Here is a 57,248-nt window from a genome sequence, read left to right as displayed (position 1 = left end):
ATCAGCAGGTGCTGGAACGCCTGATCGTCGAGAACCTGCAGTTGCAGATCGGCGAGCGCTCCGGCATCCGCATCACCGACGAAGAGCTGAACCAGGCCATGGGCACCATTGCCCAGCGCAATGGCATGTCGCTGGACCAGTTCCGCGCCGCCCTGGCTCGTGACGGCATGTCGTTCGACGACGCCCGTGAGCAGGTCAAGCGCGAGATGATCATCAGCCGCGTGCGCCAGCGCCGCGTGGCCGAGCGTATCCAGGTCTCCGAGCAGGAAGTGAAGAACTTCCTCAACTCCGACCTTGGCAAGATGCAGATGTCGGAAGAGTACCGCCTGGCCAACATCCTGATCCCGACCCCGGAAGCGGCCAACTCGGAAGCCATCCAGGCCGCCGCGCGCCAGGTTGGCGATGTGTACCAGCAGCTCAAGCAGGGCGCGGACTTCGGCCAGATGGCCATTGCCCGCTCCGCCAGCGAAAACGCCCTGGAAGGCGGCGAGATGGGCTGGCGTAAAGCCGGCCAGCTGCCACCAGACTTCGCCAAGATGCTCAGCAGCATGCCGGTTGGCGAAATTACCCAGCCTATCCGCATCCCCAACGGCTTCATCATCCTCAAGCTCGAGGAGAAGCGCGGCGGCAGCGAGAACGTGCTGCGTGACGAAGTGCACGTTCGCCACATCCTGATCAAGCCGAGCGAGATCCGCAGCGAGGCGGCCACCGAGCAACTGGCCGAACGCCTGTACGAGCGCATCAAGAACGGCGAAGACTTCGGCGAGCTGGCCAAGAGCTTCTCGGAAGACCCGGGTTCGGCGCTCAACGGCGGCGACCTCAACTGGGTTGACCCGAACAGCCTGGTACCGGAGTTCCGCGAGCAGATGGCCAACGCCGCCCAAGGCGAGGTCACTCGTCCGTTCAAGACCCAGTACGGCTGGCATGTCCTGGAAGTGCTGGGCCGTCGCGCCACCGACAGCACCGAGCAGGCTCGTGAGCAACAGGCCATGAACGTACTGCGCAACCGCAAGTACGACGAAGAGCTGCAGACCTGGCTGCGCCAGATCCGCGACGAGGCCTACGTTGAAATCAAGCTGCCTGGCGCTGACCAGGCCGCCCAGTGAAGCCCCTGCGCTTCGCCGTCACCCCCGGCGAGCCGGCCGGCATAGGCCCTGACCTGTGCCTGCTGCTCGCCGCAGACGCCCAGCCCCATCCCCTGATCGCCATCACCAGCCGTGACCTGCTCGCCGAGCGGGCCACGCAGCTGGGGCTGGCCGTCAACCTGCTGCCGGTAGCGCCGGGGCTATGGCCCGAGCAGCCGGCGCCAGCGGGTAGCCTTTACGTCTGGGATACCCCCCTGGCGGCCCCGGTGGTGCCGGGCCAGCTCGACAAGGCCAATGCCGCGTTCGTGCTGGAAACCCTGACCCGTGCCGGGCAAGGCTGCCTGGAAGGGCATTTCGCCGGGATGATCACCGCCCCTGTACACAAGGGCGTAATCAACGAAAGCGGTATCGCCTTCTCCGGGCATACCGAATTCCTTGCCGAGCTGACCCACACCGCGCAAGTGGTGATGATGCTGGCCACCCGTGGCCTGCGCGTGGCCCTGGTGACCACGCACCTGCCGCTGCGCGACATTGCCGACGCCATCACTGCCGAGCGCGTCGAGCGTGTAACCCGTATCCTGCATGCCGACATGCGCGACAAGTTCGGCATTGCCAACCCGCGTATCCTGGTGTGCGGCCTCAACCCGCACGCGGGCGAGGGCGGCCACCTGGGCCGCGAGGAAATCGACATCATCGAGCCGACCTTGGCCCGCCTGCGCACCGAAGGTATGGACCTGCGCGGGCCGCTGCCGGCCGATACCCTGTTTACCCCCAAATATCTGGAGCACTGCGACGCGGTGCTGGCGATGTACCACGACCAGGGCCTGCCTGTACTCAAGTACAAAGGCTTCGGCGCTGCGGTCAACGTGACCCTGGGCCTGCCGATCATCCGCACGTCGGTCGACCACGGCACAGCCCTGGACCTGGCCGGCACCGGCAAGGTCGACACCGGCAGCCTGCGCGTCGCGCTGGAAACCGCCTACCAGATGGCCGAGAACCGACCATGAACGAGCAATACCAACACCGGGCGCGCAAGCGCTTCGGCCAGAACTTCCTGCACGACGCCGGCATCATCGACCGCATCCTGCGGGCCATCAACGCCAAGGCCGGCGAACATCTGCTGGAAATCGGCCCCGGCCAGGGCGCCCTGACCGAAGGCCTGCTCGGCAGCGGGGCACAACTGGACGTGGTGGAACTGGACAAGGACCTGGTGCCGATCCTGCAGCACAAGTTCGCCGACCGCAGCAATTTCCGCCTGCACCAGGGCGACGCCTTGAAGTTCGACTTCAACCAGCTAGGCGTGCCACCGCGCAGCCTCAAGGTGGTGGGCAACCTGCCCTACAACATTTCCACCCCACTGATCTTCCACCTGCTCAGCCATGCCGGGTTGATCCGCGACATGCACTTCATGCTGCAGAAGGAAGTGGTCGAGCGCATGGCCGCCGGCCCTGGCGGTGGTGACTGGGGGCGTCTGTCGATCATGGTGCAGTACCACTGCCGGGTCGAGCACCTGTTCAACGTTGGCCCGGGCGCCTTCAACCCGCCGCCGAAAGTGGACTCGGCCATCGTCCGCCTGGTGCCGCACGAAGTGCTGCCACACCCGGCCAAGGACGCAAAGCTGTTGGAGCAGGTGGTACGCGAAGCCTTCAACCAGCGTCGCAAGACCCTGCGCAACACCATGAAAGGCCTGCTCGACAGTGCGGCCATCGAAGCTGCCGGCGTGGATGGCAGCCTGCGCCCTGAACAGCTGGATCTGGCCGCCTTCGTGCGCCTGGCTGACCAGTTGGCCGATCAGCAAGCCTGATATCGCGTGTACCGTCCTCTTCGCGGGTAAACCCGCTCCCACAGGTACTGCAGCCCTCAAAATCTGCGTAGTACCTTGTAGGAGCGGGTTTACCCGCGAAAGGGCCGGGACAGACCACACAAATCCCCAAGCCCCTCACCGCTGGCCCTTCCCCCTCTCAATGGCCTAGACTGCATTATTGCGTCAGTTTGCCCAAGGCCCTTGCATGTCCGACCCTCGCTATAAAATCGACGTCAGCGTCGTGACCCGCTACCTCAAAGAACAATCCGACCCCGAAAACAGTCGTTTCGCTTTCGCCTACACCATCACCGTGCAGAACAATGGCTCGCTGAAGGCCAAGCTGCTGTCGCGCCACTGGCTGATCACCAACGGTGACGGCGAGGTCGAGGAAGTGCGTGGCGCCGGTGTGGTCGGCCAGCAGCCCAATATCGACCCGGGCCAGAGCCACACCTACAGCAGCGGCGCGGTAATCAGCACCCGCGTGGGCACCATGCAGGGCAGCTACCAGATGTTCGCCGAAGACGGCAAACGCTTCGATGCCGAGATCGCCCCCTTCCGCCTGGCGGTGCCCGGGGCGCTGCACTGATGGCTACCTACGCCGTCGGTGATCTGCAGGGCTGCCTGCAGCCACTCAAGTGCCTGCTCGAACGGGTCAATTTCAACCCCGCCGTCGACCGCCTGTGGCTGGTCGGCGACCTGGTCAACCGCGGCCCCGAGTCACTGGAAACCCTGCGCTTCCTTTATTCGATCCGCCAGTCGCTGGTGTGCGTGCTGGGCAACCATGACCTGCACCTGCTGGCCGCCTGGCACAACGTCGAACGCCTGAAGAAAAGCGACACACTGCGCGAGATCATCGAAGCACCGGACGCCGATCAGCTGTTCGACTGGCTACGCCAGCAAAAGCTGCTGCATTACGACGAACCCCGTGGCATTGCGCTGGTTCACGCCGGCATTCCACCGCAATGGACCTTGGGCAAAGCCCTGGAGTTGGCCGCCGAGGTCGAGGAAGTGCTGCGCGACGAAGAGCGCCTGAAACTGTACCTTGACGGCATGTACGGCAACGAGCCGAACAAGTGGAGCAAAAGCCTCACCGGCATCGAACGCCTGCGGGTCATCACCAACTGCCTCACGCGCATGCGCTTCTGCACCGCCGAGGGCAAGCTCGACCTCAAGAGCAAGGAAGGCCTGGATACCGCCCCCAAAGGCTACAAGCCCTGGTACGCACACAAAGGCCGCCGCTCGCGCCACGTGAAGATTATTTTCGGCCACTGGGCCGCCCTTCAGGGGCAGGTCAACGAGCCCGGCATCATCGCCCTGGACACCGGTTGCGTGTGGGGCGGTGCCATGACCCTGTACAACGTCGACAGCGGCGAATATTACCGCTGTGACTGCAGCGACGACGGCAACTTACGCCTCCCCGCCCAAACGCCTACACTGAACGATCAATCCTGAAGGAAGCCGTACCCATGAGCGAATTCAAGCGCATCCCTCCCGAACAGGCCCTGGCCCTTCGCGCGCAAGGTGCGGTAGTCGTCGACATTCGCGACCCGCAGGCCTATGCCGCCGGCCACATCACTGGCGCCAAGCATCTGGATAACCATTCTGTCGCCGAGTTCATCCGCAATGCCGACCTCGACGCCCCAACCCTGGTGGTGTGCTACCACGGCAATTCCAGCCAGAGCGCTGCGGCCTATCTGGTGAACCAGGGTTTCTCGGACGTATACAGCGTCGACGGCGGCTTTGAGCTGTGGCGCGCCACCTACCCGGCCGAAACTGCCCAGGGCACTGCCGAATAATTTTTTCATTTTTACTGCAGCCCGCGCCCCATGCGGGCTTGCGGCTTATCTGACGAACGGTCGTTCGCAACTTCTCCGCCCCTCGCCCTTGACCTTGCGGATAACCAACTATTCTTAAGCGCAGGCCATCCAGAAAAAGGGGAGAGCCGGTACACCGGCGTGCGGGTCATCGGTAGCGTTACAGGGTGTTCTGGGGGGTATACAGCAATCGGCAGCCCCGGTTGCATGCCAGCATCAGCTGACTGATCCGGCGTCGTCTCCACGTATCGAGCGAGGTGACGTCATGAGTATTTTTAGCCACTTCCAACAACGTTTCGAGTCTACGCGCCAGGAAGAACTCTCGCTGCAGGAGTACCTCGAGCTGTGCAAAGAGGATCGCAGTGCCTACGCATCGGCGGCCGAACGGCTGTTGCTGGCCATCGGTGAGCCGGAGCTGATCGACACCTCAACCAACTCCAGACTGTCGCGAATCTTCTCCAACAAGGTTATCCGCCGCTATCCGGCCTTTGCCGACTTCCATGGCATGGAAGAGTGCATCGACCAGATCGTGTCCTACTTCCGCCACGCCGCCCAAGGCCTGGAGGAGAAGAAACAGATCCTCTATCTGCTGGGCCCGGTGGGCGGCGGCAAGTCGTCGCTGGCCGAAAAACTCAAGCAGCTGATGGAAAAGGTACCGTTCTACGCCATCAAGGGCTCGCCAGTATTCGAGTCGCCATTGGGCCTGTTCAATGCCACCGAAGACGGGGCCATTCTCGAGGAAGAGTACGGCATCTCGCGGCGCTACCTGAACACCATCATGTCGCCTTGGGCCACCAAGCGCCTGCAGGAGTTCGGCGGCGACATCAGCAAGTTCAAGGTGGTGAAGCTGTACCCGTCGATCCTCAACCAGATCGCCATCGCCAAGACCGAACCTGGCGACGAGAACAACCAGGACATCTCGGCCCTGGTCGGCAAGGTCGATATCCGCAAGCTCGAGGAATTCCCGCAGAACGACGCCGACGCATATGCCTATTCGGGCGCGCTGTGCCGGGCCAACCAGGGCCTGATGGAATTCGTCGAGATGTTCAAGGCCCCGATCAAGGTCCTGCACCCGTTGCTTACCGCCACCCAGGAAGGCAACTACAACAGTACCGAAGGCCTCGGCGCCATCCCCTACTCCGGGATTCTGCTGGCCCACTCCAACGAATCGGAGTGGCACACCTTCCGTAACAACAAGAACAACGAGGCGTTCATCGACCGGATCTACATCGTCAAGGTGCCGTACTGCCTGCGCGTCAGCGACGAAATCAAGATCTACGACAAGCTGCTGATCAACAGCTCGCTGGCCAAGGCGCACTGCGCGCCAGACACGCTGAAAATGCTCGCCCAGTTCACCGTGCTGTCGCGCCTGAAAGAGCCGGAAAACTCCAACATCTACTCGAAGATGCGGGTGTACGACGGGGAGAACCTCAAGGACACCGATCCGAAGGCCAAGTCGATCCAGGAGTACCGCGATGCGGCCGGCGTCGACGAAGGCATGAACGGCCTATCGACCCGCTTCGCATTCAAGATCCTCTCCAAGGTGTTCAACTTCGACCCACATGAAGTGGCCGCCAACCCAGTGCACCTGCTGTATGTGCTGGAGCAGCAGATCGAGCAGGAACAGTTCCCGGCCGAGGTGCGCGAACGCTACCTGCGCTACCTGAAGGAGTACCTGGCCCCGCGCTACATCGAGTTCATCGGCAAGGAGATCCAGACCGCCTACCTGGAGTCTTACAGCGAATACGGCCAGAACATCTTCGACCGCTACGTGCTGTACGCAGACTTCTGGATCCAGGACCAGGAATACCGCGACCCGGAAACCGGCGAAATCCTCAACCGTATCGCCCTCAACGAAGAACTGGAGAAGATCGAGAAGCCGGCCGGCATCAGCAACCCGAAAGATTTCCGCAACGAAATCGTCAACTTCGTGCTGCGTGCCCGTGCCAACAACAACGGCAAGAACCCGAGCTGGCTGAGCTACGAAAAGCTGCGGGTGGTGATCGAGAAGAAAATGTTCTCCAACACCGAAGACCTGCTGCCGGTCATCAGCTTCAACGCCAAGGCAAGCAAGGAGGACCAACAGAAACACAACGACTTCGTCACGCGTATGGTGGAGCGTGGCTACACCGACAAACAGGTTCGTCTGCTGTCGGAATGGTACCTGCGGGTCAGGAAATCGCAATAAAGCGACAAGCTACCCACCGCGCGCCCAGGGCTGCTATGCCAGCCCTGGGCGGCGGCAGCTGCTTTGCTGCCTTTATGTGCAGCAGCTCGTAGCTTGAAGCGTGCAGCTGTTCCCAGCTACCGGAGGGACCATGAGCTACGTTATAGATCGACGCCTGAACGGCAAGAACAAGAGCACGGTGAACCGCCAGCGCTTCCTGCGGCGGTACCGCGAACACATCAAGAAAGCCGTCGAAGAGGCGGTGAGCCGCCGTTCCATCATGGACATGGAACATGGCGAGCAGATCAGCATTCCGGGGCGCGACATCGACGAACCGGTGCTGCACCATGGTCGCGGGGGCAAGCAGACCATCGTGCATCCAGGCAACAAGGAATTCACTGCCGGTGAACACATCCCAAGGCCACAAGGCGGCGGCGGTGGCAGCGGCCGCGGCAAGGCCGGCAACTCCGGCGAGGGCATGGACGACTTCGTCTTCCAGATCACCCAGGAAGAATTCCTCGAGTTCATGTTCGAGGACCTCGAGCTACCCAACCTGGTCAAGCGTCACCTGACCGGGGCCGACACTTTCAAGACCGTGCGCGCCGGTATCGCCAACGAAGGCAACCCGTCACGCATCAACATCGTGCGCACACTGCGTTCGGCCCATGCCCGGCGTATCGCCCTGACCGGCAGCAGCCGCGCATTACTGCGCGAAGCGCAAAAGGAACTCGCCCGCCTGAAGGTCGAGGAACCGGACAACTTCACCGATATCCAGGAAGTCGAGCACGAGATCGAACGCCTGAAGGCACGCATCAACCGCCTGCCCTTCCTCGACACCTTCGACCTCAAGTACAACCTGCTGGTCAAGCAGCCCAACCCCAGCTCCAAGGCTGTGATGTTCTGCCTGATGGACGTGTCCGGCTCGATGACCCAGGCCACCAAGGACATCGCCAAGCGTTTCTTCATCCTGCTGTACCTGTTCCTCAAGCGTAACTACGACCGCATCGAAGTGGTGTTCATCCGCCACCACACCAGCGCTCGTGAAGTCGACGAGGAAGAATTCTTCTATTCGCGGGAAACCGGCGGCACCATCGTTTCCAGCGCGCTGAAGCTGATGCAGGAGGTCATGGCCGAACGCTACCCGGCCAGCGACTGGAACATCTACGCCGCCCAGGCCTCCGACGGCGACAACTGGAACGACGACTCGCCGATCTGCCGCGACATCCTGGCCAAGCAGATCATGCCGCATGTGCAGTACTACACTTACGTTGAAATCACCCCGCGTGAACACCAGGCGCTGTGGTACGAATACGAGCGCATCGGCGAAGCCTTCCCCGACACGTTCGCCCAGCAGCAGTTGGTATCGGCCGGCGATATCTACCCGGTCTTCCGTGAACTCTTCCAGCGCAGGTTAGCCACATGACCGCCAGAGCACAGAGACGCCAACCTATTTCCACCGGGTCCGAGTGGACGTTCGAACTGATCCAGACCTACGACCGGGAAATCAGCCGCCTGGCCGAGCGTTACGCCCTGGACACCTACCCCAACCAGATCGAGGTCATTACCGCCGAGCAGATGATGGACGCCTACGCCTCGGTCGGCATGCCGCTGGGTTATCACCACTGGTCCTACGGCAAGCAGTTTCTCAGCACGGAGAAATCCTACAGCCGTGGGCAGATGGGCCTGGCCTACGAGATCGTGATCAACTCCGACCCGTGCATCGCCTACCTGATGGAAGAAAACACCATGTGCATGCAGGCACTGGTGATCGCCCACGCCTGCTACGGCCATAACAGTTTCTTCAAGGGTAACTACCTGTTCCGCACCTGGACCGACGCCAGTTCGATCATCGACTACCTGGTGTTCGCCAAGCAGTACATCGCCCAGTGCGAAGAGCGCCATGGCATCGATGCCGTAGAAGATCTGATCGACTCCTGCCACGCCCTGATGAACTACGGCGTCGACCGCTACAAGCGGCCTTATCCGATTTCCGCCGAAGAGGAGCGGCGGCGGCAGAAGGAGCGCGAGGAGCACCTGCAGCGGCAGATCAATGACCTTTGGCGGACCATTCCGAAAAGCGCTGACAAGGGTAACGACCGAGATGATGCGCGCTTCCCCGCCGAACCGCAGGAAAACATCCTGTATTTCATCGAGAAGAACGCCCCGCTGCTGGAGCCCTGGCAGCGTGAAGTGGTGCGCATCGTGCGCAAGATCGCCCAGTATTTCTACCCGCAGCGCCAGACCCAGGTGATGAACGAAGGCTGGGCGACATTCTGGCACTACACGCTGATGAACGACCTGTACGACGAGGGGCTGATCACCGAAGGCTTCATGATGGAGTTCCTGCAGTCGCACACCAGCGTGGTATTCCAGCCCGGCTTCGACAGCCCCTACTACAACGGCATCAACCCCTACGCACTGGGCTTTGCGATGTATACCGACATCCGCCGCATGTGCGAAAACCCGACCGAAGAAGATCGGCGCTGGTTCCCCGACATTGCCGGCAGCGACTGGCTTTCTACCATCAAGTTCGCAATGAGCAGCTTCAAGGACGAGAGCTTCATCCTGCAGTACCTGTCGCCGAAGGTCATTCGCGATCTGAAGCTGTTCAGCATCCTCGATGACGACCAGCGCGACGACCTGTATGTACCTGCCATCCACGACGAGGCCGGCTACCGGACCATTCGCGAACTACTGGCGGCGCAGTACAACCTGGGCAACCGCGAACCGAACGTGCAGATCTGGAGCGTTGACCGCCGCGGCGACCGCTCGCTGACCTTGCGTCACCAGCAACACAACCGCAAACCGCTGGGCGATTCTACCGATGAAGTGCTCAAGCACCTGCACCGCCTGTGGGGCTTCGACATCCACCTGGAGACCGTCCAGGGCGAGCAGGTGATGAAAACCCACCACATGCCACCACGCGGCGAGCACGGCGAAAGCGCCGACTATGGCCGCATGGATCTGGCTGTCATTCACCACCTCTAGTGCAACTTCAAGGCTGCCGACGGGTTATCCTGTCGGCAGTTATGGAGAGCTGCACATGCACATCTACAAAGTTGGCGGCGCCGTGCGCGACCGCCTGCTCGGCCGCCCTGTCAGCGATATCGACTGGCTGGTGGTCGGCGCCACGGTCGAGGAAATGCACGCTAAGGGCTTTCGACCGGTCGGCGCTGATTTCCCGGTGTTCCTGCACCCGAAAACCGGCGAGGAATACGCCCTGGCGCGCACCGAGCGCAAGAGCGGGCGGGGCTACGGCGGCTTCACTTTCCACGCCAGCCCCGATGTGACCCTGGAAGAAGACCTGATCCGTCGTGACCTGACCATCAATGCAATGGCCGAGGACGAGACGGGTACGGTATACGATCCCTATCATGGCCAGGACGATATCGACCAGCGCCTTTTACGCCATGTTTCCCCGGCATTCGCCGAAGATCCATTGCGTGTGCTGCGAGTTGCGCGCTTTGCTGCCCGTTATGCACCGCTGGGATTCCGGGTTGCCGATGAGACGCTTGAGCTGATGCGTCAGATCAGTGCCTCTGGCGAATTGCAGGCACTGACCGCCGAGCGCAGCTGGAAGGAAATCGAGCGGGCGCTGATGGAGGCGCAGCCGCAGGTGTTCTTCCAGGTGCTGCATGCTTGTGGGGCCCTGCAGGAGCTGCTGCCAGAGCTAGATGACGCCCCCCAGGCCCTGGCGGCGCTGGAACAGTCGGCAATGCACGAACAGCCCCTGCATGTACGCTGGGCCTGCCTGCTGCAGTCGCTGACACCGGCCGCGATCAAAGCCATCAATCAGCGCCTGAAGGCGCCGCGGGAGTGCCAGGAGCTGGCGCTGCTGACGGGTGAGTGCCTGAAGCTGGGCAACCAGGCGCAGGAGTTGCCCGCCACGGCACTGCTGGGGCTGCTGCAGAAGTTCGATGTGTACCGGCGGCCACAGCGATTCGAAGACTTCCTGATCGCTTCCGAGATGGCAGCGCTGGGCGAGGGCAAAGCGGGTTATCCACAGTCCGAATACCTGCGAGGGGCAGCGGCGGCGGCGCGGGCAGTGGATGTCAAGCCGTTGGTGCAGGTTGGGCTGACTGGCCAGGCCTTGGGTGAAGCGCTCAAAGGTGAGCGGCTGAAAGCCCTCGAAGCTTACAAGCTCGGTTGAACATACCGGCCCCTTCGCGGCTAAAGCCGCTCCCACAGGGACGGCGTTGCTCTCGAGGTTGTCGCTGTACCTGTGGGAGCGGCTTTAGCCGCGAAAGGGCCGATACAGGCTTACGCGGGAGTCAGCTGCAACCCACGCCACTCAAAGGCAACCGGCGCCAGCACCTGATCAATCCGCGCCTCCTGCCACAACTGCGCCATTGTCTTGCCTACCCCCGGATGCACAAGCTCCGGCGCCAGCAGCGACAGTGGCCACAGCACAAAGGCGTTCTTCAGGATCTCGGCCCGAGGCAACACCAGCCCATCGAACGTGCCGTGCAAGTCGTCATACATCAGCACGTCGATATCCAGCGGCAGCCCCTTGCGGTCCGGGGCATAGCGGCCATTGTCGGCCTCGATGAACTTCAACCGGCGGTCCAGTTCGATCAACGGCAACGCAGTCTGCCCAGTCACCACGAAGTTGATGAACGGACCGCTCTTGATCCCCACCGCCTGGCTTTCGAACGCCGGCGAGCAGCGCATGTCGGTCAGGATGCCTGCCAACGCATCGAGCCCGGCGCACAAGTGCACCTCGCGATCAATGTTGCTGCCAAGGCCCAGGTAAACCGTGCTCAGAGACATCCGCGCTCGATCTCCACGCCAACACCGCCACGGGCCGCCGGTACCGCACCCGGCTTGGTCAGCTTCAACCGCACCCACGGGATGTGGAACTCTTCCATCAGCGTCGCCACCAGGCGCTCGGCGAAAGTTTCAACCAACTCGAAACGCGCCTGTTCGGCAAACGCCTGGATACGGGCCGACACACTGGCATAATCCAGCGCCAGGTTCAGGTCGTCACCCGCCGCAGCCGGGCGGTTATCCCAGGCAAAGCTCAGGTCCAGGCGCAAGCACTGGCGAATATCCCGCTCCCAGTCATAGGCACCGATGACGGTATCGACTTCCAGGCCTTCGATGAACACTCTGTCCAAGCACTTCTCTCCACAGCACGACAAGGGCGACTGGCGCCGTTAGAATCAGGGCGTCCTCGCCCGGAATAGTTAGCATGTTTTGGTTACTGGCGTTGCTCGCCTACCTGCTTGGCTCGCTGTCCTTCGCCATCGTCCTCAGCCGCCTTACGGGCAGCCCGGACCCGCGTTCCAGCGGTTCAGGCAATGCCGGCGCCACCAACATGCTACGCCTGGCAGGCCGCAAACTGGCGATCCTGACCCTGCTTGGCGACCTGTGCAAGGGCCTGTTGCCGGTATTGCTCGCCCGCGGTGCCGGCCTGGACCTGCAAGCGCAGGCTTGGGTTGGCGTGTGCGCAGTGCTGGGCCACCTGTTCCCGCTGTACTTCCGCTTCCAGGGCGGCAAGGGCGTGGCAACCGCCGCCGGCATGCTCATGGCCCTGTATTTCCCAGCCGCGCTGCTGGCCATCGGCGCCTGGCTGCTGACTTTCTACCTCACCCGCACCAGTTCGCTGGCGGCACTGATCGCCACACCACTGACCTTGCCGTTACTGGCCTGGCGCGAGCCAGAGGCCCTGCTGCCGATCACTGTGTTGACGGCAATGATCGTATGGCGCCATCGCAGCAACCTGCGCGACCTGTTCGCAGGCCGCGAACGGCACTTCTGAAGCTTAAAGCGGCGGCAACTGCTCCATCGGCCAGCGTGCCTGCACACTGATTGCCAGGTCTTGCTGTTGCCCGGCCAACAACCGCTGGCAGCCGGCATAGGCGATCATCGCACCGTTGTCGGTACAGAACTGCGGGCGCGCGTAGTACACGTTGCCCTTGATGCTGCCGAGCATGTCCTCGAGGGACGCACGCAGTGCCTTGTTGGCGCTGACGCCACCGGCAATGACCAGGCGCTTGAGGCCAGTCTGTTTCAACGCCCGCTTGCACTTGATGGTCAAAGTCTCCACCACCGCCTGCTGGAATGCCAGGGACAGGTCGCAACGGGTTTGCTCACTGTCGTCGCCGGCATCGCGGCACTGCTGCCAGGTGTTCAGGGCAAAGGTTTTCAGGCCGCTGAAGCTGAACTCCAGGCCCGGGCGGTCGGTCATCGGCCGCGGGAACACGAAGCGGCCAGGCACGCCGCGCTCGGCCAGGCGGGCGATTTCCGGGCCACCGGGGTAGTTCAGACCGATCAGCTTGGCGGTCTTGTCGAACGCTTCGCCGGCGGCGTCGTCCAGGCTCTCGCCCAGCAGCTCGTACTGGCCGATGCCATCGACCCGCACCAGCTGGGTGTGACCACCGGAAACCAACAAAGCGACGAACGGAAACTCCGGTGGGTTTTCTTCCAGCATGGGTGCCAGCAGGTGGCCTTCCATGTGGTGTACGCCAATCGCCGGGATGTCCCAGGCAAAGGCCAGCGCCTGGGCACAGGAGGCCCCCACCAGCAGGGCACCGACCAGGCCAGGGCCCGCGGTGTAGGCGATGGCGTCGATCTCGGTGGCGACGCAGCCGGCCTCATCCAGCACCTGGCGGATGAGTGGCAGCATGCGCTTGACGTGGTCGCGCGAGGCAAGCTCTGGCACCACACCGCCGAACACGCGGTGCAGGTCGATCTGGCTGAACAGCGCGTCGGCCAACAAACCGCGCTCGCTGTCGTATAATGCGACGCCAGTTTCGTCGCAGGATGTTTCCAATCCCAGTACTAGCATGGGTTCGTCCCTTGTGGGGGCTGAATTCGAAGCCGCGCATGATAGTCCCCGTGTCGGATGCCGACCAGCGGTTTTCGATCAGAGGCTTTGCATTCCGGCTTGCTAAGGGTTAACATCCGCAACCCTTGAAAACCGACGTTCTCCAGCACACCTTTGTTTTGCCAGGAGCACGTCTACCCCGGTAATGAATTAAGGTAGCCCTGGATGCCAGCCGTCAAAGTTAAAGAGAACGAACCCTTCGACGTAGCTCTGCGTCGTTTCAAGCGCTCCTGCGAAAAAGCCGGTGTACTGGCTGAAGTTCGTAGCCGCGAGTTTTACGAGAAGCCGACCGCCGAGCGTAAGCGCAAAGCAGCTGCTGCTGTTAAGCGTCACGCCAAGAAAGTTCAGCGCGAACAGCGCCGCGCCGTTCGTCTGTACTAATACAGACGTTCTACGCAAAGCTTCTGCCCTGCCCGGCTAACCGCCGGGCGATGGCAGTGGTCGCTTCAAACTTGAGCAGCTAGCTCAAGGCCCTGCACAAGCTTCATGCGAACTGCACATGGGCAACCTGCCTGAAACGTCAGAGCTGGTCCTCCTTGTTGTATGACCAGACGTGCACGTCCGACTGACGGGCCCTCAGGGGCTGGCGACGAGCACACATTCCCTCGCACTTTCCCAAGCGGCACTCGCCCCATTCGGCGCGTGAGCGATTAGACTTGCCAGCTGCCAGATGACGAGACTGCCATGGCCGGGCTGATTCCCCAGAGTTTCATTGACGACCTTATCAACCGCCTCGACATCGTCGACGTGGTGAGTTCGCGCGTCCAGCTGAAAAAAACCGGCAAGAACTATTCCGCCTGCTGCCCGTTCCACAAGGAAAAAACTCCTTCCTTCACGGTCAGCCCCGACAAGCAGTTCTACTACTGCTTCGGCTGCGGCGCCGGCGGCAACGCCCTGGGCTTCGTAATGGACCACGACAACCTGGACTTCCCCCAGGCGGTCGAGGAGCTGGCCCGCGCCGCCGGCATGGAAGTACCCCGCGAGCAAGGTCGCCGCGACCACAAGCCGCGCCAGCCAACCGATTCGCCGCTGTACCCGCTGCTGGACGCCGCCTCAGAGTTCTACCGCCAGGCCCTGCGCAGTCACCCGACCCGCAAGGCAGCGGTGGATTACCTCAAGGGCCGCGGCCTGTCCGGGGAAATCGCCCGTGACTTCGGCCTGGGCTTCGCCCCGCCAGGCTGGGATAACCTGCTCAAGCACCTGGGTGCCGACACCTTGCAGCAGAAGGTGATGATCGATGCCGGCCTGTTGATCGAAAACGCCGAAAGCGGCAAGCGCTACGACCGTTTCCGCGACCGGGTGATGTTCCCGATCCGCGACAGCCGCGGACGCATCATCGCCTTTGGTGGCCGAGTGCTCGGCGACGACAAGCCCAAGTATCTGAACTCCCCGGAAACCCCGGTGTTCCACAAGGGCCAGGAACTCTACGGCCTGTACGAGGCACGCAAGCACAACCGCAACCTCGACGAAATCATCGTCGTCGAGGGCTACATGGACGTCATTGCCCTGGCCCAGCAGGGCCTGCGCAACGCCGTGGCCACCCTCGGCACCGCCACCAGCGAAGAGCACCTCAAGCGCCTGTTCCGCGTGGTACCCAGCGTGCTGTTCTGCTTCGACGGTGACCAGGCCGGGCGCAAGGCCGCCTGGCGCGCCCTGGAGTCGACCCTGTCGAACCTGCAGGACGGCCGCCGCGCGCGCTTCCTGTTCCTGCCCGAAGGCGAAGACCCGGACAGCCTGGTGCGCGCCGAAGGCACCGACGCCTTCATGGCCCGCATCAACCAGCACGCCCAACCGCTGGCCGATTACTTCTTCGAGCAGCTAAGCGTCGAAGCCGACCCGCGCTCGCTGGAAGGCAAGGCGCACATGGCGACCCTTGCCGCACCGCTGATCGAAAAGATCCCCGGCGCCAACCTGCGCCAGCTGATGCGCAACCGCCTTAAGGAAATCACCGGCCTCGACCCGCAGCAGGTCGAGCAACTGGCGCAACACGCCCCGGCCACCAGCAGCGTGCCGGACTACGACCCTGGCTACGACTATGACGCCATGGCCAGCTATACCCCCGATTACGGCGACATGCCGCAGCACGACTTCGCCCCCGTTCATCAGGAACAGGAGTGGAAGCCGAACAAGGGCGCTGGCAAGAAGCAGTGGGGCGACAAACCCTGGGACAAGAACCGCAAGGGTGGCAAGCCATGGCAGCAGCGTGACGAAGCACCACCACGCGTACCGGCCCCGGTCGAGCCGCCCACCCTGGCCGCCCTGCGCACCTTGCTGCACCACCCTCTGCTGGCCGGCAAGGTGGAAGATGCCAGCCACTTCGCCGATGAAGAACACTTGTACAGCCAGCTGCTGGTGGCACTGATCGAAGCCGCGCAGAAAAATCCTGGGCTAAGCTCAATGCAGTTGATCGCACGTTGGCACGGCACCGAACAGGGGCGCCTGCTGCGGGCCTTGGCGGAAAAGGAATGGCTGATCGTGGCCGACAACCTTGAACAACAGTTTTTCGACACTATAACTAGCTTGTCCGCCCGCCAACGCGAGCGCAGCCTGGAACAACTGCTCAGGAAATCACGTCAAAGCGAATTGACCAGCGAGGAAAAAACCCAGCTCCTCGCCCTGCTGAGCCGGAATGTTCCCGCACAAACGCCGACCTCATCTGGCGCGTGAGGCCCATGCTCGGGTATAATCCTCGGCTTGTTTTTTGCCCGCCAAGACCTTCAGTGGATAGGGTGTTATGTCCGGAAAAGCGCAACAGCAGTCTCGTATCAAAGAGTTGATCACCCGCGGTCGTGAGCAGGGCTACCTGACTTACGCGGAGGTCAACGACCACCTGCCTGAGGATATTTCAGATCCGGAACAGGTGGAAGACATCATCCGCATGATCAACGACATGGGGATCAACGTATTCGAGAGTGCTCCGGATGCGGATGCCCTTCTGTTGGCGGAAGCCGACACCGACGAAGCCGCGGCCGAAGAAGCCGCTGCTGCGTTGGCGGCAGTTGAAACCGATATCGGCCGCACGACCGACCCGGTGCGCATGTACATGCGCGAAATGGGCACCGTCGAGCTGCTGACCCGCGAAGGCGAGATCGAAATCGCCAAGCGTATCGAGGAAGGCATCCGTGAAGTCATGGGCGCCATCGCTCACTTCCCGGGCACTGTCGACTACATTCTCAGCGAATATGACCGTGTCACCAGCGAAGGCGGCCGTCTGTCGGACGTTCTCAGCGGTTACATCGATCCTGACGACAATATCGCCGCGCCGACCGAAGAAGTGCCGATCCCGGGCACCAAGGCCGCCGCTGCGAAGGAAGAGTCCGACGACGACGAGGACGAATCCGAAAGCGGTGACGACGAGGAAGAGGCCGAGAGCGGCCCGGACCCGGAAGTCGCCCGTCAGCGTTTCGGCGCGGTCAACGACCAGCTTCAGGCCACCAACAAGGTTCTGAAGAAGAATGGTCGCACCCACCAGGAAAGCATCGACGCCCTGCAGGCCCTGGCCGATTTGTTCATGCCGATCAAGCTGGTACCGAAGCAGTTCGAGGTACTGGTAGAGCGTGTTCGTGACGCCCTGAACCGCCTGCGCCAGCAGGAACGCGCCATCATGCAGCTGTGCGTGCGTGACGCCCGCATGCCGCGTGCCGACTTCCTGCGCATGTTCCCGAGCAACGAAACCGACCAGACCTGGAGCGGTGACCTGGCCAAGCGCAACACCAAATGGGCTGCCGCCCTGGGTGAAAAGGACGCTGCCATCGTCGCTTGCCAGCAGAAGCTGATCGACCTTGAGACCGAAACCGGCCTGACCGTTGCCGAGATCAAGGAAATCAACCGTCGCATGTCGATCGGTGAAGCCAAGGCCCGCCGCGCCAAGAAAGAAATGGTCGAGGCGAACCTGCGTCTGGTGATCTCCATCGCCAAGAAGTACACCAACCGTGGCTTGCAATTCCTCGACCTGATCCAGGAAGGCAACATCGGCTTGATGAAAGCGGTGGACAAGTTCGAATACCGTCGCGGCTACAAGTTCTCGACCTATGCCACCTGGTGGATCCGCCAGGCGATCACCCGTTCGATCGCCGACCAGGCGCGCACCATCCGTATTCCGGTGCACATGATCGAGACGATCAACAAGCTCAACCGTATTTCCCGCCAGATGCTGCAGGAAATGGGTCGCGAACCGACCCCGGAAGAGCTGGGCGAGCGCATGGAAATGCCTGAGGACAAGATCCGCAAGGTACTGAAGATCGCCAAAGAGCCGATCTCCATGGAAACCCCGATCGGTGACGACGAAGATTCGCACCTGGGCGACTTCATCGAGGACTCGACCATGCAGTCCCCGATTGACGTGGCCACGGTCGAAAGCCTCAAGGAAGCCACTCGTGACGTGCTCTCGGGCCTGACCGCACGCGAAGCCAAGGTGCTGCGTATGCGCTTCGGTATCGACATGAACACCGACCACACCCTCGAAGAGGTGGGCAAGCAGTTCGACGTGACCCGCGAGCGGATCCGTCAGATCGAAGCGAAGGCGTTGCGCAAACTGCGCCACCCGACTCGCAGCGAGCATCTGCGTTCCTTCCTCGACGAGTGATGACAAAACCCCGGCCCAGGCCGGGGTTTTTCTTTTCCGGCCCTGCGCGATCCCTGTGGGAGCCGGCTTGCCGGCGACGGGCTGCGCAGCAGCCCCATTTCCTCATTACCTCCCCCTTCCGACAGCCAGAACACAAAGCCCGTCCTTCCACCGCACACCTACAGCAATGCCCGTCTACACTCGACTTCATAACACTTGAATGTGAGGCCGCTATGCCGCTGATGCCGGCCATCCTGTTGCTGCTCCTGATCTTGTGGAACACAACGGCCGGCGCCCTGACCCTGACAGACGAGGAGAAAGCCTGGTTGGCTGCCCACCCGCAGCTGAGCCTGGGTGTAGACGCCTCTTGGCCACCGTTCGAATTTCGCGACCAGGAGGGCCGGTACCAGGGATTGGCCGCCGATTACATCGCCACGATCCAGCAACGCCTGGGCGTGACGCTCAAACCGGTCGAACCCAGCAGCTGGACCGAGGTACTGGCGCAAGCACGCGAAAGCCGCATCGACCTGCTGCCCGGCATCATGTCCACCCCCGAGCGCCAAGGCTACCTGGCCTTCACCCGGCCGTACCTCGACTTCCCCATCGTAATCCTCGCCCATAAAGGCGGTGCACAGCCGCGCAACCTGGACGACCTTTACGGCCTGAAGATCGCCGTGGTCGAAAACTACGCCCCGCACGAACTGCTGCGCACACACCACCCAGACCTCAACCTGGTGGCCCTGCCTAACGTCAGCTCCACCCTGCAGGCCCTGGCCACCGACGAAGTGGACGCCGTGGTCGGTGACCTCGCTTCAAGCATCTGGAGCCTGCGCCAGCTCAAGCTCGACGGCCTCTACGTCAGCGGCGAAACGCCCTACCGCTACCAGCTGGCCATGGCCGCCCCGCGCGACAAGAAAGTACTGGTCGGCATTCTCGACAAAGTGATAGCCGACATGAGCAGCAGCGAAGTCAGCCAGATCCAGCAACGCTGGGTGGGCAATGTGGTCGACCAACGGATGTTCTGGTCGGACCTGCTGGTGTATGGCCTGCCCACGGTGCTGGTATTGATGGCCGTGCTGGCAGCGGTCATCCGCATCAACCGCCGGCTCAGTTCGGAAATTTCACGGCGCATCGCCCTGGAGCAGGAACTGCGCAGCAGCGAGTACCACTATCGCAGCCTGGTCGAGAGCCTGTCCGCCATAGCCTGGGAGGCCGACGCCAACGACTTCACCTACAGCTACGTCTCGCCCCACGCAGAAGGCTTGCTCGGCTACCCATTGGCCGACTGGCTCAAACCTGGCTTCTGGCGCAGCATCCTGCACCCGGAGGATGCCCTCTGGGCCCAGGCCTACTGCGACAGCGAGACTGCCGCCGGCCGCGACCACAGCCTCGACTACCGGGTGATCAGGGCCGATGGCCAGCCACTGTGGGTACGCAACATCGTCAGCATGATCGAGCATGGCCACCAGCCGGTGATGCGTGGCCTGATGATCGACATCAGCGAGACCAAGCGCACCGAGGACGCCCTGCGCCTGTCCGAACAGAAGTTCGCCTCGGTGTTCCAGCAGTGCCCCGACATCCTGCTGATCGCCCGCCACAGCGACGGCTGCCTGCTGGAGGTGAACGAGGCCTTCGAAGAGCAGATCGGCCTCACCCCGAGCCAGGTAATTGGCCGCACCGCCACCGAGCTCAACCTGTGGGGCGTCGAAGGCGACGGCCCGCGTCTGCTCGAACGCCTGCACCAAGGCGGTATCCGCAACCTGGAAATGAGCTTCCGCCGCAGCAACGGCCAACTCTTCACCGGCCTGACCTCGGCCGAAACCTTTGAACTCGACGGCAACCTCGCGCTCGTGGTGGCGGTACGCGATATCAGCCAGCTCAAGGAAACCCAGGAGCAGCTACAAACCTCGGAAGAGAAATTCGCCAAGGCCTTCCATGCCTCGCCCGATGGCCTGCTGCTGTCGCGCCAGAGCGACGGTTTGCTGCTCGAAGTGAACGAAGGCTTCTGCCGCCTGACCGGCTATGACCTCAGCCCTACCATCGACCAGACCTCGCTGGACCTGGGCATCTGGGTCGACCTCAACGAGCGCAAGCGTCTGGTCCAACAGCTAAACCGCGACGGCTTCGTACGCGACTTCACGTGCCACCTGCGCCGCAGCGACGGGCAGATTCGCCTCTGCGAACTCTCTGCACGGCCGCTGCCGATTGCTGGCGACGACTGCATACTGACAATCGCCCGCGACATCACCGAGCGCCATCTGATGCAGGAAAAGCTGCAGCTGGCCGCCACCGTGTTCGAGAACACCGCCGAAGGAGTGCTGATCACCGACATCGACCAGCACATTAGTGCCGTAAACCGCGCCTTCAGCGAAATCACCGGTTACAGTGAGATCGAAGCCCTCGGCCAGACCCCACGCCTGCTCGCTTCCGGCCAGCACGACAGTGCGTTCTATGCCGCCATGTGGCACCAGCTGACCGATGAAGGCCATTGGCAAGGCGAGATCTACAACAAGCGCAAGAACGGCGAACTGTACCCCGGCTGGCTGACCATCAGCGCCGTGCGCAACAGCGAGCGCGAGATTACCCACTTCGTCGCTGTGTTCGCCGACATCTCCAGCCTCAAGCACGCCCAGGCCAAGCTTGACTACCAGGCCCACCACGATCCACTGACCGGCCTGCCCAACCGTGCCCTGTTCGAGAACCGCCTGCAGGCCGCGCTCACCTGCGCGCAGGTCTCCAACCGCAAGGGCGCGGTGCTGTTCCTTGACCTCGACCGTTTCAAGCACATCAACGACAGCCTCGGCCACCCAGTCGGCGATCTGCTGCTCAAGGGCATCGCCCAACGCTTGAAGGAGCAGGTGCGTGATGTCGACACCGTGGCCCGCCTGGGTGGCGATGAGTTCATCATCCTGCTGCCCGGCCTGCACAAACCCAGTGACGCCAGCGCCATCGCCAATAAGCTGCTGACCTGCTTCAACGCGCCATTCCAGGCTGGCGAGCATGAGTTCTTCACCAGCGCCAGCATCGGCATCAGCCTTTATCCGCAGGACGGCACCGACGTTGCCACACTGATTCGCAACGCCGACGCCGCCATGTACCGCTCCAAGGCCAAGGGCCGTAACCGCGTCGAAGCCTACACCCTCGACCTCACCGCCCAGGCCAGCGAACGCATCGCCCTGGAGCACGAACTGCGCCGCGCCATCGAGCGCAACGAACTGAGCCTGTGCTTCCAGCCCAAGCTCAGCCTCAAGACACAGAGCCTGGTCGGTGCCGAAGCGCTGATACGCTGGAGCCACCCGACCTTTGGTGAAGTGCCGCCAGAACACTTCATTCACTTGGCGGAAGAGAACGGCACCATCCTCCAGATAGGTGACTGGGTATTGGAGCAGGCCTGCCGGCAGATGCAGGCCTGGAAGATGCACTACGACCCCTTCGGCCCGCTGTCGATAAACCTCGCCGGCGCCCAGCTACGCCATCCCCACCTTGCCAGGCGCATCGAACAGTTGCTGAAGCACTACCAGCTCACAGCCGGTGACCTGCAGCTGGAAATCACCGAAAACTTCATCATGAGCCAGGCAGAGGAAGCCTTGGCCGTGCTGTACCAGCTGAAGAAACTGGGCGTGCAACTGGCCATCGACGATTTCGGCACCGGTTATTCATCGCTGAGCTACCTCAAGCGCCTGCCGCTGGACATTCTCAAGATCGACAAGTCGTTCATCCGCGGGCTGCCCGACGACCCTCATGACGCCGCCATCGCCCGCGCCATCATCGCCCTGGGCCGCAGCATGCAGCTGACCATCATTGCCGAGGGCGTGGAAAACCAGGCCCAGCAACGGTTCCTGGCGGCAGAGGGCTGTGAGCAGATCCAGGGCTACATCGTCAGTCTGCCCCTGCCCCCGGACGAGTTCGCGGCGACGTTTCTTCGCATAGCACTATCGGATCTTTCAGATGGCACAGGTGCGAAACCCTCGTTATAATCCGGCCACTTACTGAGGGCCTATAGCTCAGTCGGTTAGAGCAGAGGACTCATAATCCTTTGGTCCACGGTTCGAGTCCGTGTGGGCCCACCAGATAATCAAAGGCCTACGTTGCAGAACGTAGGCCTTTGTCTTTTCGGGGACTGCAGTCATGTTCTCCTGACTAGGGCAACTCCTCTTGCTGGGCTATCCAGCTGTGTATGTACTGAAGAACCCGTGTCGCACCTTCGGCAGTTTCCACCAGCTCTATCGGCCGCTCACCACTGAGGAACTGATTGGGCTGCTCCATCCACTTGAACGCTGCCGCCCTGCTTCCGCGTACAGGAATGGCCAAATCCAGAATTTCCTGCAGCAGTTCAGGTTGCCCATACCAGGACTCCGGCTTGATGGTTGGTTTCCTCCCTGGAATCACTCTCGGTAGCTGACAGGCCGCAAGCTCGCCTGAATTGATGTGCTCTCGCTTCCAGTGCGCAAACTTGATCAGGTCGGTATTCGCCGAGCGGTTTTGCCCCGACGTCGGCACAACCACGCCAATCCGCACATCTGTGTGAGCACGAATCATCTGAAGTGCAGGAGCGATGTCAGTATCGTTGGTAACGATGACGGCATGGTCAACCTGCCCCGTGATCGAATCATGGTAAGCCTGGAGGGCCAGATTCACGTCGCTCTGTTTCTCCTCCACCTTCCAGGCCTGGATTTCCCGGCACTCACGCGGAGCCTTGTCCGGATTTTCAGGGTCGACGATCTTCACCTTCATTTTATTGACGGCGTAATAACCTTCGATGAGCTCTATTCGACCATCATGCAGCTTGCGCAAAGCGGTGTGGTAGCGAGCTTGTGACGACACCGAATCGCCAGCACGGGCGACCGACTCGATGATCTTTGCCGTGAAATATTTGATCGAGGGGGATTCCAGGAGCCGCCATGCCCTGATCTGGCCATGGTTGTCCGTGACCAGTATGGAAGGCAAGATGTGCTTTTCAAAGAGAGGCAACAGGTCGAGCCACTTGTACGGTGTGCCGCGCAAGCAGCCGTAGTAGAAGTTGTAGCCGTCGATATAGATACGAGTGCGCAGAGGCTCAGAATCAAGCTTTCTCTGCATTTTTTGCACTCCAGAAACGAAAAAACCGGCTTAAGCCGGCTTTTTCCCCCTCCAACCAGATGGTCATGCCACGCCGGTCGTGAGGGTTAGTTGTTGTCGGCAGTATTGCGCAATGAGGGAGCTGATGCAAGGTGGTAGGCTGGCATCCTCGTCCTCCGAAACACAACGTTCGTGAGAGGGCCATTCTCTGCTCAGGCATGGCTATCTAAACAGCTATAAATCGTTAGATTTTGTGAGCTCCTATTCCACCCTAGACCGCACCTCGACCTGCCGGACCAATCGAGCAGTTCTGTCATTGCGCCCGATGCTTACATGCCGGCGCAGCAGCTGTAGGAGCGGCCTTGTGTCGCGAAGCGGCCCCGGGATTGCAGCACTGATGCAAAGCATGGACAACTGTCTACCCTTGCCCTGCTTACCGCAGGCTAGCTAGGCTAGCGGGTCAACCGTAGAGACTCGCCATGTCGGATTCCCGCTCCATCACGCTGGATGAAATCGATCGCCAGCTGATCGCCCTGTTGCAGATAAACGCCCGCGAAAGCGTCGCCACCCTCGCCCGCCAGCTGGGCATCGCTCGTACTACCGTCAACTCGCGTCTCGAGCGGCTGGAGAAGAACAAGGTCATCTCCGGCTATGGCGTGCGCCTGGGCCAGCGGGTGATGGGTGGTGGGCTGCAGGCATATGTGGGGATCAAGGTGCAGCCGCGCTCGGGCAAGGAGGTGGTGCGGCGCCTGAGTGCCATGGGCCAGGTGCAACAGCTGTGCGCAGTGAGCGGCGAGTTCGATTATGTGGCTTGGCTGCGTACGGATTCGCCCGAGCAACTGGACCAGTTGCTCGACCAGATCGGCAGTGTCGACGGGGTGGAGAAGACCACCACGTCGATCATTCTCAGCAGCAAGGTGGACCGCGGGCAGCCGTTCTGAACCTGGCTGGCGGTCAGGCCTCCTGGCCGTCGAGCAGGCCTTCCAGAATCGCCGAAAGGCTTTCGGCGGAATGCTGCATCGACCAGACGATGTCACGGCTGCGCTCGGGGGCGTGATGCTGGGCGTAGTCGGTGGCGATCTGATTGAGGCCACGGGCCAGCAGGCAGGCGTGGACCAAGGCGTCTGCAGCGTCGATGCCGGGGCGTATGGCGAATAATGGCGGATGGCTGGATTCGCAGTTGCAAAAGGTTTTTTCTGCGGTGGGTTTCAGTTTTTCGGGTTGGTCGGAATAAGTCTTCTTCATGATGCAATTTCCAAATTGAGTCTTGAGGAAACCGCCTACCAACTCCTTCTCACGGGAAATAGGTGGCAGCCATGCACGGGGTGAGAACCGGCCAACTTGGAAATCCGGCCAGGCGAAAGCCTGCCCGCGCACAGCTGCCATGACATAAGCCTTGGTGCGAAGTTGGAGATGGGTTCTCACACCCAGTCGCCCGAACAGCGGCGACCCAGTGAAGTTAACGATGAGGCGTTTCCCACGCAGCCAGACCGAGGCTATAGCGGGCGTAGGGTAATTCTTTAATTCATGGCATGGGTGTAGGAACTGTCTGATAACACCCTGTGGGAGCGGGCGTGCCCGCGAACACGGGCGCAGCCCGTGCCATACACCGCGGGGGCTTCTTCGCGGGCTCGCCCGCTCCCACAGGGGGCCGATGCTGTGCTTGAGATGGGTAGGCTTCCTGTTCGTCATAAATCTATCTTCCTTATACATTTCGACGATACAAGCTACATTCAGACAACAATCTGCACCTTAATAACGAAAACCCCACTCCCTAAAATGGCCTTCAGGCATCTCCTATACTCAGGCTCCGCCCGCTGCGCAGCCTCTCTGGCAAGGTCACTTCATGAACAAGAAAAACCGCCACCCCGCCGATGGCAAAAAACCCATCACCATCTTCGGCCCGGATTTCCCCTTCGCCTTCGACGACTGGCTGGAACACCCCGCAGGCCTGGGCAGCATCCCGGCCGAGCGCCATGGTGAGGAAGTGGCAATCGTGGGCGCCGGTATCGCCGGCCTGGTGGCGGCCTACGAGCTGATGAAGCTGGGCCTCAAGCCGGTGGTGTACGAAGCATCCAAGCTGGGTGGCCGGCTGCGCTCGCAAACCTTCAACGGCACTGACGGGATCATCGCCGAACTGGGTGGCATGCGCTTCCCGGTGTCGTCCACTGCCTTCTACCACTACGTGGACAAGCTGGGCCTGGAGACCAAACCGTTCCCCAACCCGCTGACCCCGGCCTCGGGCAGCACCGTGATCGACCTGGAAGGCCAGACCTACTACGCCGAAAAACCCACCGACCTGCCCAAGCTGTTCCACGAAGTGGCCGATGCCTGGGCCGACGCGCTGGAAAGCGGTGCCCGGTTCGCCGACATCCAGCAGGCCATCCGCGACCGTGACGTACCGCGCCTGAAAGAGCTGTGGAACAAGCTGGTACCGCTGTGGGACGACCGCACGTTCTACGACTTCGTCGCCACCTCGCGCTCGTTCGCCCAGCTGAGCTTCCAGCACCGCGAAGTGTTCGGCCAGGTCGGCTTCGGCACCGGCGGCTGGGACTCGGACTTCCCCAACTCGATGCTGGAAATCTTCCGCGTGGTGATGACCAACTGCGACGACCACCAGCACCTGGTAGTGGGCGGTGTAGAGCAGGTACCGCAAGGCATCTGGCGCCATGTACCGGAGCGCTGCGTGCATTGGCCGGAAGGCACCAGCCTGAGCGGGCTGCATGGCGGCGCACCGCGTACCGGGGTCAAGCGCATCGCCCGCGCTGCCGATGGCCGCCTGGCGGTCACCGATAACTGGGGCGACACCCGTCACTACAGTGCCGTGCTCGCCACCTGCCAGACCTGGCTGCTGACCACCCAGATCGACTGCGAGGAATCGCTGTTCTCGCAAAAGATGTGGATGGCCCTGGACCGCACCCGCTACATGCAGTCGTCGAAGACCTTCGTCATGGTCGACCGGCCGTTCTGGAAAGACAAAGACCCGGAAACCGGCCGCGACCTGATGAGCATGACCCTCACCGATCGCCTCACCCGCGGCACTTACCTGTTCGACAACGGTGACGACAAGCCGGGGGTGATCTGCCTGTCGTACTCGTGGATGAGCGACGCGCTGAAGATGCTGCCGCACCCAGTGGAAAAACGCGTGCAACTGGCCCTGGACGCACTGAAGAAGATCTACCCGAAGACCGACATCGCCGGGCACATTATCGGCGACCCAATCACCGTTTCCTGGGAGGCCGACCCGCACTTCCTCGGCGCCTTCAAGGGCGCGCTGCCTGGGCACTACCGCTACAACCAGCGCATGTACGCGCACTTCATGCAGCAGGACATGCCTGCCGAGCAGCGCGGCATGTTCATCGCCGGTGACGACGTGTCGTGGACGCCGGCCTGGGTGGAAGGCGCGGTACAGACATCGCTGAATGCGGTGTGGGGTATCATGAACCACTTCGGTGGCCGCACCCACCCGGACAACCCCGGCCCAGGCGACGTGTTCGACGAAATCGGCCCGATCGCCCTGCCGGACTGAGACAAGGAGGCAGCATGCGTATCGCTCTGTTTCAGGGCTCGCCCAAGCCACTCGACGTGCCCGGCAACCTGCAACGGTTGCGCCACCAGGCGCAACTGGCGGCCGAACGCGGCGCCAGTTTGCTGGTGTGCCCGGAGATGTTCCTGACCGGCTACAACATCGGCCTGGCCCAGGTCGAGCGCCTGGCCGAGGCCGCCGATGGCCCGGCGGCCATGGAGGTGGTGGAAATCGCCCAGGCGCACCGCATCGCCATCGTCTACGGGTATCCGGAGCGTGGCGATGATGGCGCGATCTGCAACAGCGTGCAGTTGATCGATGGTCACGGCCGCAGCCTGAGCAACTATCGCAAGACCCACCTGTTCGGCGAGCTGGACCGCTCGATGTTCAGCGCAGGTGCCGATCACTTCCCGGTGGTGGAGCTGGATGGCTGGAAGGTCGGCCTGCTGATCTGCTACGACATCGAGTTCCCGGAGAATGCCCGGCGCCTGGCGCTGGACGGGGCCGAGCTGATTCTGGTACCGACGGCGAACATGTCGCCGTACGACTTCATCTGCCAGGTGACCGTGAGGGCGCGGGCGCAGGAGAACCAGTGCTATCTGGTGTATGCCAACTATTGCGGCTCGGAAGGCGAGATCCAGTATTGCGGGCAGAGCAGCATCGTCGGCCCGGATGGCAGCCTGTTGGCCATGGCCGGGCGAGACGAATGCCAGTTGCTGGCGGAGCTGGAGCATGAGCGGGTGGTACAGGGGCGGGCGGCGTTTCCTTACCTGAGCGATCTGCGCCAGGAGCTGCACCTGCGTAAGGGCTGACTGGGGCCGCTGTGCGGCCCATTCGCGGGTAAACCCGCTCCCACAGGGTAAATCACAGGCCTGAAAGCTATGCAGTGCCTGTGGGAGCGGGTTTACCCGCGAAGAGGCCGGCCCTGCAAACAAATGGGTTAGCATGAACACCTGCCCTGGAGTTTCCATGCCTGACGCCACCCGCCACCTCACCCTCGCCAACGGCCTGCAGCTGACCCTGCGCCACGCCCCGCGCCTGAAGCGCTCGGCCGCGGCCCTGCGGGTGCACGCGGGTAGCCACGACACGCCGACCAAATGGCCCGGCCTGGCCCACTTCCTGGAGCACCTGTTCTTCCTCGGCACTTCGCGCTTCCCTCTCGACGACGGCCTGATGCGCTATGTGCAGGCCCTCGGCGGCCAGGTCAATGCCAGCACCCGCGAACGCACCACCGACTTCTTCTTCGAGGTCCCGCCCAGCGCCCTGGCCGGGGGGCTGGAGCGCCTGTGCCAGATGTTGGCCGAACCAGACCTGGGCATCGAGCGCCAACGCCGCGAACGCGAAGTAATCCATGCCGAGTTCATTGCCTGGTCGCGCAACCCTCAGGCCCAGCAGCAGTTCGCCTTGCTGCAATCGGCAGCGCCCGGCCATCCATTGAGCGCTTTTCATGCCGGTAACCGGCACACCTTGGCCTTGCAGGACCCTGCCTTCCAGCAAGCGCTCGGTGGCTTTCACCAGCGCTTCTACCAAGGCGGCCAGGTCACCCTAAGCCTGTGCGGCCCGCAATCGCTGGATGAACTGGAATTACTGGGCCGGCAGTATGCCAAGCTGTTCGCAACAGGTGAACGGGTGCCACAAGCTCTGCCACCGCCTTTATCGGCGACCGACACGCACCTGCTGTTCAGCCACGAAAACCTGCCGGCAGGTGCCGAGCAGGCCCTTGAGTTGCTCATCGCCTGCCTCGGCGATAGCCGCCCGGGCACATGGCTGGATGCACTTCGCCAGCGTGGCTGGCTGCAAGGCTTCAAGGCCGAGGCGCTGTATGCCTTCGCCGGGCAGTTGCTGTGGCACATTGACCTGAAGCTGAGCGAGGACGCCTGCCCAGAGGAAGCCAATGCCCTGTTGCAGGGCTGGTTCGGCTTCATCCGCCAGGCCGCCCCTGAGCAATTGAGTGCCGAATTCGAGCTGCTGCAGCAAAGCCGCGAACGCAGCGCCAGCGCGCTTGAGCTGGCCCGCCGGGACAGCGCCGGCCAGCCGTTCAGCGGTTTGGACACACAAGGCTTGCAGGCGCTCCGAGCCCTGCTGGAAGGCCTGCCGGGCCGCGCACATGGGCATTGGCAACTGCCCTCCGTCGACCCCTTGCTTCTGGCCGACTTGCCTGATGCCAGTCCGCACCCACTGCCAGCGGCATTGAAAGTCAGCGACCAGCTGCCTGGTGCTCGTCAATACGCGGCGCTGTACCTGCGCTGGCATGTCCCTTCGCCGTTGCGCCAACGCCTGCATGCCCTGCTCGAACGTGCCCTGCACCCCCTGCAGGAGCGCTGCGAGCGCGTATCGGTGCAGTTGCAGTTCAGTGCCGCTGGCGAATACTGGCAACTGCGCTGCACCGGGCTGCCGGCAGCGGTACTGCGCACTGTGGACCAAGCCTTGGCGCTTATGCGCAAGCCCCCGGCAGGCAGCTGGCTACCCAGTTCGACGCAGCCTCCGGCACTGATTCCCATCCGGGCCCTGCTCAAGCAGCTGCCCGACGCCGTGCTGGGCGCCATGCCTGCACCTGCTGCGGCCTGCACCCTGGCACAGACGCATCTCGACAAACTGTGGCAGCAAGCACGCTGGTACGGCCTGGCTGCCGGCTTCGACGATGGCGCCCTGAACGCATTGGGCACCGTGCTGCAGCACTGCCCTGGGCAAGGCTCAGCGCCTGGCCCTCTGCCCGCCTGGGCCAACCACCGTTGGCAACATGCCGAAGTACCCGGCAGTGAGCATGCCCTGCTGCTGTTCTGCCCACTGCCAGCGGCCATGGAAGCCGCTGGCCGCCTGCTCGCGCAGTTGCTGCAAGGGCCGGTTTACCAACGGCTACGGGTAGAACTGCAACTCGGCTATGCGGTATTCAGTACCTTTCGTCAGGTAGAGGGTGTCGGCGGCCTGCTGTTCGGGGTCCAGTCGCCTCATGCCAGCCAGGTACAGATCCTCGACCACCTGCTCACCTTGCTGCGCCAGGGCGTTACCCTGGCCCCTGCCGCTCGTCAGGCGCTGGCCGGGCAATTCGATGAACCGGCGATGGGCCACGCCGAAGTCGCCGAATGGGCGTGGCAGACATTCCTGGCCACACAACCCGGCAGGCTGGATGCGCTGCGCAGGTCTATCCTGAAAACGCGGCAGACGGATCTGGACCAGTTGCTGAACCACTTGCTCGATAAAGATTCCACTTGGCTATGCCTTGCCAACGCAGTCGCACCAGATACTTCCTGGCTGGGTACAAACCCATGATTGTTACGAAAACCGCAACGGAGTTTTCGAATAATTAACCTTTCGGTACAAATTTTTCTTGTAAGATAGCGCAATCCCAACCTTGGGAACCTCCAGCCAATGGCGGTACCCAAGTAGTAGCTGACAAACCCACCCCCTCATCCGGAAGGAGTAATTCCATGTGGACCAAACCTGCATACACTGATCTGCGCATCGGCTTCGAAGTCACCATGTACTTCGCCAACCGCTAAGCCCGGCTTACGGTTCAACGCCTCGGCCTGCCGGGGCGTTTTCGTTTTTTCGCTACGGTTTCTGCAGAGAGAGTGGCCATGTACATCCAGGTTCTCGGTTCCGCCGCCGGCGGCGGGTTCCCACAGTGGAACTGCAACTGCGTCAACTGCAAGGGCTTGCGTGACGGTACCCTGCGAGCCACGCCACGCACCCAGTCGTCCATCGCCCTGTCCGACGACGGCGTGCACTGGGTGCTGTGCAATGCCTCGCCCGATATTCGTGCCCAGCTCCAGGCCTTTGCGCCGATGCAGCCGGCCCGCGCCCTGCGCGACACCGGCATCAACGCCATCATCCTGCTGGACAGCCAGATCGACCACACCACCGGCCTGCTCAGCCTGCGCGAAGGCTGCCCGCACCAGGTGTGGTGCACCGACATGGTCCACCAGGACCTGACCACGGGCTTTCCGCTGTTCAACATGCTCAGCCACTGGAACGGCGGCCTGCAGTGGAACCGTATAGAGCTGGAAGGCAGCTTCGTCATCGACGCCTGCCCCAACCTGCGCTTCACCCCGTTCCCCCTGCGCAGCGCCGCGCCGCCCTACTCGCCGCACCGCTTCGACCCGCACCCGGGCGACAACCTTGGCCTGCTGGTCGAGGACACCCGCACCGGCGGCAAGCTGTTCTACGCCCCGGGCCTGGGCCAGGTGGACGACAAGCTGCTGACGATGATGCACGGCGCCGACTGCCTGCTGGTCGACGGCACCCTGTGGGAAGATGATGAAATGCAGCGCCGTGGCGTGGGCACCCGCACCGGCCGCGAAATGGGCCACCTGGCGCAGAACGGCCCAGGCGGCATGCTGGAGGTGCTGGATGGCTTCCCGCGCCAGCGCAAGGTACTTATCCACATCAACAACACCAACCCGATTCTCGACGAAGACTCGCCCGAGCGTGCCGAAGTGCTGCGCCGGGGTGTGGAAGTGGCCTTCGATGGCATGAGTATCGAGTTGTAACAGCCAGATCGCACAAGCAACACAGGCCCTGTGGGAGCGGGTTCACCCGCGAAGAATCCCACACAGTGTATGGCACCGGCTTCGCCGGTGTTCGCGGGTAAACCCGCTCCCACAGGGATCGCGCCGAGACTCAGCTATACAGGAGCCAGCCGAATGAGCGACGCACTGCCAATGTCCCCTGCCGAATTCGAGCAGGCCCTGCGCGCCAAGGGCGCCTACTACCACATCCATCACCCGTACCACGTGGCGATGTACCAGGGTCGCGCCACCCGCGAACAGATCCAGGGCTGGGTAGCCAACCGCTTCTACTACCAGGTGAACATCCCGATGAAGGATGCCGCGATCCTGGCCAACTGCCCGGACCGCGAAGTACGCCGCGAGTGGATCCAGCGCCTGCTCGACCACGATGGCGCGCCCGGCGAGGACGGTGGTATCGAAGCCTGGCTGCGCCTGGGCCAGGCCGTGGGGCTGGACCCGGACCAGTTGCGTTCCCAGGAGCTGGTACTGCCCGGTGTGCGCTTTGCCGTGGACGCCTACGTCAACTTCGCCCGCCGGGCCAGTTGGCAGGAAGCGGCCAGCAGCTCGCTGACCGAGCTGTTCGCCCCGCAGATCCACCAGTCGCGCCTGGACAGCTGGCCGCAGCACTACCCGTGGATCGACCCGGCCGGCTACGAATACTTCCGCACCCGCCTGGGCCAGGCCCGGCGTGACGTGGAGCACGGCCTGGCGATTACCTTGCAGCACTACACCACCCGCGCGGGCCAGGAGCGTATGCTGGAGATACTGCAGTTCAAGCTGGATATTCTCTGGAGCATGCTCGACGCCATGAGCATGGCTTACGAGCTGAACCGCCCGCCCTATCACTCCGTCACCCAGGAACGGGTGTGGCACAAAGGGATCACCCTATGAGTTTCGACCGTAATCAAGTGCCAGCCTGGCGCCCCGGCTACCGCTTCCAGTACGAGCCGGCGCAAAAGGGCCATGTGCTGCTGTACCCAGAGGGCATGATCAAGCTCAACGACAGCGCAGCCCTGATTGGTGGCCTGATCGACGGCCAACGCGACGTTGCCGCGATCATCAGCGAACTCGAACAACAGTTCCCCGGTGTCCCGGAAGTGGCCGATGACATCGAGCAGTTCATGGAGGTGGCCCGTGCCGAACACTGGATCGTCCTCGCCTGAGTTACCGCCCACGCCCGCAGTCGGCCTGCCGCTGTGGCTGCTGGCCGAGCTGACCTACCGCTGCCCGCTGCAGTGCCCGTACTGCTCCAACCCGCTGGACTTCGCAGCCCAGGGCCAGGAGCTGAGCACCGAGCAGTGGTTCAAGGTGATGGCCGAAGCCCGGGAAATGGGTGCCGCGCAAATCGGTTTCTCCGGCGGAGAGCCGCTGGTACGCCAGGACCTCGCCGAACTGATCGGCGAGGCCCGCCGGCTGGGCTACTACACCAACCTGATCACCTCGGGCATCGGCCTGACCGAGGCGCGCATCGCCGACTTCAAGAAAGCCGGCCTGGACCATATCCAGATCAGCTTCCAGGCCAGCGACGAGCAGGTCAACAACCTACTGGCCGGCTCGAAGAAGGCCTTTGCGCAAAAGCTGGAAATGGCCCGTGCGGTGAAGGCCCATGGCTACCCGATGGTGCTCAACTTCGTCACCCACCGGCACAACATCGACAAGATCGACCGCATCATCGAGCTGTGCATCGCCCTGGAGGCCGACTTCGTCGAGCTTGCCACCTGCCAGTTCTACGGCTGGGCCCACCTCAACCGGCTGGGCCTGCTGCCAACCCGCGCGCAGCTGGAACGGGCCGAACGCATCACCAACGAGTATCGGGAAAAGCTCAAGGCCGAGGGCAACCCGTGCAAGCTGATCTTCGTCACCCCGGACTACTACGAGGAGCGCCCCAAGGCCTGCATGAATGGCTGGGGCAGCCTGTTCCTCACCATCACCCCGGACGGCACCGCCCTGCCCTGCCACGGCGCGCGCCAGCTGCCGGTGCAGTTCCCCAACGTGCGCGACCACGACCTGCACCACATCTGGTACGACTCGTTCGGCTTCAACCGCTTCCGCGGCTATGAGTGGATGCCCGAACCCTGCCGTTCCTGCGACGAGAAGGAAAATGACTTCGGCGGCTGCCGCTGCCAGGCCTTCATGCTCACCGGCGATGCCAGCAACGCCGACCCGGTGTGCGCCAAGTCGGCCGACCACGGCATCATCCTCAAGGCCCGCGAGGAGGCGGAAAGCGCCCAGCTCACCATTGAAGAGATGACCTTCCGCAATGAACGAAACTCCCGTGTCATCGTCCGCGGCTGAGTTCAGCGCGGCCCAGGCAGTTGCCGCCGGCACCGACTTCGCCGAACTCAAGGTCAGCGCCGCGGGGCTGTTCTGGAACGAGTTTCGCCCGGCCGATGGTGCCTGTCGCATCTGGCACTGGCAGCACCAGCAGGCCCGCTGCCTGACACCTGATGGCTTCAGCGTACGTAGCCGGGTGTACGAATACGGCGGTGGCAGTTTTTGCCTGGGTGGTGATGGGCTGCTGTTCGTCAATGAAAAGGACCAGCAGGTCTATACCCAGACCCTGGAAGGCGCGGTACCGCGCGCCCTGACTGATGATGCCAGCTGCCGCTACGGCGATGTGCAGTGGCACGACGGCCTGGTGCTGGCGGTCGAGGAGCAGCATGGCGAACGGGTCGAGCATCGCTTGGTCGCCCTGTGGGAACAAGCTCGCGAAGTGCTCGCTGAGGGGGCCGACTTCTATGCCTCACCTACGGTGAGTACCGACGGCCAGCGCCTGGCTTGGGTCGAATGGGACCGCCCGGCACAACCCTGGACCATCACCAGGCTGATGTGCCGCACACGTGATGCAAGTGGCCACTGGGGGCCCGCGCAATGTGTGGCCGGCGCTGACGAATCGCTGCAGCAGCCGCGCTTCGATAGCGAAGGCCGACTCTACTGCCTGTCTGACCGCAATGGCTTCTGGCAACCCTGGGGCGAGGTCGATGACTGCTGGCAGGCCCTGCCTGCCGAGCCCGCGGACCACGCTGCGGCGCCCTGGCAACTCGGCGCCAGCACCTGGTTGGCACTGGGACAGCAAAGCTATCTGGCCAGCTGGTTCGAAGACGGCTTCGGGCAACTGGGGCTGCGTACTGCCGATGGTAGCCTGGAGCGTTTCGCCAGTGCCTACACGCGTTTTCGCAGCCTGGCCATGGATGCCGAACACCTGTTTGCCATTGCCGCCTCGCCGATCAGCCCGCCGGCGGTCATCGCCATCGCCCGCAGCAACCACGAGGTCAGCGTATTGGCTGGTGGCGCCGAAGTGCTGCCGGCAAGGCATATCAGCCTGCCGCAGTCGATCCACTACGGCAGTGACGGCCAGCGCGCCCATGGCTTCTTCTACCCAGCAGCCCGCTCGCAAGGTGCCGCGCCGTTGGTGGTGTTCATCCATGGCGGGCCGACTTCAGCCTGTTATCCCGTGCTCGACCCGCGCATCCAGTACTGGACCCAACGCGGCTTCGCCGTCGCCGACCTGAACTACCGGGGCAGCACCGGCTATGGCCGTGAATACCGCCAGGCCTTGCATCTGCGCTGGGGCGAAAGCGATGTGGCCGATGCTTGCGCGGCGGTGGAATACCTGGCCGGACGTGGGCTGATCGACAGCCGCAAGGCGTTCATCCGCGGCGGTAGTGCGGGCGGCTACACCACCCTATGCGCCCTGGCGTTCCATGATGTGTTCCGCGCCGGTGCCAGCCTGTACGGGGTCAGCGACCCGGTTGCCCTGGGCCGGGCCACCCACAAGTTCGAAGGGGACTACCTGGACTGGCTGATCGGCGACCCGCTGCAGGATGCCGAGCGCTATCGCCAGCGTACGCCGCTGCTGCATGCGGGGCAGATCAAGGTACCGGTGATTTTCTTCCAGGGCGAACTGGATGCGGTGGTGGTGCCGGAGCAGACGCGGTCGATGCTGGCGGCGCTGCAGGCTAACGGGATAGAAGCCGAAGGGCACTTCTATGCGGGGGAGCGTCATGGGTTCCGCAAGGCGGAGAACCTGGCGCATGCCTTGGAAGAAGAGTGGAAGTTCTATTGCCGGGTGTTGGAGGGCTGAGATTCTGGGGCCGCTTTGCGGCCCATCGCGACACAAGGCCGCTCCTACAGGGATCGGACAAGCCCGAATGTGGCGCTGTACCTGTAGGAGCGGCCTTGTGTCGCGATGGGCTGCAAAGCAGCCCCAAAAATCTCAGCGCTTGGCGATGATATACACCGCATGCACGATCCCCGGAATGTACCCCAGCAAGGTCAGCAAGATATTCAGCCAGAACGCCCCGCCAAACCCCACCTGCAGGAACACGCCCAGCGGTGGCAGGATGATGGCGATGATGATGCGTATAAAGTCCATGCGAGTCTCTCCTGAAGGGGTTACATCAGAGACTAGCCGCCCGCCACAGAGGTTCAACAGGCAAAAAAAACGCCCCGGGCCGAATGAAACAGGCCAAGGGCGATGCGCAGGAACGCCAGACGGTTCGTAGAATTCTCGATGTCACCAGGCCGCTAGGCTGGCATTTCGCGGCGGGCCTGCTGCTGGGCATGCAGGCGGGCAAAGGCACGGGCCAGGCGCAGCAGCATTTCGTCGATGTTGCCCTTGCTCACGGTCAGCGCTGGCGAAAAACGCACCACATCCGCCTGCGGTGCGTTGAGCAACAGGCCTTCATGCAAGGCAGCCGCCACAAGCTCGCGGGCCAGGTTTTCTTTCATCTGCAGGGCCCACAACAGGCCTTGCCCGCGCACTTCGCCCTGGCCATAACGCCCAGCCAGCCGGCTCAGGCCTTCACGCAGGTGGCGGCCGTTGTCCTGCACCTGGGCGAAGAAGCCAGGCTCCAGCACGGTATCCAGCACGGCCAGGCCGGCAGCGCACATCAGCGCGTTGCCATGGTGGCTGCCTTCCAGTTCGCCAGGCTCGGCGCAGCACGCCGTGCCCCGGGCCAGCAAGGCCGCCAGCGGCACGCCACCGCCCAGGCCCTTGCCCAGCGTGATGATGTCGGCGCGCACGCCGTAGGTTTCCTCGGCCAGCAGCGCGCCACAGCGGCCGATGCCGGTCTGCACCTCGTCGAGGATCAGCAGGATGCCGAGTTCCCGGCACAGCGTTTCCACACCCTTGAGGTATTCCTGCGTGGCCGGGATGACACCCGCCTCACCCTGGATCGGCTCGAGCATGATCGCCACGGTGCGCGAGTCCACCTCCGCGTGCAGCGCCGCCAAGTCGTTGAATGGCACCTTGCTGAAGCCAGGCAGGCCCGGTTCGCAGCGGTTGCAGGGCAGCGGGTCGGACGCAGACAACGCGCCCAGGCTGCGGCCATGGCAGGCCTGGGTGGCGGTGATGATGTGATAGGCGCCGTTGCGGTGCAGCTGGCCCCACTTGCGCGCCAGCTTGATCGCACCTTCGCAGGCTTCGGCACCGCTGTTGAGCAGGTAGGCCTGGTCGCTGCCGGTGCTCTGGCACAGGCGGTTGACCAGCCCCAGCAGGCCACGGCTGTGGAAGCCCGAGCCCGGGTTGATCAACGCCTGGGCCTGGCTGCCCAGCGCCTTCACCAGCACACTGGGGCTGTGGCCCAGGCTGTTGACCGCACCACCCTGGGTGAAGTCCAGGTAGGCATGCCCTTCGTTGTCCCACAACCAGGAGCCCTGGCCACGCACGAATACCTGCGCTGCGCGTTCGTTGCTGGGCATGAGGCACTCACGCGACAGCTGTGGCGCTTCCGGCACGATCACCGGCGCACGCTTGGGCTCGGCGACGGCGGCAGGGGCCGGGCGGCGCAGGTTGAACAGGTTCATCAGGGCTCCAACCAATCACGACAGGGGCGGTCACGGTGCGGTCTTGGTGCGGCACTCGATATTTTGCCTTGCCTATCAAAAGTGTTTTTCATCCGGAGTAACAATCGATCGATTCATCGCTGTAACCCGTTGGAATACGGCGATAGACTAGGCCTCGCGAAGGTTTTCGACCATTTCGTTTTTCCAGCATTTTCGATAAGTATCACTTATGGATTTCCGCCAACTGCGTTATTTCGTCGCGGTGTATGAAGAAGGCCACGTGGGCCGCGCCGCCGAGCGCCTGTCGCTGTCCCAGCCAGCGCTTTCCCAGCAGATCCGCCAGCTGGAGCACAGCCTCGACCTGAGCCTGTTCGAACGCAGCAACAAGCGCCTGTTGCCGACTCTGGCCGCCCACACCCTGTACAACCACGCCCTGCCGTTGCTCGACGGTCTGCAGCGCGCCCACGAGGCCATGCGCAACTTCAAGGGCCAGTCGCTGCGTACCTTGGCCATCGGCGTGCTGCAGACCGTGCGGCCGAGCCTGGTGCCGCAGCTGCTCGAACGCCTGCGCAGGGCACAGCCGCACTTGGTGGTGCAGATCTACGAATTGTCAGGGCTGGAGATTGAACGGCGCTTGCTCAATGGCAGCCTGGACATCGGTATCAGCTACCTGCCGCCACGCCAGCCGGGGCTGCATGGTCTGCTGCTGTACGAAGATGAGCTGCAACTGGTCATCCCCGCCACCCACCCGCTGAAGGACTTCAAGAAGGTGTCCATTCGCCAGGCCGCCGAGCTGCCCATGCTGATGCTGGGCGAGGAATTCCAGATCCGCCAGATCTGGCAGGCGCAGCTGGCCAGCCAAGGGCGTCGGCCGCAGGTGCAGGCAGAGATGAACAACATGGCGGGGATTCTCGACAGCCTGGCCCATACCGCGCTGGCCACCATCTTGCCGGGGCGGGCCAAGGAGGCCGCCGAGGATGACCAAGGGCTGCTGTGGAAGCCGTTGAGCGAGCCACGGGTACCGCTGAAGGTTGGCTTGGTGTTCCGCGATGCCCAGCGCCAGCAGGCCTCTGTGGAGCTGCTGCGCACGCTGCTGGAGGAAGAGACGGACGCCCGCCTTTTGGGTGCATCACCGCTGGATGTGCTGGGCTGAAAAACCCGCGCACAAAGAAAACCCCGCCGAAGCGGGGTTTTCCAGACTGTTTCCCTGTGACATCCGTATCGCCCCGCCATCCTGGCAGGTGGTCCTTCGTCGTCGTCCTTGATCTGTCCTTTGCGCTTCCTGCGCAACGTCCATGTGGTAAAGAATAACCGTGGATCCAATCTGAGAACAGTGGTGAAAAGTCACCACGTTGTGTAGGAAAAAGCTTACAGGGCAGGGACTGCTACGCAGTCCCCATATCTGTCAGAACTGTTCGGCATCCAGCAGGTACAACGACTCACTCCCCGCCTTCACCGAAGCCACCAGCGAATTCACCCGCGGCAGCAACCGCGCAAAGTAGAACCGCGCCGTACCCAGCTTGCCCGTATAGAACGCTTCATCCCCCTCACCCGCCTTCGCCGCCCGCGCCATCAGTGCCCACATGTAGGCGTAGGCGACATAACCAAAGGCATGCAGGTACTCGACCGAAGCCGCCCCGATTTCGTTCGGGTTGCCCTTGGCCTGTTCCAGCACCCACTCGGTCAGCCCGTCGAGCTGATCGAGACAGGCACCCAACGGCTTGGCAAATTCATCCAGCTCGCTACCTGCGCTGGCAATGAACTGACGAATCTCGTCGGAGAACAGCCGGTAGTACGCCCCGCCACTGGCCACCACCTTGCGCCCCATCAGGTCGAGGGCCTGGATGCCGTTGGTGCCTTCGTAGATCTGCGTGATACGCACATCCCGCACCAGTTGCTCCTGCCCCCATTCGCGAATGTAGCCATGCCCGCCGAACACCTGCTGGCCGTGCACCGCGCACTCCAGGCCCAGGTCGGTGAGGAAGGCCTTGGCAACCGGCGTCAGTAGTGCCACCAGTTCTTCGCTGCGCTTGCGCACGGCGGTGTCTTCGCTGAACTTGGCACTGTCCAGCTGCATGGCCACATAGCTGGAGAAGGCACGGCCACCCTCGATCAGCGCCTTCATGGTCAACAGCATGCGGCGCACGTCCGGGTGGACGATGATCGGGTCAGCGGCCTTGTCCTTGGCTTGTGGCCCGGTCGGGGCGCGGCTCTGCAGGCGGTCGCGGGCGTACTCCACGGCATTCTGGTAGGAGCGCTCGGCCGACGCCAGGCCCTGGATACCAACGCCAAGGCGCTCGTAGTTCATCATGGTGAACATGGCCGCCAGGCCCTTGTTCGGCTCACCGACGATATAGCCGACCGCTTCATCGAAGTTCATCACGCAGGTGGCCGAGGCCTGGATACCCATCTTGTGCTCGATCGAGCCGCAGGTGGCGGGATTGCGCGCCCCCAGGCTGCCATCTTCATTGACCAGGAACTTCGGCACCAGGAACAGCGAAATGCCTTTCGGCCCCGCCGGTGCGTCCGGCAGCTTGGCCAGCACCAGGTGGATGATGTTCTCGGTCAGGTCGTGCTCGCCGCCGGTGATGAAGATCTTGGTGCCGCTGACCTTGTAGCTGCCGTCGGCCTGGGGCTCGGCCTTGGTGCGGATGATGCCCAGGTCGGTACCGGCGTGCGGCTCGGTCAGGCACATGGAACCGGCCCACACGCCGGCGTACATGTTTGGCAGGTACTTTTCCTTCAGCGCTTCACTGGCGTGGGCGTTGATCGACAGACAGGCGCCAGCAGTCAGCATCGGGTACAGGCCGAAGGACAGGCTGGAGGCGTTGACCATTTCCTCGACCTGAGCCGAGATGACCTTGGGCATGCCCATACCGCCGAACAGCGGGTCGCCACCCACACCCACCCAACCGCCTTCGGCGTAGGTTTTGTACGCCTCGATGAAACCGGCTGGGGTACTTACCGCGCCGTTTTCCCAGTGACAGCCCTCTTCATCGGCGGCACGGCTGAGCGGTGCGATGGACTTGGCGGTGACCTTGCCGGCTTCTTCCAGCACGGCCATGGCTGTGTCGGCATCGACAACCTCGGCCAACCCGGGCAACTGCGCCCACTGCTCGGCCACGTTGAAGACTTCATTCAGTACGAAGCGCATGTCGCGCAGGGGCGCTTTATATTCAGCCATGACAACCTCTCGCTACTCGGGTCGGGGCGGTCTCGGGGAACCGCGACACTGGGTTGCAGGCAGTGTAACCGAACAACTTTTACGAGACATAGGGTCATCAATAGACCGCATAGTCTGTCTCGGTCACGCCGTGCGCACCGCCCCTCGCTGCGCTTGCTGCCCATGAACCATGACACAATTACGCCCTGCGCCCTTGGCGCTGTACAGCGCCTGGTCGGCGGATTTCAGCACCGCTTCGGGGTTACGATGATCGGCCTGGCGCTCCGCCACACCGATGCTGATGGTGACCGACACCGTGCCCCCACTGCTGCCCGCCCGCCGCTGGCGCCCGGCGGTATCGTCCTGCGGGCGGTTGTGCTGGTCACGCAAGTGCATCACGTAGTTGGCGATCATTTCGCGCACGGCTTCCACATGGGGCACGCATTCCTCGGCAGTCTTGCCGGCAAACACCAGGGCGAACTCCTCGCCGCCATAGCGGTAGGCACGGCCACCCCCGGTGACCTTGGACAGACGGCTGGCAACCAGGCGCAGCACCTGGTCGCCGACGTCGTGGCCGTGGGTGTCGTTGAATTTCTTGAAGTGGTCGACATCGGTCATGGCGATCACATAGTTGCGCCCCAGGCGCTGCATGCGCTCGTTCAGCGCACGGCGCCCCGGCAGGCCGGTCAGTTCGTCGCGGAAAGCCATCTGGTAGGCCTCGTGCGCCACCGCTGCGGCGATCATCAGCATGACCTGGCTGCACATGATGTTCAGGGTAAACGGCAGGATGAACGTTTGCGGCAGCATCCAGAAAATGCCCAGCAGGCCCATCACCTGCGCAGCGTGCAGCGGCCGTGGTGCACGCAGGTATTGCACCACCAGCAGGATGAACACGCCGAGGAACAGCGGATAGACCATCTGGATCAGGCTCATCCATTGGCCATGCAAGGTTGGCCAGCGGATTTCCGCCAACCAGGTCAATAGTGCTTGGGGGTAGCTTTGCTCCAGGGCCACCGCCACGCTACCCACGGCGAACAGCACGGCGCCACGGGCGACCAGGTCCTGCAGCAGGTGGGTGCGCTCCTGCCAGGCACCATACAGCCCGAACAGGGCGGGTAGCAGCAGGCACACGAGATGGAAGATCACCGCCGCGTCCTCGCGAACGCGGCCATGGTCACGGTAGAAGTCGGTCTGGGTGTCGAGCAGGTAGTAGGCGATGTACACCGTGAGCATCAGGAACAGCTCACGCTGGCGACGGTACACCGCACAGTAGGCGCCACCCAGCAGCAGGACCAAGGTGGGCAGGACGTTGAACAGCGATGTGAAAAAGACACTGAGGTCTCTCACATAGGCCGCGGCGAGTCCTGCCAGCAAAAGAATCAGCGAAGGCAGGAAGTGACTCGCGCGAACAGCGTTAAAACGAAACAAGGGTAATCTCCAACCCGGCAGATCAATAGTGGCATTGTGCCCTTACTACATCGGCAGTGCACATGAACAGTTGAATATCGAATCAGACGCTTTTCCTTGTAGGAGCAGCCTTGTGCTGCGAAAAGGCCGCAATGACAAAAGATTTTCTGTGGCAGCTATGGCCTATTCGCAGCACAAGGCTGCTCCTACAAAGAGATAGGCATCAGGCCGCAGAATGAAAAAACCCGCCTGCCGGTGAAGGCAGGCGGGTTTCGTTTTACAACGGCAGGATCAGTACGACAGGCCGAAGCTCTCTTCGTCCATCGCCATCAGGTTGTTGGCACCCGACAGCATGGTCGCCACGTGGGTACGGGTGCGCGGCAGGATGCGCTGGAAGTAGAAGCGCGCGGTCTGCAACTTGGCGGTGTAGAACGCTTCTTCGCTGGTGCCGGCAGCCAGTTTCTCGGCCGCCAGGCGGGCGATGTCGGCCCAGAAGTAGGCCAGGCAGGCGTAGCCGGAATACATCAGGTAATCGACCGAGGCCGCACCCACTTCTTCGCGGTCCTTCATGGCGGCCATACCCACTTTCATGGTCAGCTCGCCCCATTCCTTGTTCAGAGCCGCCAGCGGTTCGACGAACTCCTTGACCGCTTCGTTGCCTTCCTGCGCCTGGCAGAACTTGTGCACGATCTTGGTGAAGCCCTTCAGCGCTTCGCCCTGGGTCATCAGCACCTTGCGGCCGAGCAGGTCCAGGGCCTGGATGCCGGTGGTGCCTTCGTACAGCATGGAAATGCGGCTGTCGCGCACGTTCTGCTCCATGCCCCATTCGGCGATGAAGCCGTGGCCACCGTAGATCTGCACGCCATGGTTGGCGGCTTCGAAGCCGACCTCGGTCATGAACGCCTTGGCGATCGGGGTCAGGAACGCCAGCAGGGCATCGGCCTTCTTGCGCTCTTCTTCATCCTGGCTGTACTTGACGATGTCCACCTGCTTGGCAGTGAAGTACACCATCGCGCGGTTGCCTTCGGCGAAGGCCTTCATGGTCAGCAGCATGCGACGCACGTCCGGGTGGACGATGATCGGGTCAGCAGCCTTGTCCGGTGCTTTCGGGCCGGTCAGGGAGCGCATCTGCAGGCGCTCACGGGCGTACTTCAGGCCACCCTGGAACGCTACTTCGGCGTGGGCCAGGCCTTGCAGCGCGGTACCCAGGCGAGCGGTGTTCATGAAGGTGAACATGCAGTTCAGGCCTTTGTTGGCCGGGCCGATCAGGTAGCCGGTAGCGCCGTCGAAGTTCATCACGCAGGTGGCGTTGCCGTGGATACCCATCTTGTGTTCGATCGAGCCGCAGCTCACGCCGTTGCGCTCGCCCACACCGCCTTCGGCGTTGGGCAGGAACTTCGGCACGATGAACAGCGAGATACCCTTGGTGCCGGCTGGTGCGTCCGGCAGGCGGGCCAGGACGATATGGACGATGTTGTCGGCCATGTCGTGCTCACCGGCCGAAATGAAGATCTTGGTACCCGACACCTTGTAGCTACCGTCGGCCTGTGGCTCGGCCTTGGTGCGCAGCATGCCCAGGTCGGTACCACAGTGCGGCTCGGTCAGGCACATGGTGCCGGTCCACTCGCCGGATACCAGCTTGGTCAGGTAGGTGTGCTGCTGCTCGGGGGTGCCGTGCGCAGAGATGGTGTTCATCGCGCCATGGGACAGGCCCGGGTACATGCCCCACGACCAGTTCGCACCGCCGACCATTTCGCTCAGCGCCAGGCCCAGCGACTCCGGCAGACCCTGGCCGCCGTGCTCGACGTCATGCGCCAGGCTCGGCCAGCCACCTTCTACGAACTGTTCGTAGGCCGCTTTGAACCCGGTCGGGGTTTTAACGCCCGCCTCGCTCCAGGTGCAGCCTTCCTGGTCACCCACGCGGTTCAGCGGCGACAGCACCTGCTCACAGAACTTCGCGCCTTCTTCGAGGATCGCGTCGACCATGTCGGGCGTGGCGTCCTGGCAACCCGGCAGGCTCTGATAGTGCGCCTCATAGCCGAGCAGCTCGTCGCGAACGAAGCGGATATCACGCAAGGGGGCTTTGTAATCAGGCATTGCGATGAACCTCTAGGTGAGTTCTGTGGGGTGACCCGCACTTGGCGGCCGTCGATCAAACAGTTGTTTGAAACTTACGTTTAGCTCCGCCTTATGTCAAGGATGGACTATGGTGCCATTTGCGCCACGAAAAATGGCAAAAGCGCCAAGCCATAATATGTACCCCTGTGGGAGCGGGTTTACCCGCGAATGGGCCAGCCCGGAAAACAAAGGTGTCCGGGCGGACGCATTCGCGGGTAAACCCGCTCCCACAGGGATAGCGTTAGGTTCGGAAAGGCCGCCGTATCAGGCGTAGGTGTCGATGATCCGGCCGAGCATTTCGTCGGATGCCTTGGCGACCTTTGCGCCAAGCTCGACTTCGAGTTTGCCCACGGCCAGCTGCACGGTGCTGGTGGCCAGGTCCATCTGCTGGCTGCGGTCGACCGCGCGCAGGCGTTCGGCCTGAAAATCGCTGGACTGGCTGGTGGCGCTACGTTCGGCGGTGGTGCTGGCGATCTGGCTGGCAGCCTGATCGACGCGGTTCTGGCCGGTCTGGATTGCGCTCAGGCCCGCGTAATAGGCGGAGCTACCGGTGATTTCCATGTCAGGACTCCATTGACGCTGGATGACGAACAGGCCCAATTAAAGCAGGCCAGGGGTGAAAAGGCCCGTTTAAATCCCTAATGGCCTGGTGCCATTTGATAGGCCCTGGGTATTCCTGCACTGGCCTCTTCGCGGGTAAACCCGCTCCCACAGGGTCTCCACAGTTTTCGAGACTTGTGCAATACCTGTGTGCGGGTTTACCCGCGAAAGGGCCGGGCCTGGAAACGGCTAATCCAGCAGATCCAGCTGAAGGTGTTCAGCAACCATGTCGGCACTGGCCTGCTTCAACTTGGGCACCCGCCCCAGGCATGGCGCCGGCAAACGCTCGGCCAGGCTGGCCAGGTTCTCTTCCAGGCGCGAAGTACGCGGCTCGATGATGTTCGCCACCCATCCCGCCAATTGCAGCCCGTCACGCTCGATCGCCTCAGCGCTTAGCAAGGCATGGCTGATACAGCCCAGCCGCACCCCGACCACCAGAATCACCGGCAGCCGCAGGGCCACCGCAAGGTCGGACAGGTTTTCCAGCCCCGACAACGGCACGCGCCAGCCTCCGGCTCCCTCGATCAGGGTGAAATCGGCATTTTGTTGCAGCACATTCCGCATCGCTGCCAGCAGGTCCGACACGGCCAGCGTCACCCCTGCCTCACGTGCTGCCACATGCGGCGCAATCGCAGGCTCGAAGGCAAACGGGTTGACCTGTTCGTAGGGCAGCTTGATCGTGCTTTCATCGATCAGCGCCTGTGCGTCGCTGTTGCGCAAGCCTTTGGGCGTCATCGTGCAACCGGAGGCCACCGGCTTGGCCCCCAGCGTGCTCATGCCCTGCAACCGTGCCGCATGCAACAGGCCGGCAGCGATGGTGGTCTTGCCAACATCGGTATCGGTACCGGCAATAAAATAGGCCTGGCTCATCTCGCTCCCCTTAAGCCTGTGGCTTGCGCAACACACCATAGACCACCTGGTAGGTGGCTGGCAGCCCCTCGGGCTGGCGAAACGCCTCGTAAGCCTGCAGCAGGCCCTGCATGCGGGCCCGGCCGGTAAGCCCGGAAGGCCGGCCAGGGTTCAGGTTGTGGGCGCCGAGTGCCTTGAGCTCATGGGTCAGGCTGCGTACATCCGGGTAGTGCAACACGTGCGGGCAGCGCTGCAGCCAAAGCTGCTCGAAGCCGCTGGCTGCGCACAGGCGTTGATAGTCCTCGAAACGGCGGAAGCGGTTCACATGCACCAGGCCATCCACCGCCTGCCAACTGGCGCGCAGTTCATCGAGGGTACCCACACACAAACTGCTGAAGGCCAGCACGCCGCCCGGGCGCAGCACTCGCAGCGCTTCTGCCAGCACGCTGGCGAACTGGCCGCACCACTGCACGGCCAGGCTGGTGAACACCAGGTCGACACTGGCATCACGCAGCGGCAAACGCTCGGCGTCACCGGCCACGTGATAGAGCGCCCCGCCCTGTTCGTTGCGGGCATGGCACAACATGCCTTCGGCGATATCCACCGCAACGCCGCTGGCCTGGGTGAACCGCTCGGCCAACGCCCTGCTGAAATGACCGGTGCCGCTGCCCAGGTCCAGCCAGCGTGACGGCTGCAGGCCTTCCGGCAACTGCTCCAGCAAGCTCGAACCCACCGCACGCTGCAAGGCTGCCACGCTGTCGTAGCTGGCTGCGGCGCGGGAGAACGAGGCCGCTACCTGGCGCTTGTCGGGCAGCGCGCCGGGCAGGGCCGGACGGGAAAGGTCAGTCATCGCCACTCTCATGCAGGAAACTCTTGATGCCCGCCGCCAGTTCCTGCGGGTATTCCAGCAGGAACGCGTGGGAGCTTTCTTCGACCAGGCCCACTTCCACATCGGGCAGCAGCTCGCTCAGCGCCTTTGCCGCCTCTGCCGGCACCAGCGCATCGCTGCCGGCGAACAGGTGCAACTGCGGGCCTCCGTAGGCCTGCAGTGCTTCGCGGGTGTCCAGCTTGGCCAGCACTTCAAGGCCGGTGGCCAGGTACAACGGGTCGGTGTCCGGTACACCGACACCCAGTTGGCGCAGCAGGGTGCGCGGTTGCAGGGCACCGTCACTGCACAAGGTACGGAAGCGCTTCAGGGTGACCTGGGTATGGCTGCGGCAGCCGTCGAGGAACGTGCCAAAAGTGTCTTCGGCCATGCCGTGGGGCCAGTCGGGGCGAGCCACGAAACTGGGGTTGCTGGCCAGGGTCAGCAGGCCGCAGCAATGGTCGCCGCGCTTGTGCGCCAGCGCGCTGGCCAGCATGCCGCCTAACGACCAGCCACCCAGCCAGACATCACTCGGCAGCTTGCGGTCGAGGTGGTCGACCCAGGCCTGCACATCGCTGTGGGCCAGTTCCGGCAAGGGCACCAGCTCTACCTGCAGGCGGGCGTCCTGGGCACGCAGGCTGGCGGCCAGCGGCTCCAGGGAAGCAGTGCCCAAGCCCCAGCCAGGCAACAGAACAAGTCGATTACGCATCGGCGCTCTCCAACTGTGGATAACACTCGGCCAATGCATTCAACAATAGCTGCACCTGCGCCTCGCTGTGCGCGGCGCTCAATGTCACCCGCAGACGTGCGCTGCCCGCCGGCACGGTGGGCGGGCGGATGGCCGTCACCAGCAAGCCGCGCTCGCGCAGCATGCGTGACAGGCGCAGGGCCTTTGCGCTGTCGCCGATGACGATGGGCTGGATCGGCGTCGGGCTGTCCATCAACTCCAGGCCGATCTGCTGCGCACCTTCACGGAACTGGCGGATCAGCGCGGCCAGGTGCTCGCGGCGCCAGGTTTCGCGGCGCAGCAATTCCAGGCTCTTGAGGGTGGCGCAGGCCAGCGCCGGTGGCTGGCTGGTCGTATAGATGTACGGGCGGGCGAACTGCACCAGCGCCTCGATCAGCTCTTCGCTGCCGGCCACAAAGGCACCGGCGGTACCACAAGCCTTGCCCAGCGTACCGATCAACACCGGCACATCCTCAACGCCCAGACCGAAGTGCTCGACGATACCGCCGCCCTGGGTGCCGAGGGTGCCCAAGCCATGGGCATCGTCAACCATCAGCCAGGCACCGCGAGCGCGGGCGACATCGGCCAGCGCCGGCAGGTCGGCCAGGTCGCCGTCCATGCTGAACACGCCATCGGTCACTACCAGGGTATTGCCGACGGCCTTGTCCAGGCGGCTGGCCAGGCTGGCTGGGTCGTTGTGCAGGTAGCGGTTGAAACGGGCACCACTGAGCAACCCGCCATCCAGCAGCGAAGCGTGGTTCAGGCGGTCCTGCAGCACCGTGTCGCCCTGCCCCACCAGCGCGGTGATGGCGCCCAGGTTGGCCATGTAGCCGGTGGAGAACAGCAGCGCGCGCGGGCGCCCGGTGAGTTCGGCCAAGGCCTCTTCCACCTGGTGGTGCGGCGTACTGTGGCCGATCACCAGGTGCGAGGCACCGCCACCGACACCCCAGCGCTCGGCGCCGGCCTGCCAAGCGGCAATCACCTCGGGGTGGTTGGCCAGGCCCAGGTAGTCATTGCTGCAGAAGGCCAGCAAACACTGGCCATCGACCACCACTTCCGGCCCCTGCGGGCTTTCCAGCAGTGGCCGCTGCCGATACAGGTCTGCGGCGCGCCGTTCGGCCAGGCGCGCTGCCAGGTCGAAGGCCATTTCAGGCTGTCGCGGCGTTGTAGAACATCTCGCTGCTGCGCTGCTCGACCAGCGCCTGCTCGATGGCCGCCTGGTGCACTTCGTCGGCGTGCTCTTCACGCGCTTCGGGCTTGATGCCCAGGCGGGCGAACAGCTGCATGTCCTTGTCGGCCTGCGGGTTGGCGGTGGTCAGCAGTTTTTCGCCGTAGAAGATCGAGTTGGCGCCAGCCATGAAGGCCAGGGCCTGCATCTGCTCGTTCATCTGCTCGCGGCCGGCGGACAGCCGCACGTGCGACTTGGGCATGAGGATACGGGCCACGGCCAGCATGCGGATGAAGTCGAACGGATCGACGTCTTCTTCCTCGGCCAGCGGCGTACCGGCCACCTTGACCAGCATGTTGATCGGTACCGACTCCGGGTGCTCGGGCAGGTTGGCCAGCTGGATCAGCAGGCCGGCGCGGTCGTCCAGCGACTCGCCCATGCCGAGGATGCCGCCGGAGCAGATCTTCATCCCGGCATCGCGCACGTAGGCCAGGGTCTGCAGGCGCTCGCTGTAGGTGCGGGTGGTGATGATGCTGCCGTAGAACTCAGGCGAGGTGTCGAGGTTGTGGTTGTAATAGTCCAGGCCGGCCTGGGCCAGGGCCTTGGTCTGCTCCTGGTCGAGCTTGCCGAGGGTCATGCAGGTTTCCAGGCCCATGGCCTTCACGCCTTTGACCATCTCCAGCACGTAGGGCATGTCTTTGGCCGACGGGTGCTTCCACGCCGCGCCCATGCAGAAGCGTGTAGAACCGATGGCTTTGGCGCGGGCGGCTTCTTCCAGCACCTTCTGCACTTCCATCAGCTTCTGTTTTTCCAGCCCGGTGTTGTAGTGGCCGGACTGTGGACAATATTTGCAATCTTCCGGGCAGGCGCCGGTCTTGATCGACAACAGGGTCGAAACCTGCACGCGGTTCGGGTCGAAATGCGCGCGGTGCACGGTCTGCGCCTGGAACAGCAGGTCATTGAACGGTTGCTGGAACAGCGCCTTGACCTCGGCCAGGGACCAGTCGTGACGTGTTGTTGCAGTTGTGCTGGCGCTCATTGGCGTTTCCTTGTTTAGGCTGAAGCAGGCGCCGGGACAGGAGAGCCCGCCAGCGCATCACGGATAGCTCGCATAGTCATGGAAGGCCTATGAACTGTCAACCACACTGGAAAAGACTGGTTTACAAGTGCTCACTTATTAACCAGTCGTGTTTGCTGTGCGATGAACCTGCCGAGCAGGCCTACCCGCTGTGCGTCGCCTGCGAGCAGGAACTGCCCTGGCTGGGCGATCATTGCCTGCGCTGCGCCCTGCCATTGCCGATAGCCGGCCTGACTTGCGCTCAATGCCAGCGCCGCGCACCGGCCTTCGAGCAGGTGCTTGCACTGTGGCATTTCGGCTTTCCGGTGGACACGCTGATCAGCCGTTTCAAGCACAACCGCCAGTGGCCCTTGGGGCGCCTGATGGCCGAATTGCTCGCGCATGGGCTGCTGCACCGCTTTACCGAAGGGCTGCCGCGCCCCGACCTGTTGTTGCCTGTACCCTTGGCCAAACGTCGACTACGGGAGCGGGGGTTCAACCAGGCGGGGATGCTCGGGCGCTGGCTGTCGTCGCACGTGGGGGTACGTTGCGACGAGCGGTTGCTGCTGCGCACACGGGAGACACCTGCGCAGCAACAACTGGACGCCAAGGCCAGGCGACGCAACTTGCGCCAGGCGTTTACCGTCACGGGCAAGCTGACGGGCAAGCATGTCGCCATTGTCGATGACGTGTTGACCACCGGTGCGACCGCGCAGGCGGTTGCCGAAGTGCTGCGCAAGGCCGGTGCGCGGCGGGTGGATGTGTATTGCCTGGCGCGTACGGCCAAGCCGGGGTATGTATGACGTGTGGGAGCGGCCTTTCGCGACACAAGGCCGCTCCCACACAAGCTACACTTCGCTGCCACTTACAATGACCGAATGCCCATGTCCCTGCCCCCTCACCTCACCCAGCACATCGCCCGCCGCCCCCAGCGCATCGCGCTGCTGCAGCACATTGCCGAAGAAGGTTCGATCACCCGCGCCGCCAAGGCTGCGGGCATCAGCTACAAGGCCGCCTGGGACGCCATCGACGAACTCAACAACCTGGCCAGCCAGCCCCTCGTCGAGCGCAGTACCGGCGGGCGTGGTGGCGGTGGTGCCCGTCTGTCGCCGGAAGGCCAGCGGGTGCTGCGCCTGTACCAGAGGCTGCAGGCCCTTCAGGCGCAAATCCTCGAAGCGGCCGAGGAGTCCAGCGACCTCGACCTGCTCGGCCGGCTGATGCTGCGTACCAGTGCGCGCAACCAGTTGCAGGGCCAGGTCAGCGGCCTGCGCCGCGAGGGACGGCATGATCGCGTCAGCCTGGCGTTGGGTGGTGGGTTGGAGATCGAGGCGTTGATCACCCACGACAGCACCGCACGGCTGGAACTGACGCTGGGGACGACGGTAGTGGCGCTGCTCAAGGCGGGGTGGGTGAGGTTGCTGGCCGACGACGAACAGGCCGAAGCGGATAGCAATTGCCTGCGGGCGACGGTGGAGGAGGTGCTGGCGGAGGCTGATGGGCCTTGTGAGGTCCGGTTGGCGTTGGGGAATGGGCAGACGTTGTGTGCGTTTGCCGACACGGATTGGTTGGCTGGGCAGCGGGTAGCAGCAGGCAGTTCGGTGCGGGTTCAATTTCATCCCTCTTATGTATTGCTTGGGATTCCTGCATAGCCTGGCCGCGCTTTGCGCGGTTCGCGGGTAAACCCGCGAAGAGGCCGGTACAGGCATAACGCGTTACCATGGTCCCCACGCCGCCTATCCCCGGAGCCACCATGTCCCACCCCTTCGATACCCTCACCCCCGACCTGGTCCTGGACGCCGTGGAAAGCCTGGGCTTTCTCAGCGATGCCCGGGTGCTGGCGCTGAACAGCTACGAAAACCGCGTCTACCAGGTGGGCATCGAGGGCGCGCAACCGCTGATCGCCAAGTTCTACCGCCCAGGCCGCTGGAGCGACGCGGCCATCCTCGAAGAGCACAGCTTCACTGCCGAACTGGCCGAATGCGAAGTGCCGGTGGTCGCCCCGCTGCAGCATGACGGCCGCACCCTGTTCGAACACCAGGGCTTCCGCTTCACCCTGTTCCCCCGCCGCGGCGGCCACGCGCCAGAGCCGGGCAACCTCGACCAGCTCTACCGTCTTGGCCAGTTGCTCGGCCGCCTGCATGCCGTGGGCGCCAGCAAACCGTTCGAGCACCGCGAAGCGCTGGCTGTGGACAACTTCGGCCACGCCTCGCTGAATACCCTGCTGGAAGGCGGTTTCGTCCCTCGCGAACTGCTGCCGGCGTTCGAATCGGTGGCCCGCGACCTGCTCAAGCGAGTGGAGGACATCTATGCCCGCACCCCGCACAAACTCATCCGCCTGCATGGCGACCTGCACCCCGGCAACCTGATGCACCGCGACGAGGTGTACCACGTGGTCGACCTCGACGACTGCCGCATGGGCCCGGCGGTGCAGGACTTGTGGATGATGCTGGCCGGCAGCCGCGAGGAGCGCCTGGGGCAACTGGCCGAACTGATCGACGGCTACAACGAGTTCCACGACTTCGACCCGCGCGAGCTGGCCCTGATCGAGCCCCTGCGCGCCCTGCGCCAGCTGCACTACAGCGCCTGGCTGGCGCGGCGCTGGGACGATCCGGCATTCCCGCCGAGCTTCCCCTGGTTCGGCCAGCCACGCTACTGGGGAGACCAGATTCTCGCCCTGCGCGAGCAAATGGCCGCACTGGATGAAGCGCCGCTGAAATTGTTCTAGAAGCACGCCCGCCTCTGTCTACAATAGGCGTCGCTTTATTTAGCTACCTAAGCAAGGATTCTGCATGCACGCCGCAAACCCGCGTCGCGGGTACCTACTGGGCCTCAGCGCCTACATCATCTGGGGTCTTTTCCCCCTGTACTTCAAGGCAATCCAGAGCGTTCCGGCGGTGGAGATCATTGTCCACCGGGTGCTGTGGTCGGCACTGTTCGGCTCGCTGCTGCTACTGGTGTGGAAACACCCCGGCTGGTGGCGTGAACTGCGTGACAACCCGCGCCGGCTGGGCATCCTGGCCCTGAGCGGGGCGCTGATCGCCGGCAACTGGCTGACCTACGTATGGTCGGTGAACAACGGGCGCATGCTTGAGGCCAGCCTGGGTTACTACATCAACCCGCTGATCAATGTGCTGCTGGGCATGCTGATTCTTGGCGAGCGCCTGCGTCGGTTGCAATGGCTGGCCGTGGCCATGGCCGCCGTGGGTGTGGCTCAGCAGGTGTGGCAGGTGGGCAGCCTGCCGTGGGTGTCGCTGGTACTGGCGCTGAGCTTCGGCTTCTATGGGCTGATTCGCAAACAGGCACCGGTAGCGGCGCTGCCGGGCCTGGTGGTGGAAACCTGGATGCTGGTACCGCTGGCCCTTGGTTGGCTGTTACTGCATCCGGCGGCGACAAGTGCCCAGGGCGCGTTCTACACCAGCAGCGAAGCGTTGTGGCTGATGGCTGCGGGGCCGGTGACACTGGTGCCGCTGGTGTGCTTCAACGCTGCCGCGCGGCACTTGCCGTACACCACGCTGGGCTTCCTGCAGTACTTGGCGCCGACCTTGGTGCTGCTGCAGGCGGTGCTGCTGTTTGATGAGCACTTGTCGTCGAGCAACTTGGTGGCGTTCATGTTCATCTGGGCAGGTTTGGCGATTTACAGCGTCGATGCGTGGGTCAGTTTGCGCAAGCGTGGTTGATCAGAAAATGATCACAACTCTGCAGGCCTTGTGATTCGTGGTCTGCAGAGACATCTCCAAAGGTTATCCACACCCTCGTCCCCGTGCTTTGTGCACAAACTGCTGATTTTTGGGTGTTTTTTGATCAAGGCCGTGCAAGGCGCGCGCGGCATGGGCTGGAGAGGGGAACCCCCAGGTTATCCACAGGGCCTTCCCCGTGATATCGGGATAACCGCAGGGGGCTGCTTTGCAGCCCATCGCGACACAAGGCCGCTCCTACAGGGGAACGCGTAACCCTTGTAGGAGCGGCCTTGTGTCGCGATGGGCCGCGAAGCGGCCCCGGCAATCTCGAATCAATCCTCCGGCCGCAGCTTCAACTCCACCATCAAGTCATCCGCCAGGCTCTCCAGTCGCTGCTGCAGTTCTTCGAGCGGTAGAGTCAACGGCAAAGCCAACAACGCATCTGCATGAAACAACGGCTCGCTGCTCATCGGCGCCGGCCGCACTTCTGTTGAAAACCGCTCGACGTTCACCTGCAATTCAGCCAGCAAACGGGTGATATCACGCACGATCCCTGGCCGGTCATTACCTACCAGCTCCATGGCAATCGGCTTCCAGGTGCACGACGGCTCGATGCCGCTCTCGGCGATCAGCACGCGAATGTCATATCGGACCAACCCCTGCAGCGAAGCCACCAGCTCGTCGTAGTTTTCCGCCGGCACCGCCACCCGCAGGATGCCGGCAAACTGCCCGGCCATGCGCGACATGCGGCTTTCCAGCCAGTTGCCACTGTGGTCGGCGATGCACTGGGCAATGCGCTCGACCTGGCCGGCCTTGTCAGGGGCAATCACAGTCAGTACAAGATGATCCACAAGCCCTTCCTCGTGTCGGACCGCGCCGTGCGGCAGAAAATCGGGGGATCGACTCAGTATAGGCAAGGCGCGGCAACCTGCCGCAGGGCAATCCGCACAACGAATCGTGTACTGTTTCAAGATTTATCTGGAACAATCCACCTGTTTTTTGCGAACATACTCACTCCCAGCGTGACCATACGCGACCAACGGGTCGCATAACGGCGCTTTTAGTCTGATTTTGCCCCGCCTACTGCTTCATGTAGTATCCCGTGGCGCGGACTACAAAACGTCGTTTGGATGTCTGCCAAGGCGCCTGTGAAAATACGCACACTGTCTGCCAGCCGGTCTGGCAGGCCGCACCCAGCCGCGCTCGGGGCTTTACTCGGGGGCATGCACTGGTGCCGTGTTTAGAGAAGCGCTACAGGCTTAATACAGAAGAGCGAAATAGCTGAGCAGAGTGAGGCAAGCAATGACTGGATACGTTCAAGTCGGTGGCCTTCAGGTCGCCAAGGTCCTGTACGACTTCGTGAACAACGAAGCCATCCCAGGGACCGGCATCGTCGCCGAGCAGTTCTGGGCCGGTGCAGAGAAGATCATCAATGACCTCGCTCCAAAGAACAAAGCCCTGCTCGCCAAGCGCGACGAGCTGCAAGCCAAGATCGACGCCTGGCACCAGGCACGCAAAGGCCAGGCCCACGACGCCGTAGCCTACAAAGCATTCCTTCAGGAAATCGACTACCTGCTGCCACAAGCCGACGATTTCCAGGCAACCACCCAGAACGTGGACGAAGAAATCGCCCACATGGCCGGCCCGCAGCTGGTCGTACCGGTGATGAACGCCCGCTTCGCCCTGAACGCCGCCAACGCCCGTTGGGGTTCGCTGTACGACGCGCTGTATGGCACCGATGCCATCAGCGATGAAGGCGGTGCCGAGAAAGGCCAGGGCTACAACAAGGTACGTGGCGACAAGGTCATCGCCTTCGCCCGCGCCTTCCTCGACGAAGCCGCGCCACTGGCGGCCGGCTCGCACGTCGACTCCACCGGCTACCGCATCGAAGGCGGCAAGCTGGTAGTTGCCCTGAAAGGCGGCAGCAACAGCGGCCTGCGTGACGATGCCCAGCTGATCGGCTTCCATGGCGATGCCGCTGCACCGACTGCCGTGCTGCTCAAGCACAACGGCCTGCACTTCGAAATCCAGGTCGACGCCAGCACCCCGGTCGGCAGCACCGACGCCGCCGGCGTGAAAGACATCCTGATGGAATCAGCGCTGACCACCATCATGGACTGCGAAGACTCGGTTGCCGCCGTCGACGCCGACGACAAGGTAATCGTCTACCGCAACTGGCTGGGCCTGATGAAAGGCGACCTGGCAGAAAGCGTTAGCAAGGGTGGCAAAACCTTCACCCGCACCATGAACCCGGACCGCGAGTACGCCGCGCCCAACGGCGGTAGCGTGACCCTGCATGGCCGTTCGCTGCTGTTCGTGCGCAACGTTGGTCACTTGATGACCAACCCGGCGATCCTCGACGCCCAAGGCAACGAAATCCCCGAAGGCATTCAGGACGGCCTGTTCACCAACCTGATCGCCCTGCACAACCTCAATGGCAACACCAGCCGCAAGAACACCCGCACCGGCAGCGTGTACATCGTCAAGCCGAAGATGCACGGCCCGGAGGAAGTAGCCTTCGCCGCCGAGATCTTCAGCCAGGTCGAAGACCTGCTGGGCATGAAGCGCAACACCGTCAAGGTCGGCATCATGGACGAGGAGCGCCGTACCACGGTCAACCTCAAGTCGTGCATCAAGGCCGCAGCCGAGCGCGTGGTGTTCATCAACACCGGCTTCCTCGACCGCACCGGCGATGAAATCCACACCTCGATGGAAGCCGGCGCCGTGGTGCGCAAGGGCGCCATGAAGAACGAGAAGTGGATCGGTGCCTACGAGAACAACAACGTCGACGTCGGCCTGGCCACCGGCCTGCAAGGCCGTGCGCAGATCGGCAAAGGCATGTGGGCCATGCCCGACCTGATGGCAGCCATGCTCGAGCAGAAGATCGCCCACCCGCTGGCCGGTGCCAACACCGCCTGGGTGCCGTCGCCGACCGCCGCCACCCTGCATGCCCTGCACTACCACAAGGTGGACGTACAGGCACGTCAGCGTGAACTGGCTTCGCGTACCCCGGCGTCGGTGGACGACATCCTGGCCATCCCGCTGGCCGCCGACACCAACTGGTCGGCCGAAGAGATCCGCAACGAACTGGACAACAACGCCCAGGGCATCCTCGGCTACGTGGTGCGCTGGATCGACCAGGGCGTAGGTTGCTCGAAGGTGCCGGACATCAACAACGTCGGCCTGATGGAAGACCGCGCCACCTTGCGCATCTCGGCCCAGCTGCTGGCCAACTGGCTGCGCCATGGCGTGGTCAGCCAGGAGCAGGTGCTGGAAAGCCTCAAGCGCATGGCCGTGGTGGTGGACCAGCAGAACGCCAGCGACCCTCTGTACCGCCCGATGGCACCGAACTTCGACGACAACGTCGCGTTCCAGGCGGCGGTAGAACTGGTGGTGGAAGGTGGCAAGCAGCCGAACGGCTATACCGAGCCGGTACTGCACCGCCGTCGCCGCGAGTTCAAGGCGCGTAACGGGCTGTAAGCGACATCTGCGACAGCGGGCCGCTTTGCGGCCCAATCGCCGGCAAGCCAGCTCCCACAGGGACTGCACAGGCCTCAAACGCTGTGCGGTCCCTGTGGGAGCTGGCTTGCCGGCGATGAGGCCGGAACAGGCTCCTCAGCTAAGCGATCTGCAGTTCTTTCTTCACCAGCTCCAGCAGCCTGTCCAGGTCGACCGGCTTCAGAAGAAAATCCACAACCCCCAGGTGCATCACGTCCACCGCCTCTTTAACGTCGGTATCGCCCGACACCACGATGATCGACAACGCCGCCCGCTCTGATTCGCGAACCTTGCGGATCAGGTCCAGGCCATCCTCGGGTTGCATGCGCAAATCCGTAATCATCAAGCCAATCCGTTGCTGGTAGTGCAGGTACAGCCTGGCCTCCTCGGCCCCATCCGCCCCGACACAGTCGATTCCCCGGCTTTTCAGGTACAGGATCAGCGCCTCACGATTCACCGCATTGTCATCCACCACCAGCACCAGCGGCTTGGCAGCCACGGGCGCACTTACGACGGCCAATGCCTCGCGCTCGGCGTCGCTCAGGATGTCGTGTTGCTCAGGCATGCTCATCTCGTCAAAAAATTTCCGCTTCAGCATTAGGACCGCAGAACTTGCGTAACCCGGCTGGCCTTTCGTCGGGTCTTTGACAGGAGCGCTCATAGACTTACGTCCAATGGGCACCATCCCGCCGCAAGCCGACCATGGAGGCAGAGAACAACATGGCCGGCACCTATATATATAGATATATAGTTCGGCATAGCGATACGGTCAGTTTCATGAGCAAAAAGGACGCCTACAGCCAGGCGGGCAGGACGGCAGTGCTGCAGAACATCCAGGGCACCTTGCAGTTCCTGCAGCGTTTTCCGCCGTTCAACCAGATGGAACACAGCCACCTGGCCTACCTGGTCGAACAGTGCCAGCTGCGCTTCTATGCCAGCGGCGAAAGCATCGTCAAACCTGCCGACGGGCCGGTCGA

At 62.9% G+C, this 57,248-nt stretch carries 50 protein-coding genes and 1 tRNA gene (2 of these 51 only partly in view); 33 read left to right on the top strand and 18 right to left on the bottom strand.

The window, feature by feature from the left end; genetic code table 11:
- From RR51_RS08930 to RR51_RS08885, 10 genes are all read left to right on the top strand, one after another.
- Positions 1–1,106: the 3' portion of a peptidylprolyl isomerase gene (locus tag RR51_RS08930; protein WP_015268722.1), read on the top strand. Its footprint begins 214 nt before the window's first position; the window shows 1,106 of its 1,320 coding nt (coding positions 215–1,320); its start codon lies beyond the left edge, outside the window; it ends in the stop codon at positions 1,104–1,106.
- Entirely contained in the window at positions 1,103–2,092 is a 990-nt protein-coding gene (gene pdxA, locus RR51_RS08925) for a 4-hydroxythreonine-4-phosphate dehydrogenase PdxA (RefSeq protein WP_038408583.1), read from the top strand. The genes RR51_RS08930 and pdxA overlap by 4 nt, the downstream gene beginning before the upstream one ends.
- Positions 2,089–2,889, top strand: coding sequence for a 16S rRNA (adenine(1518)-N(6)/adenine(1519)-N(6))-dimethyltransferase RsmA (rsmA, locus tag RR51_RS08920; protein WP_028699058.1), 801 nt, complete (start codon positions 2,089–2,091; stop codon positions 2,887–2,889). The genes pdxA and rsmA overlap by 4 nt, the downstream gene beginning before the upstream one ends.
- A 205-nt stretch (positions 2,890–3,094) precedes the next feature.
- The gene (gene apaG / locus RR51_RS08915) at positions 3,095–3,475 is read left to right on the top strand and encodes a Co2+/Mg2+ efflux protein ApaG (RefSeq protein WP_013970590.1); all 381 of its coding nucleotides are present in this window, start codon (positions 3,095–3,097) and stop codon (positions 3,473–3,475) included.
- Entirely contained in the window at positions 3,475–4,341 is an 867-nt protein-coding gene (locus tag RR51_RS08910) for a symmetrical bis(5'-nucleosyl)-tetraphosphatase (RefSeq protein WP_039613247.1), read from the top strand. Before apaG ends, RR51_RS08910 begins: the two co-directional genes overlap by 1 nt.
- A 14-nt stretch (positions 4,342–4,355) precedes the next feature.
- Positions 4,356–4,685 (top strand): thiosulfate sulfurtransferase GlpE, encoded by a 330-nt coding sequence (glpE, locus tag RR51_RS08905; RefSeq protein WP_039613246.1) that lies wholly within the window; start codon positions 4,356–4,358, stop codon positions 4,683–4,685.
- Between the two features lie 283 nt (positions 4,686–4,968).
- Positions 4,969–6,891 (top strand): PrkA family serine protein kinase, encoded by a 1,923-nt coding sequence (locus RR51_RS08900; RefSeq protein WP_013970587.1) that lies wholly within the window; start codon positions 4,969–4,971, stop codon positions 6,889–6,891.
- A 130-nt stretch (positions 6,892–7,021) separates the two neighbouring features.
- Positions 7,022–8,293: a YeaH/YhbH family protein gene (locus RR51_RS08895; protein WP_013970586.1), complete on the top strand. Its 1,272-nt coding sequence runs from the start codon at positions 7,022–7,024 to the stop codon at positions 8,291–8,293.
- On the top strand, positions 8,290–9,858 hold the full coding sequence (locus RR51_RS08890) for a SpoVR family protein (protein WP_039613245.1): 1,569 nt from the start codon (positions 8,290–8,292) through the stop codon (positions 9,856–9,858). Before RR51_RS08895 ends, RR51_RS08890 begins: the two co-directional genes overlap by 4 nt.
- A 55-nt stretch (positions 9,859–9,913) precedes the next feature.
- Complete coding sequence (locus tag RR51_RS08885) at positions 9,914–11,020, top strand: multifunctional CCA addition/repair protein (protein ID WP_039613244.1); 1,107 nt, start codon at positions 9,914–9,916, stop codon at positions 11,018–11,020.
- Between the two features lie 110 nt (positions 11,021–11,130).
- Here the strand turns inward: RR51_RS08885 and folK are convergent, their stop codons facing one another.
- Together folK and folB are read right to left on the bottom strand one after the other, a co-directional pair.
- A complete protein-coding gene (gene folK, locus RR51_RS08880) occupies positions 11,131–11,640 on the bottom strand; it encodes a 2-amino-4-hydroxy-6-hydroxymethyldihydropteridine diphosphokinase (protein ID WP_013970583.1) in 510 nt (169 codons plus the stop codon).
- Positions 11,631–11,987: a dihydroneopterin aldolase gene (folB, locus tag RR51_RS08875; RefSeq protein ID WP_004375185.1), complete on the bottom strand. Its 357-nt coding sequence runs from the start codon at positions 11,985–11,987 to the stop codon at positions 11,631–11,633. The genes folK and folB overlap by 10 nt, the downstream gene beginning before the upstream one ends.
- Positions 11,988–12,061: 74 nt before the next feature.
- Between folB and plsY the strand changes: the two genes are divergently transcribed.
- Positions 12,062–12,631 carry a glycerol-3-phosphate 1-O-acyltransferase PlsY gene (plsY, locus tag RR51_RS08870; RefSeq protein WP_039613243.1) on the top strand — a complete coding sequence of 190 codons (570 nt, stop codon included), beginning with the start codon at positions 12,062–12,064 and terminating at the stop codon, positions 12,629–12,631.
- 3 nt (positions 12,632–12,634) lie between these two features.
- Here plsY and tsaD read toward each other — a convergent pair whose 3' ends face one another.
- Complete coding sequence (tsaD, locus tag RR51_RS08865; RefSeq protein ID WP_015268715.1) at positions 12,635–13,660, bottom strand: tRNA (adenosine(37)-N6)-threonylcarbamoyltransferase complex transferase subunit TsaD; 1,026 nt, start codon at positions 13,658–13,660, stop codon at positions 12,635–12,637.
- Between the two features lie 204 nt (positions 13,661–13,864).
- On the opposite strand from tsaD, the gene rpsU reads away from it, so the two are divergent.
- The 5 genes from rpsU to RR51_RS08840 all read left to right on the top strand — a co-directional run bounded on the left by rpsU (position 13,865) and on the right by RR51_RS08840 (position 22,333).
- Entirely contained in the window at positions 13,865–14,080 is a 216-nt protein-coding gene (gene rpsU / locus RR51_RS08860) for a 30S ribosomal protein S21 (protein WP_003255575.1), read from the top strand.
- Positions 14,081–14,383: 303 nt separating this feature from the next.
- Positions 14,384–16,366 (top strand): DNA primase, encoded by a 1,983-nt coding sequence (gene dnaG, locus RR51_RS08855; protein WP_013970579.1) that lies wholly within the window; start codon positions 14,384–14,386, stop codon positions 16,364–16,366.
- 67 nt (positions 16,367–16,433) lie between these two features.
- Entirely contained in the window at positions 16,434–18,284 is a 1,851-nt protein-coding gene (gene rpoD, locus RR51_RS08850; protein ID WP_013970578.1) for an RNA polymerase sigma factor RpoD, read from the top strand.
- 212 nt (positions 18,285–18,496) lie between these two features.
- Positions 18,497–22,240 carry a bifunctional diguanylate cyclase/phosphodiesterase gene (locus tag RR51_RS08845; RefSeq protein ID WP_039613242.1) on the top strand — a complete coding sequence of 1,248 codons (3,744 nt, stop codon included), beginning with the start codon at positions 18,497–18,499 and terminating at the stop codon, positions 22,238–22,240.
- A gap of 16 nt (positions 22,241–22,256) precedes the next feature.
- Positions 22,257–22,333: transfer RNA gene (locus RR51_RS08840), tRNA-Ile, on the top strand.
- Positions 22,334–22,403: 70 nt separating this feature from the next.
- On the opposite strand, the gene nicB is transcribed toward RR51_RS08840, so the two are convergent.
- Complete coding sequence (gene nicB, locus RR51_RS08835; protein WP_004375200.1) at positions 22,404–23,342, bottom strand: 6-hydroxy-3-succinoylpyridine 3-monooxygenase; 939 nt, start codon at positions 23,340–23,342, stop codon at positions 22,404–22,406.
- 458 nt (positions 23,343–23,800) lie between these two features.
- On the opposite strand from nicB, the gene RR51_RS08830 reads away from it, so the two are divergent.
- Positions 23,801–24,262, top strand: coding sequence for an Lrp/AsnC family transcriptional regulator (locus RR51_RS08830; RefSeq protein WP_013970574.1), 462 nt, complete (start codon positions 23,801–23,803; stop codon positions 24,260–24,262).
- Between the two features lie 13 nt (positions 24,263–24,275).
- On the opposite strand, the gene RR51_RS08825 is transcribed toward RR51_RS08830, so the two are convergent.
- Entirely contained in the window at positions 24,276–24,707 is a 432-nt protein-coding gene (locus RR51_RS08825; protein ID WP_232880970.1) for a hypothetical protein, read from the bottom strand.
- Positions 24,708–25,167: 460 nt separating this feature from the next.
- Here RR51_RS08825 and RR51_RS08820 point away from each other — a divergent pair, with 460 nt between their 5' ends.
- The 9 genes from RR51_RS08820 (at position 25,168) to RR51_RS08785 (ending at position 35,439) form a co-directional block, all read left to right on the top strand.
- Positions 25,168–26,850: a flavin monoamine oxidase family protein gene (locus tag RR51_RS08820; protein ID WP_039613240.1), complete on the top strand. Its 1,683-nt coding sequence runs from the start codon at positions 25,168–25,170 to the stop codon at positions 26,848–26,850.
- Positions 26,851–26,864: 14 nt separating this feature from the next.
- Entirely contained in the window at positions 26,865–27,659 is a 795-nt protein-coding gene (locus RR51_RS08815; protein WP_039613239.1) for a carbon-nitrogen hydrolase family protein, read from the top strand.
- 157 nt (positions 27,660–27,816) lie between these two features.
- Positions 27,817–30,117 carry a pyrroloquinoline quinone biosynthesis protein PqqF gene (gene pqqF / locus RR51_RS08810; protein WP_039613238.1) on the top strand — a complete coding sequence of 767 codons (2,301 nt, stop codon included), beginning with the start codon at positions 27,817–27,819 and terminating at the stop codon, positions 30,115–30,117.
- Positions 30,118–30,275: 158 nt separating this feature from the next.
- Positions 30,276–30,347, top strand: a complete 72-nt coding sequence (pqqA, locus tag RR51_RS29040; protein ID WP_003243383.1) for a pyrroloquinoline quinone precursor peptide PqqA — start codon at positions 30,276–30,278, stop codon at positions 30,345–30,347.
- A gap of 78 nt (positions 30,348–30,425) precedes the next feature.
- Entirely contained in the window at positions 30,426–31,337 is a 912-nt protein-coding gene (gene pqqB, locus RR51_RS08805) for a pyrroloquinoline quinone biosynthesis protein PqqB (protein WP_024086143.1), read from the top strand.
- Positions 31,338–31,490: 153 nt separating this feature from the next.
- Complete coding sequence (gene pqqC, locus RR51_RS08800) at positions 31,491–32,246, top strand: pyrroloquinoline-quinone synthase PqqC (RefSeq protein ID WP_003255592.1); 756 nt, start codon at positions 31,491–31,493, stop codon at positions 32,244–32,246.
- Entirely contained in the window at positions 32,243–32,518 is a 276-nt protein-coding gene (gene pqqD, locus RR51_RS08795; RefSeq protein ID WP_004375207.1) for a pyrroloquinoline quinone biosynthesis peptide chaperone PqqD, read from the top strand. Before pqqC ends, pqqD begins: the two co-directional genes overlap by 4 nt.
- A complete protein-coding gene (gene pqqE / locus RR51_RS08790; RefSeq protein WP_039613237.1) occupies positions 32,490–33,650 on the top strand; it encodes a pyrroloquinoline quinone biosynthesis protein PqqE in 1,161 nt (386 codons plus the stop codon). Before pqqD ends, pqqE begins: the two co-directional genes overlap by 29 nt.
- Entirely contained in the window at positions 33,616–35,439 is a 1,824-nt protein-coding gene (locus RR51_RS08785) for an alpha/beta hydrolase family protein (protein WP_039613236.1), read from the top strand. The genes pqqE and RR51_RS08785 overlap by 35 nt, the downstream gene beginning before the upstream one ends.
- Before the next feature lie 132 nt (positions 35,440–35,571).
- On the opposite strand, the gene RR51_RS28655 is transcribed toward RR51_RS08785, so the two are convergent.
- Together RR51_RS28655 and RR51_RS08775 are read right to left on the bottom strand one after the other, a co-directional pair.
- Positions 35,572–35,730: a YqaE/Pmp3 family membrane protein gene (locus RR51_RS28655; RefSeq protein WP_009681539.1), complete on the bottom strand. Its 159-nt coding sequence runs from the start codon at positions 35,728–35,730 to the stop codon at positions 35,572–35,574.
- Between the two features lie 152 nt (positions 35,731–35,882).
- Positions 35,883–37,163, bottom strand: a complete 1,281-nt coding sequence (locus tag RR51_RS08775; protein WP_039613235.1) for an aspartate aminotransferase family protein — start codon at positions 37,161–37,163, stop codon at positions 35,883–35,885.
- A gap of 208 nt (positions 37,164–37,371) precedes the next feature.
- On the opposite strand from RR51_RS08775, the gene RR51_RS08770 reads away from it, so the two are divergent.
- Positions 37,372–38,295, top strand: coding sequence for a LysR family transcriptional regulator (locus tag RR51_RS08770; RefSeq protein WP_004375209.1), 924 nt, complete (start codon positions 37,372–37,374; stop codon positions 38,293–38,295).
- Positions 38,296–38,547: 252 nt separating this feature from the next.
- Here RR51_RS08770 and RR51_RS08765 read toward each other — a convergent pair whose 3' ends face one another.
- The 9 genes from RR51_RS08765 to bioB form a co-directional block, all read right to left on the bottom strand.
- On the bottom strand, positions 38,548–40,326 hold the full coding sequence (locus RR51_RS08765; RefSeq protein ID WP_039613234.1) for an acyl-CoA dehydrogenase C-terminal domain-containing protein: 1,779 nt from the start codon (positions 40,324–40,326) through the stop codon (positions 38,548–38,550).
- A 123-nt stretch (positions 40,327–40,449) separates the two neighbouring features.
- On the bottom strand, positions 40,450–41,733 hold the full coding sequence (locus RR51_RS08760) for a GGDEF domain-containing protein (protein WP_039613233.1): 1,284 nt from the start codon (positions 41,731–41,733) through the stop codon (positions 40,450–40,452).
- A 270-nt stretch (positions 41,734–42,003) separates the two neighbouring features.
- Positions 42,004–43,809 (bottom strand): phenylacyl-CoA dehydrogenase, encoded by a 1,806-nt coding sequence (locus tag RR51_RS08755; protein ID WP_039613232.1) that lies wholly within the window; start codon positions 43,807–43,809, stop codon positions 42,004–42,006.
- A 285-nt stretch (positions 43,810–44,094) separates the two neighbouring features.
- Positions 44,095–44,391, bottom strand: coding sequence for a hypothetical protein (locus tag RR51_RS08750; protein WP_003258614.1), 297 nt, complete (start codon positions 44,389–44,391; stop codon positions 44,095–44,097).
- 228 nt (positions 44,392–44,619) lie between these two features.
- Entirely contained in the window at positions 44,620–45,300 is a 681-nt protein-coding gene (gene bioD / locus RR51_RS08745) for a dethiobiotin synthase (RefSeq protein ID WP_039613231.1), read from the bottom strand.
- A 10-nt stretch (positions 45,301–45,310) separates the two neighbouring features.
- Positions 45,311–46,129 carry a malonyl-ACP O-methyltransferase BioC gene (gene bioC / locus RR51_RS08740; protein WP_039613230.1) on the bottom strand — a complete coding sequence of 273 codons (819 nt, stop codon included), beginning with the start codon at positions 46,127–46,129 and terminating at the stop codon, positions 45,311–45,313.
- Positions 46,122–46,853, bottom strand: a complete 732-nt coding sequence (locus tag RR51_RS08735) for an alpha/beta fold hydrolase (protein WP_039613229.1) — start codon at positions 46,851–46,853, stop codon at positions 46,122–46,124. The genes bioC and RR51_RS08735 overlap by 8 nt, the downstream gene beginning before the upstream one ends.
- A complete protein-coding gene (gene bioF, locus RR51_RS08730) occupies positions 46,846–48,018 on the bottom strand; it encodes an 8-amino-7-oxononanoate synthase (RefSeq protein ID WP_039613228.1) in 1,173 nt (390 codons plus the stop codon). Before bioF ends, RR51_RS08735 begins: the two co-directional genes overlap by 8 nt.
- Position 48,019: 1 nt before the next feature.
- Positions 48,020–49,078 carry a biotin synthase BioB gene (gene bioB, locus RR51_RS08725; RefSeq protein ID WP_013970556.1) on the bottom strand — a complete coding sequence of 353 codons (1,059 nt, stop codon included), beginning with the start codon at positions 49,076–49,078 and terminating at the stop codon, positions 48,020–48,022.
- A gap of 89 nt (positions 49,079–49,167) precedes the next feature.
- Between bioB and RR51_RS08720 the strand changes: the two genes are divergently transcribed.
- The 4 genes from RR51_RS08720 to rarD all read left to right on the top strand — a co-directional run bounded on the left by RR51_RS08720 (position 49,168) and on the right by rarD (position 52,773).
- Complete coding sequence (locus RR51_RS08720) at positions 49,168–49,899, top strand: ComF family protein (protein WP_039613227.1); 732 nt, start codon at positions 49,168–49,170, stop codon at positions 49,897–49,899.
- 81 nt (positions 49,900–49,980) lie between these two features.
- Positions 49,981–50,745 carry a TOBE domain-containing protein gene (locus tag RR51_RS08715; protein WP_039613226.1) on the top strand — a complete coding sequence of 255 codons (765 nt, stop codon included), beginning with the start codon at positions 49,981–49,983 and terminating at the stop codon, positions 50,743–50,745.
- Between the two features lie 101 nt (positions 50,746–50,846).
- On the top strand, positions 50,847–51,821 hold the full coding sequence (locus tag RR51_RS08710; RefSeq protein WP_039613225.1) for a serine/threonine protein kinase: 975 nt from the start codon (positions 50,847–50,849) through the stop codon (positions 51,819–51,821).
- A 64-nt stretch (positions 51,822–51,885) separates the two neighbouring features.
- Positions 51,886–52,773 (top strand): EamA family transporter RarD, encoded by an 888-nt coding sequence (gene rarD, locus RR51_RS08705; protein WP_039613224.1) that lies wholly within the window; start codon positions 51,886–51,888, stop codon positions 52,771–52,773.
- Between the two features lie 332 nt (positions 52,774–53,105).
- Here the strand turns inward: rarD and RR51_RS08700 are convergent, their stop codons facing one another.
- On the bottom strand, positions 53,106–53,624 hold the full coding sequence (locus RR51_RS08700) for a glycine cleavage system protein R (RefSeq protein ID WP_013970551.1): 519 nt from the start codon (positions 53,622–53,624) through the stop codon (positions 53,106–53,108).
- Between the two features lie 451 nt (positions 53,625–54,075).
- Between RR51_RS08700 and RR51_RS08695 the strand changes: the two genes are divergently transcribed.
- Positions 54,076–56,253: a malate synthase G gene (locus RR51_RS08695; protein WP_039613223.1), complete on the top strand. Its 2,178-nt coding sequence runs from the start codon at positions 54,076–54,078 to the stop codon at positions 56,251–56,253.
- Positions 56,254–56,392: 139 nt separating this feature from the next.
- Here RR51_RS08695 and RR51_RS08690 read toward each other — a convergent pair whose 3' ends face one another.
- Entirely contained in the window at positions 56,393–56,932 is a 540-nt protein-coding gene (locus tag RR51_RS08690) for a response regulator (RefSeq protein WP_039613222.1), read from the bottom strand.
- A gap of 116 nt (positions 56,933–57,048) precedes the next feature.
- On the opposite strand from RR51_RS08690, the gene RR51_RS08685 reads away from it, so the two are divergent.
- On the top strand, positions 57,049–57,248 hold the 5' portion of the coding sequence (locus RR51_RS08685) for a DUF294 nucleotidyltransferase-like domain-containing protein (RefSeq protein ID WP_039613221.1). Its footprint extends 1,738 nt past the window's final position; only the first 200 of its 1,938 coding nucleotides appear in the window; its start codon is at positions 57,049–57,051; the stop codon falls past the right edge of the window.

Origin of the sequence: Pseudomonas sp. C5pp (genome assembly GCF_000814065.1) — a bacterium.
GTDB classification, from domain to species: domain Bacteria; phylum Pseudomonadota; class Gammaproteobacteria; order Pseudomonadales; family Pseudomonadaceae; genus Aquipseudomonas; species Aquipseudomonas asiatica.
Note: the sequence above shows the minus strand (reverse complement) of the source record. Positions and strands in the feature narration are given on the sequence as shown.

What these genes read in the sequence shown, in the direction of transcription:
- RR51_RS08715 (WP_039613226.1), top strand. Translation starts at nt 49,981, where the DNA reads ATGTCCCTGCCCCCTCACCTCACCCAGCACATCGCCCGCCGCCCCCAG.
- RR51_RS08690 (WP_039613222.1), bottom strand. Translation starts at nt 56,932, where the DNA reads ATGAGCGCTCCTGTCAAAGACCCGACGAAAGGCCAGCCGGGTTACGCA.
- RR51_RS08825 (WP_232880970.1), bottom strand. Translation starts at nt 24,707, where the DNA reads ATGGCAGCTGTGCGCGGGCAGGCTTTCGCCTGGCCGGATTTCCAAGTT.
- RR51_RS08815 (WP_039613239.1), top strand. Translation starts at nt 26,865, where the DNA reads ATGCGTATCGCTCTGTTTCAGGGCTCGCCCAAGCCACTCGACGTGCCC.
- bioB (WP_013970556.1), bottom strand. Translation starts at nt 49,078, where the DNA reads ATGAGCGCCAGCACAACTGCAACAACACGTCACGACTGGTCCCTGGCC.
- plsY (WP_039613243.1), top strand. Translation starts at nt 12,062, where the DNA reads ATGTTTTGGTTACTGGCGTTGCTCGCCTACCTGCTTGGCTCGCTGTCC.
- RR51_RS08755 (WP_039613232.1), bottom strand. Translation starts at nt 43,809, where the DNA reads ATGCCTGATTACAAAGCCCCCTTGCGTGATATCCGCTTCGTTCGCGAC.
- pqqC (WP_003255592.1), top strand. Translation starts at nt 31,491, where the DNA reads ATGAGCGACGCACTGCCAATGTCCCCTGCCGAATTCGAGCAGGCCCTG.
- glpE (WP_039613246.1), top strand. Translation starts at nt 4,356, where the DNA reads ATGAGCGAATTCAAGCGCATCCCTCCCGAACAGGCCCTGGCCCTTCGC.
- rsmA (WP_028699058.1), top strand. Translation starts at nt 2,089, where the DNA reads ATGAACGAGCAATACCAACACCGGGCGCGCAAGCGCTTCGGCCAGAAC.
- RR51_RS08765 (WP_039613234.1), bottom strand. Translation starts at nt 40,326, where the DNA reads ATGGCTGAATATAAAGCGCCCCTGCGCGACATGCGCTTCGTACTGAAT.
- RR51_RS08710 (WP_039613225.1), top strand. Translation starts at nt 50,847, where the DNA reads ATGTCCCACCCCTTCGATACCCTCACCCCCGACCTGGTCCTGGACGCC.
- bioF (WP_039613228.1), bottom strand. Translation starts at nt 48,018, where the DNA reads ATGGCCTTCGACCTGGCAGCGCGCCTGGCCGAACGGCGCGCCGCAGAC.
- folK (WP_013970583.1), bottom strand. Translation starts at nt 11,640, where the DNA reads ATGTCTCTGAGCACGGTTTACCTGGGCCTTGGCAGCAACATTGATCGC.
- tsaD (WP_015268715.1), bottom strand. Translation starts at nt 13,660, where the DNA reads ATGCTAGTACTGGGATTGGAAACATCCTGCGACGAAACTGGCGTCGCA.
- rpoD (WP_013970578.1), top strand. Translation starts at nt 16,434, where the DNA reads ATGTCCGGAAAAGCGCAACAGCAGTCTCGTATCAAAGAGTTGATCACC.
- nicB (WP_004375200.1), bottom strand. Translation starts at nt 23,342, where the DNA reads ATGCAGAGAAAGCTTGATTCTGAGCCTCTGCGCACTCGTATCTATATC.
- RR51_RS08695 (WP_039613223.1), top strand. Translation starts at nt 54,076, where the DNA reads ATGACTGGATACGTTCAAGTCGGTGGCCTTCAGGTCGCCAAGGTCCTG.
- RR51_RS08720 (WP_039613227.1), top strand. Translation starts at nt 49,168, where the DNA reads ATGAACTGTCAACCACACTGGAAAAGACTGGTTTACAAGTGCTCACTT.
- RR51_RS08885 (WP_039613244.1), top strand. Translation starts at nt 9,914, where the DNA reads ATGCACATCTACAAAGTTGGCGGCGCCGTGCGCGACCGCCTGCTCGGC.
- pqqF (WP_039613238.1), top strand. Translation starts at nt 27,817, where the DNA reads ATGCCTGACGCCACCCGCCACCTCACCCTCGCCAACGGCCTGCAGCTG.
- RR51_RS28655 (WP_009681539.1), bottom strand. Translation starts at nt 35,730, where the DNA reads ATGGACTTTATACGCATCATCATCGCCATCATCCTGCCACCGCTGGGC.
- RR51_RS08845 (WP_039613242.1), top strand. Translation starts at nt 18,497, where the DNA reads ATGCCGCTGATGCCGGCCATCCTGTTGCTGCTCCTGATCTTGTGGAAC.
- RR51_RS08895 (WP_013970586.1), top strand. Translation starts at nt 7,022, where the DNA reads ATGAGCTACGTTATAGATCGACGCCTGAACGGCAAGAACAAGAGCACG.
- RR51_RS08900 (WP_013970587.1), top strand. Translation starts at nt 4,969, where the DNA reads ATGAGTATTTTTAGCCACTTCCAACAACGTTTCGAGTCTACGCGCCAG.
- RR51_RS08890 (WP_039613245.1), top strand. Translation starts at nt 8,290, where the DNA reads ATGACCGCCAGAGCACAGAGACGCCAACCTATTTCCACCGGGTCCGAG.
- bioD (WP_039613231.1), bottom strand. Translation starts at nt 45,300, where the DNA reads ATGAGCCAGGCCTATTTTATTGCCGGTACCGATACCGATGTTGGCAAG.
- pqqB (WP_024086143.1), top strand. Translation starts at nt 30,426, where the DNA reads ATGTACATCCAGGTTCTCGGTTCCGCCGCCGGCGGCGGGTTCCCACAG.
- RR51_RS08830 (WP_013970574.1), top strand. Translation starts at nt 23,801, where the DNA reads ATGTCGGATTCCCGCTCCATCACGCTGGATGAAATCGATCGCCAGCTG.
- pqqD (WP_004375207.1), top strand. Translation starts at nt 32,243, where the DNA reads ATGAGTTTCGACCGTAATCAAGTGCCAGCCTGGCGCCCCGGCTACCGC.
- RR51_RS08735 (WP_039613229.1), bottom strand. Translation starts at nt 46,853, where the DNA reads ATGCGTAATCGACTTGTTCTGTTGCCTGGCTGGGGCTTGGGCACTGCT.
- apaG (WP_013970590.1), top strand. Translation starts at nt 3,095, where the DNA reads ATGTCCGACCCTCGCTATAAAATCGACGTCAGCGTCGTGACCCGCTAC.
- rpsU (WP_003255575.1), top strand. Translation starts at nt 13,865, where the DNA reads ATGCCAGCCGTCAAAGTTAAAGAGAACGAACCCTTCGACGTAGCTCTG.
- RR51_RS08910 (WP_039613247.1), top strand. Translation starts at nt 3,475, where the DNA reads ATGGCTACCTACGCCGTCGGTGATCTGCAGGGCTGCCTGCAGCCACTC.
- dnaG (WP_013970579.1), top strand. Translation starts at nt 14,384, where the DNA reads ATGGCCGGGCTGATTCCCCAGAGTTTCATTGACGACCTTATCAACCGC.
- RR51_RS08770 (WP_004375209.1), top strand. Translation starts at nt 37,372, where the DNA reads ATGGATTTCCGCCAACTGCGTTATTTCGTCGCGGTGTATGAAGAAGGC.
- RR51_RS08775 (WP_039613235.1), bottom strand. Translation starts at nt 37,163, where the DNA reads ATGAACCTGTTCAACCTGCGCCGCCCGGCCCCTGCCGCCGTCGCCGAG.
- RR51_RS08785 (WP_039613236.1), top strand. Translation starts at nt 33,616, where the DNA reads ATGAACGAAACTCCCGTGTCATCGTCCGCGGCTGAGTTCAGCGCGGCC.
- RR51_RS08750 (WP_003258614.1), bottom strand. Translation starts at nt 44,391, where the DNA reads ATGGAAATCACCGGTAGCTCCGCCTATTACGCGGGCCTGAGCGCAATC.
- RR51_RS08820 (WP_039613240.1), top strand. Translation starts at nt 25,168, where the DNA reads ATGAACAAGAAAAACCGCCACCCCGCCGATGGCAAAAAACCCATCACC.
- rarD (WP_039613224.1), top strand. Translation starts at nt 51,886, where the DNA reads ATGCACGCCGCAAACCCGCGTCGCGGGTACCTACTGGGCCTCAGCGCC.
- bioC (WP_039613230.1), bottom strand. Translation starts at nt 46,129, where the DNA reads ATGACTGACCTTTCCCGTCCGGCCCTGCCCGGCGCGCTGCCCGACAAG.